Here is a 57,671-nt window from a genome sequence, read left to right on the forward strand (position 1 = left end):
TGGTAGTCGGAGCTGTCGTTGTCGTCGTACCTGTTGTGGTAGCTGCTGTACCTGTTGTGGTAGTCGGAGCTGTCGTTGTCGTCGTACCTGTTGTGGTAGTCGGAGCTGTCGTTGTCGTCGTACCTGTTGTGGTAGTCGGAGCTGTCGTTGTCGTCGTACCTGTTGTGGTAGTTGTAGTTGTTACTGGCGCTGTATAAACGTTAGTAATAACTGTACCATTTTCTGGAGAACCTACTTGAGCCAAGTATTGATCACCTGATTTAGTAACAAGAACACGGTAAATTAGTTCCTCTGTAGAGTACTCTACATTTTCTTCTGAACCTGATTTTTCTACAACCTTATAAGTATATACACCAGCTTGAGTGTAAGTGATTGGTGAGAAGGTTACAGAACCATCAGCTGTATTTTTTACGGTCTCTTTTAATGTTTCTGTGCCGTTGTTAGCCACTTCATACAATTCAAACTCGAATTGATCCGCCACAAGGTCTTTACCAGTTAATGCTTTAGTTGCTACAATGTTCGCTGCAGTTTCTTTAGCTCCCCAAGCTACTGCCCATGAAGTATAATCATAAGAAACTGTTTTGTTAGCAGTTCTCGGCCCCATATTGAGACCTTGTACTGTTAAACTATTTGACAATGTCCCTTTCAAAGCAGAGAGATCGTTAATACGTGATGTATATTGTACAACATAAGTTGGAGAATATTCTGGAGTTGACCCTCCACCATAGACATTTCCATAGTGACCATCACCATTTTTAAATGTCCAAGTGTTTCCATCAACCACTACTTGTCCGGTTAAATTAGTAACAACTGAACCCGCTCGCGCCTCTTCTTCAGTTTTATAGCCCCCCTCTTTGTAGGCTAAACGGACAAGACGTTGGACGCCTTCAAGCGTTTGACCATCTCCTAGAGTATCTGACACCACAATACTGCGAATAATATCTTGTCTAGCATTGATAACGGCAAACCAGTTAATTAAGGTTGGGTCTGTAGAACTTACATAGCCATATTTAAAGGCATAGCCATCAACAGAACCATCTCCAGAGCCTTCAAAGGTATAATTAGCAAGGGCAATTCCTTCAAAAGTTCCCGTAGTAATCTCTGTTTGTTCCTTATTTGCAGAGACTGTCCGGCTGGCTACTACTTTAACACCAACTTCCCCACCCTTATCAAGTGGATTCGTTGCGAAGTATTGCTCACCTGCCTCATTAAAGGTCATAATGATTTTTCCAGTAGAAGCATTAAGCGTATAGGTTCCAACTGGACTTCCATTTACCGTCAAAATTTGATCTGTTAATGTAGATGGAAATGATAACGTGTCTGGCAAAGTTAAGGTAATTGTATCACCTGATGTAATTGCGACATCATTTGCCACTGCCCACCCATAAGACAAGTCCATAGTTTCCCCAGCTGCAACCGTACCATTGGTTATTAACGTAGCTGATGTGATTGAATAATTGAGTTCTGCTGCTTTTACAGTCGTTGTTTTAAATGCTGTAAAAAGAGACCCAAAAACCAAACTCAAAATAGCCAACAGAGGAAACAGTTTAGATTTTTGTGTTTTCATTATCTCTCCCTATTGAACAATTCAATTACCTCCTTATATTAATCTACTCTGAGTCTAATTATATTACAAAGAACTGGAAATTTCAAGGTAAATGAGCCCTTCATTGGTGCTATTTTTTATAGATTTACTTTTGATCGCTAAGAGAAATTATTCTAATTCATCACTCGTAATGGGATTGAGTAACACGCCCTTAGGAATAAATTCTCTGACAAGGTCATTAAAGCTCTCGTTTGTTTCACATTCATGGGATGCGTGAGGGTGAGCAAAATAAACAGCCACCTGGTCTATATCCGACAATGGTCGAAAATCAGAGCCATTATCGGTTGTAATCGAAGCGATAGGATACTGAGTAAGCTATTCTGGCTCTATAATTTCTGTAGTGGGTAACTCCCTCTATGGAGATTATGGAGCCTTTTTGAGTGTATCAAAAAAGTCCCATATGACTTATAATGAAATGTGACCAAACAACTCATTAGAAAGACACATATGGAACATCTTAAGCATACCACAGATTTAATCGGATTGGAAGACCCAAATATCCTTATTATCACTGTAATTAAATATGACTCACATCGAAAGTTCTAAAATGTCTTAGCCACCTTCTAGTTGAGAAAAAAGTATACAAAAACACCTCAGAGAGATATCATGTAGTTCACCACAAACACATTAGAAAGGCTCCCTGAGATGCAACATCATTATACACTAAAAGGCAAGCACTTGACAATCACTGAGCGTTATTTGATTGAACGGTGGCAACGAGACGGCAAATCCAATCGACAAATAGCCGAACTACTTGGAAAAGCGCCACAAACCATTCATAATGAAATCAAACGAGGAACCATCCTGCAACAAGTTCGTAAAGGCAAGTTCGAGAGAAGCTATTCAGCAGACTATGCGCGACTTGTCTACGAAGACAATAGAAAAGCCTCTGTTCGTAAGGTGTCAATTGCTCAGGCAACTAAGGAGTCGATTGTCCACTGTATCAAGGAGAAATGGTCTCCTGAAATGATGGTTAAAACAAAGGGGATTACCGTGCCTGTTTCAACCATCTACTATTGGATTCATAAGGGGCATCTCGGTCTAACTGTAAAAGATATGTTATACCCTAGACACCCAAAAGCAGTAACGAAAAAAGCGAGTCCTCACTTCAAACCTGCTGGGCAATCCATTGAGAAGAGACCGGAAACTATTAACTTACGGTTAGAAAATGGGCATTATGAGATTGACACAGTGCTCTTAACCAAGGCGAAAAATCATTGCTTACTAACATTGACAGACCGCAGAAGTCGCCATCAAATCATTCGATTATTACCCGATAAAACTAGTCAGTCTGTGAACAATGCCATTGTTGAGATCCTTAACAACTGGACGATTAAGTCAATAACAGCTGATAATGGGACGGAATTCAATCGCTTAGCGGAGGTGTTTCCAGAAGACCATCTTTACTATGCCCATCCCTACGCCTCTTGGGAAAGAGGGACCAATGAGAACCATAATCGGCTCATTAGACGATGGTTGCCTAAAGGAACTAAGAAATCGACCCAGAAACAGGTCGCTTTCATTGAAAATTGGATCAATCATTATCCTAAGAAAATACTGAACTATTTGTCTCCTGCACAGTTTCTTGAAAATGGCTAACTTCTACTTGAAATTTAGCAAGACCTTTAAAAAATATAAAAAATACATTACTAATGCCCTAGAATTACCTTATTCCAACGCTAAACTAGAAGCCACTAATAAACTGATCAAAGATATAAAACGAAATGCCTTTGGATTTAGGAACTTCAAGAACTTTAAAACTAAAATTTTGATTGCTTTGAATGTGCAAAAAGAGAGAACCAACGTGATTCTCTCTCTTGTATAATATAAGCCACCCACTACAGTTGACAAAGAGCCTTTTATCTTTAAAAGAGTTACTTCAATATGCGTTCAAAACATCAGCTTTTAGTTTTTATGAGAGCGGTAATAAAAAGTACCTAAAACTGCCAATAAGACCAAACCAATAACGGATGCATAACCAACTGTCTCACCTGTCGAAGGAAGAGTGCGCTTGTTTTTCACATCTGGCTTCGTAGATTTTGGTACAGTTGTTGTTGTTGTTACTGTAGTAGATTTAGGACTAGCTGGTGGTGCTGGCACTTTTGGCGTTGTTACCACTGGAGCTGGTGTTGTTACCACTGGCGCTGGTGTTGTTACCACTGGCGCTGGTGTTGTTACCACTGGAGCTGGTGTTGTTACTACTGGAGCTGGTGTTGTCACCACTGGCGCTGGTGTTGTCACCACTGGAGCTGGTGTTGTCACCACTGGAGCTGGTGTTGTCACCACTGGAGCTGGTGTTGTTACTACTGGAGCTGGTGTTGTTACTACTGGAGCTGGTGTTGTTACCACTGGAGCTGGTGTTGTTACTACTGGAGCTGGCGTAGTTGTTGCAACTGTTGTAGTAGCTGGAGCTTCTGTGGTTGTTGCAACTGTTGTAGTAGCTGGAGCTTCTGTGGTTGTTGCAACTGTTGTAGTAGCTGGAGCTTCTGTAGTTGTCGCAACTGTTGTAGTCGGAGCTACCGTTGTCGTAGTTGGCGCTGTGGTTGTTGTGCTTGTAGTTGTTGTGCTTGTAGTTGTTGTGCTTGTAGTTGTTGTGCTTGTAGTTGTTGTCGTCGTAATATACTCATTAGAGATAGTAGGTAAAATAGGATCTTCAGGAGAAATAACTACAGCTTTCAACTGACCATTCTCGTCTGTCACTTGAACAGTCAGTGGTTTTTCTTCATAGTCATATCGAATATTTTGAACAGAACCTTCCTTTTCCTTCACAGTAAAGTTATATGTTCCAACAGCATCGAAAGCAACATCTGCAAAAGTAATTAAGCCATCTGCATCGTTTGTTGCTGTTGCAACTACTTCTTTAGACTCGTTCAACAATTCGAATTCGAACTGATCAGCTACAAGTGATGGAGCATTGTCACCAACAATTTCCTTACGCGCTTTAATAGTTAATGTTGTTGGTTTTGCTCCATATTTATTTGCAAAGTTAGGTGTTTCAGTGCTTACAACCCCTGAAAGCACGCCTGCATTACTGGTAACTGTAATAGTAACAGCTTTAGCTTCATCATCGTATGTGATACCTGGAAGCGGATTTGACACATCTTCTTTAATGGTATAGTTATAGACACCTGCCCCTGCAAATTCAACATCTGCAAAGACTACTTTACCATCTGCAGTATTTTTTGCTGTTGCAACTACTTTACCGGCTTGATTTAATAGATTAAAAGTAAATTCTTCTGCTAACAAATCACGACCAGTCAAGGCTTTAGTTGCCTCAATGGTTACTTTCGCAGGAATTGATACATCTTGTAAGTTAACCAATGTACCTGCTGCACCAAGAGTTACTTCATATTCTTTTTCATCGAGCTGATAACCTTCTGGTGCAGTCTTTTCCTTGATAATGAATACTTTACCAGCTTGATCTTTTTCAAATTCTGATGAGATAGCGATACCATTTTGGTTAGTTGTTACCTCTTGAGTATTTGAGGTATCATCTTTTTGAGTAATGGTATAGACAGCTCCTCCTACAGGTGCCTGAGTAAAGCTATCAGTCTTACTGATACGAATCTTATAGGCGGGGGATGCGCTAATTTCACCTGATACTAATGATGTTGCAGAAGCGACCATTGTAGTACGAGTATTATTGCTTCGTTGTGTTAAAACTGTACCGTCTTCTGTAGTTAAACCAATTTGGTTAGCTACTGTTGAACCATCATTTGGAGTCGTTGTCTGATAAGTTACAAAATATTTTTTTGAACCATCTTTGAAAGTGATTGTAAATTCTGTATAGTTATCATTCCAAGCCAAGACATAATCAGTGTTCTCAACTAATTTAACAAAATCACCCATGACTGCTGAAGTGCCACCAGACATTGAAGGGGCTTCATAAACAGTTACTGTCTCAGGAATGTAACGAATCGCCGCATATTGTGCACCTGTTGGAAGAGAGTCTGTTAAAACGAGGTTTTTACCATAATCTTGACCACCAGTGTTCACACGCACACGCCAGTTAGAAACATACGAGCCATTTCCAACAAATCCTGCTGAAGCTAGAATTGGAGATTCCCATGGTGTTCGACTCGCTTGACCACCTGCTTTAGCAAAGTTCTCATAACCCTCTTCTGTACCTGAGATGGTTTTAGATGAGTATTTATGAGTAATTGTCCCTTGAACAGATGATGAATCAAATGGAATAGCTGTGTTTGTTTGGTCAGAAGTAAATCTAAACGAAGCTGCAAAGTTACCTTGTACATCTTTTACAACTTGACTATTTGTAGCTTCTTTATACTCATCAAGATTCTTCAAGGTAATAGTAACCTTTCCACCTTGATTAAGACCTGTTTTTGTAACAACTGCAGTTGCAATGTTGACCTTAGTATCATTGTCAACAAGTTGCAAAGTATTGTTGTAAACATCCATCGGTGCTGGAATATCTAATGTGAAGTAGTCTCCATCTTCAAGATTTCCATTATAAGCTTTCAAATCAAACAAAGCACGTAATTTGTAAGCATTTCCTGTACGGATATTGTACACACCCTCGGAATCCGTGGTCTGAGTAGTATCACTGCCATCTAACAATGAGATTTCAGTAATAACATTGGTTAATTCTTTCGCTTCGACTGCATTGGCTGAGGCAAACAACCCAGCAAAAAGAAACGAAAGCGACGCTGTCATAGCAATCAACGCCTTAAGGAATCTATTTTTATCCATAAAATTTTCCTTTTTCTCCTATATTTTTTTGCTAATACACCTCTAATCTTAGTGAAACCAAAGTGTACTGACGGATATAGTATAGCAAATGTTTAAAGAATTTGCAATAATTTTTTCATTTTTTTTTAGTATAGTTATAGAACACTTTATCTTCTCTTCAAATGTTTCAAATATGTTGTTTTTTTTTTAAACTTGTATTAATATATAGTTATCTAAAAAAATTTTAGGAAAGTAGAAATTAAAATGAAGTTACTTCGAAAAGTTAAAAAGCAGTGGGTTGCTGTTCCCGCAGCATCTGCTACAATCTTATCTATAGGTTTGAGCGGCAACGTGTCAGCTAATGAGCTTACAGATCAATCTTCAGTCGTCACTAGCGCAAACTCAGTTGATTTTCAAGGAAATGAAGTTGAGTCAACTGGTTCAACTATCACTGAAGCAAATGCTGATTCGGATAAGCAGCCTCAATCACTAAATCTAGTCGAAACAGTTGCTGCGACAATCAATGATAAGGAGTCTTTCTCTCCTTCTGCTGTTGATAGTGCCTCTTTATTTAGATCTGTTTCAACCGGGGTAAATCTTTCTAGTGAAAGTCCAGATATTGGTGCAGATGTTGATACGTTGATTACAAATAATCCAACAGATGCAGTCATACCGGACGTTACAATTGATAGCAAATCTGTCCATGCTCCATCAACAAAATTAGATGATGCTGTTACTACGGATCATAATCGCACTCTCGTGAGCAAGCCAACAGTGGATGGTTCTGACTATATTGTTAAGTACGATTATAATAATAATTGGTACTATATTGATGCTAACGATTTCAAAGCATCATATCCAGGCGATGATGCAGCAGCAATCCAAAAAGCTTTGGATACAGCAAATAGCGTTGTATTAGCAGATAACACTGGTAACGAGTACAGAGGAGTCGCCGTCAAATTATCTGGTGAGTATACTTTACAAAGAGACGAAGGTGTTCTCAGCCATTATGAAATACGGTCCTTCTCAGCTATTCCTGAACTTGTTTCTGCAGACAATGCAGAAGTTGCTAAGCGAATCTACGGCGCATCCACGCCTATAAAAATCACTGAACTTGAAGGAATTACTGATACTAATCATGTAACAGCTCAAGAATATGACTACTTGAAGTCACATTATGGGTTAACTGCTGACAATCTTTTTGAAGCGACTCCGAAAGGAGCAACTGCTGCTTCACAATATCTTGTAGTTCCCGTATATACAAAACCAGAGAACTTTAAACAAATTCAAATCACTAAAGAACTTCACAGCAATGTTATTGCCCTTTATGGTGACGGTAAAGATCAGACTATTTTCAATGTTAATCTCGAACAGTATGGTCAGATGTTTGATTCTAACGAAAATGTTACAGATACTAGGGAATTTGCTGCCATCGTCTTAGACGGAGGAGATCTGAAGGGCGAGTCTTATGACGCTTTTGTATTTAAGGATTTTGCCATTAAATTTACGGATGCTGACCAAGAAGACTTTTATGTTCGCGGAGCTGTTTACCAAGGAAAAGTTAACGGGATTCAAGTTAATAACGCAAACAATGTCACCGTAGATGGTGTGGAGGTTTCCGGTGCCAATCGTTCAGGGGTCTATTTTACATCAAGTCCTAACACTGTACTAATACCTTATACATCTGATGGGAAATTGCGTGCAGATCGCGAAGGTTTCACCCGCTATGATTACCCTTCAAAAGGTGTTAGCGATCAATTTAGAGATAATGAACGTGATCCATCGGAGTATCATGAAGTTTACGATCAGTTACACTTCAACTATAACAATAAAGTTATCAATAGTCATTTACATGATAATAGAGTCTCCGGTGTTACCTTTGCTTTCCAAAATGAATTTTTAGCCGAAGGTAACCTTGCCGAACGCAATGGTCATGAAAAGAGCGGTTCTACCGGCTATGGCATCGCCTCCTCAGCTGGCTCTGCTAACCTCAATATTGTTTTTAGAGATAACACTACGATAAATAATTACCGTAAAGGACTTGATTTCCATGATGGAGATAATATTTTAGTCGAAAATAATACTTCTATCGGTGATCGTCTGTCAGGGATTGCTATTTATAACCGGACCTACCCAATGGAGAATGTTACCATTAGAAATAATGTGATTACGCAAGATCCAAGTAATCGTATTGTGGAAAACGATCTCCAAATGAACGGTGAGTTTATCCATGGACAATCTTATAATGAGTATGAAGCAATTCATCTTTCTATTAACACTACACTGAGGGATTTGAGTTCAGCAAAGGCAGATGCGAATTACAATATTACAAATAACACCATTCAGAATATAGCGAATGGATCTGGTACGACAGCGTCTAAATTTGATTACCTATCGCACGCTATCAGTGTTAGAATTGATGAACCTACCATGGATTATACTCTGAACATCTCGAATAATAATATTTCGGGAGATTCAGCAGCAAAAGTAATTACCGTTATTAATTCAAATCGCGATAGTAGGAATGCCTTATACTCAAACGAATTGGGATTAGGTTCAGGCGACATTATTGTCAAAGACAATGAAGTTCGTTTAGGTACCATAACTGGTGATAAAAATGCTTTTAGCCCTATCCATATTGTTGAAGGCAGTGTAAGCTCCACTGTAAACGACTATAATGCTAGCACTAAGCGAAATATCGGGGCACTTCAAGACAAATTCCGAGGTGCAGTCATTGTTGAAGGCAATGATATTAGCGCAAATAAAACAATTTTAGCTCATTCAAATTCAAAAGGTGACTTGGCTAGATATGCAGCCTTATCCATTTCAACGAATGCTGAAGCAATAGTTGTTAAAGACAATAAGTTGGACTTTGGTGAGGTTGAACAGAGTTTAATTAACATGCCTGTACAAAAGACGGGTTTGATTGAAATTAACGGTATACCAGGTCCAAATGCTGCTTCAAATACCATATTAGAAGCTACAACAACTACTACTATTTATCGTGAAGCAGGTTCGAATGAAAAGTTGGAGACGGTAACTTCTGTCACCGGACAAACCACGACCCTAGTCACTAAAATCATTGGTACGGACGAAATTGTTAAGACAGTCACGATTGTAACGGCAACTCCAAAAAGTATCCCACTAAATGAAGATGGCAGCATTTCTAATAGCATTGAAACCATTAAAGAAGAGACTGGAAATGGTACAGTTGAGAGCCCCCTCCTTGTAACAGTAACCAAAACTCTAGTAGACGCTAATAATCTGGGTGGTGCTTATTCAACAACATTATCTAATGCTGCAGGTTTATCTAAAAATACACAACCACTAATATTTTTAAACAATGATATTCATGTAGACTCTGCTTTTATTGGTTATCGAAATCCGAATCGGAATAACCTTGAAACTAGGGAATATGCGCTAGATGTCCTAAAAACAGCTAATGTTGTCAGATATGTAGATAATAATACTTTTACAAGTGACGGACGTGTTGCCCAAGGAACAGTTTCTTATTTTGATACCTCAAATTCAGCGGATAACCCAAATGGATTAACAAATATTGACTATCTGGATGGGAAACTTAAGGTTGACCTTAACGGAAATCCACTGTACCAAGATAATACGACTCAATCTTTACCAACGACAATGGCTAACTATAATATCACACGATTGACAAATTATAGTGGGCTTAATAGTGATGAGTTTGGCTTGGCTAGGGAACGTTTTGGGGACAACCGTGTGTTAATTAGTAGCCAAACAGAGCCAATAGCACCTAATCTTGTGTATGAATATGATGCTACTCTGACGCTTGAAGAAAGCTATGTGAAAACCCAAGGGACTGCCGGAAGTAAGACAGTTGATACCTATGAAGTTACAACAGATAACAGCAATCTTAATCATGCTGGTATAACAACATATTATGTTGGTAATACATTGCTCAGAAATATTGGGATTACTCCGACACGAGAGACACGAAATGATGGAACAACTAATGACCTATTAGATAAACTGCTATATGCGGACTACATGACACCGGACTTAACGGTGAGTTCTAGAGTATCGATAGAGGATCAGGAACAATACCGTTATTGGACGGATATCCTTAATGCTAGACAAACCAATTCAAATGTTCGTATTTCTCCTATCAAAATTGTTAATGGTGTAGAGCAAAAGTTCACTGTAACAGCTTGGTATACCAATGAAAAAGGTGAGACACGCGAGGTTGTTTATCAATTTACTGATTTACCTGTTGGTTTAAAAGATGCTGTTGGCATTCAATACAATGAAGTTTCGACAACTCCTAGTACTCCAACTGTTATTGTTATTGGAACCCGTCAGGTTTCACCTACCCCTGAACAGTTGACAGAAACAACTAGAGAAGAAGTCGTTGAGTCATTACCATTTGAGAAAATAACTGTCTTGGATGACACTATGGATTATGGAACAAGTCTTGTGACTCAACCTGGTGTCAACGGTCAACGGTTTGCCGTTTATCGCCAACTAATCACCGATGATGGAACAGTTATCTACGAAGATGTTGAACCGTCTTCTTTCAAGGAAGTTACCAGCACTCCTGAGATTACACGAGTCGGAGATCGCGTGACATCAATTGTTTCTGAGACAACCTCAATAGACTTTGATACAGAAATTCGCTATGACGACTCCCTTCCTTACGGGGAAGAAAACGAGGTGAGGGCAGGTCAACCTGGTCAACTGATTGAATACTTCAACGCATATAGCAGACATTCTGACGGTACAACAATTTCTCAAGATAGTGTACCATTTAAATCCGAAAGGACAGAGCCAGTCTCTCGCATCATCGTCAAGGGGACCTATGTTGAAAATGAAATCGAAAAAACGCAAGTTATTCAGTATGATACATTAGAAGTACCATCCAACGATCTTCCTTACGGTACACGAGTGATCCAAACTCCTGGAGAAAATGGTGAGCGTAAACTGATTTATCTGCAACGCACAAACGGTTATACAGGAGAAATTATCTCTACAACAACTGACCCAGTTCGTGAACAAATCATCAAAGCAGCTAAATCAGCTATTGTTCTCGTAGGAACTTATGAAGAGACAACTCGCACAGAGACGAAACCAATTCCTTTTGAGATTGAATTTATAAATTCAGATCAACATCCAGTTGGAACTCAAATCATCCAAACTCCTGGTCAAGACGGAACCTTAACGCTTCTCTATACAAGACGCGTTAATCGCAATACCGGTGAACTCATTTCTGAGGCACTAATCTCTGAGACTGTTACACCACCTGTAACTCAAGTCGTTCTTGTTGGTACAAAACCAATCTCCAACACTCGTGTTGAAGAATTTGAGATTAGCGAAGAGATTGACTTTGATATTGAATATCAAGACTCAGACCTCTACCCATTCGGCACTGAGGTTGAAGGAACTCCTGGTCAAAAAGGACGTCGTATCTCCACCTATACCAGAGTAGTCGATACGACAACGGGCCAAGTGATTGAAACATCAACAGTTCCTATCCGCTCAGTCGTTACCTTAGCACCAACGAATAAGATTGTCTATAAAGGTACCTATGTGGAGGAAACAGTCTCTGAGACAGAGGTAATTCCTTATAAGACCGTTCGTATTTACAATCCTAATCTTGCACAAGGCACTCAACAAATCAAAGTTGCTGGACAAGATGGTGAGAAAACTCTTATTTACAAACGTCGTGTTAATGCATTGACTGGTGATCTTATCTCCGTAGATAAGACATCATTGATTGAATCAGTGACGAGAGAGCCGGTTGATGAAGTCTTGGAAATCGGAACGCATCGACTTCCTAATACAACAAATACAGTTATTGTTATTAAAGAAGTTCCATTTGATACTAACTATATCTATACTCCGGACTTAAATTATGGTAACAATAAAATCGTTATTAAAGGGAAACCTGGTAAAGTGCAGCTGACCTATGATGCCAACACAAATGAACTACTGTCCACGGTAACTCTTGAAGAGAGTGTGACTGAAGTTATCTATGTCGGTACTAGACAGGTCAATTCCGTTTCTGAAGATTATCCTGTTATTCCTTCTGAACATTCTTATGATGCCTCTCATACGAATAATACTCTTCCTGCTACTGGAGATGAGTTCCAATACCTTCCTTATTTGACATTGGGAGTACTTGGTCTTCTCGGAACTGCGGGCCTCAGCAAGAAAAAAGATTCGTAAGGATTCCCCCCTCATTACCGCTGATTTAGCAGATAGTGAATGCCCTTAAAAAGGGAATTTATAACAAAACACGAGTGTGCTCTTAACTTTAAGCTCAAGTCACACTCGTGTTTGTTTTGCTAGGAAAGATTTACAGTATTGCTTACTGAAAGACTTTCAGATAATTTCAAACGTTCCGAATCGTGATATGATATAATTTAGATAGCTATGTTGAGGAAGGTTGCTTCAGCCAATTCCTCTTTAAAGTAGAAAATCTGTTAATCACTAGGACATTGCTTGTCAAAATGGCTTTCTCAGATTAAACAATGACCTAGCAATTGCTAGAAAATGAAAAACTCAATTTGAACCGAAAACGATAGAAAACTTCTCCATCAAAATTTTGGCCACGTTTTTTTGATGTATAGTAAGTGTCTGGAGGAAAAATATGCCTGATAATCTCGCTTTGCGTATGCGCCCTAAAACAATTGATCAGGTTATCGGGCAGGATCACTTGGTTGCTGAGGGTAAAATCATTCGTCGCATGGTCGAAGCCAAGCGGCTTTCATCCATGATTCTCTATGGCCCACCTGGCATTGGCAAGACCTCTATTGCAGCTGCTATCGCGGGAACGACCAAGTACGCCTTTCGCACCTTTAATGCTACCGTTGACAGTAAAAAAGATCTCCAAGCCATTGCGGAGGAGGCCAAGTTTTCAGGTGGCCTGATCCTCCTGCTCGATGAAATTCACCGCTTGGACAAGACCAAGCAGGATTTCCTGCTTCCGCTACTGGAAAATGGACTCGTCACCATGATTGGGGCGACAACAGAGAATCCCTTCTTTTCTGTTACGCCGGCCATTCGCAGTCGTGTTCAGATTTTTGAGCTTGAACCACTCTCCATTGACCAGGTCAAAAAGGCCTTGGAAACAGCCATTTCAGATAAGGAACGAGGCTTTGACTTTGACATCAAGTTAGACCCTGAAGCCCTAGACTTCATTGCGACAGCTACCAATGGCGATCTTCGCTCCGCTTACAATTCTTTAGAGCTGGCAGTTCTCTCGACCAATCCAAGAGATGATGGAACACGTCATATCCAGCTCCAAGATGTGGAAAATAGCCTGCAACGCTCCTATATCACCATGGATAAGGACGGGGATGGCCACTATGATGTGTTATCTGCCCTGCAAAAATCCATCCGCGGTTCAGATGTCGATGCCAGTCTTCATTACGCCGCCCGCTTAATTGAAGCGGGAGATTTGCCAAGCCTAGCTAGACGTTTGACTGTCATCGCCTATGAAGATATCGGCCTAGCCAATCCAGATGCTCAAATCCATACTGTTACCGCCCTTGAGGCTGCCCAACGCATTGGCTTTCCAGAAGCTCGTATCTTGATTGCCAATGTTGTGATTGACCTAGCTTTATCGCCCAAGTCTAATTCAGCCTATGCCGCTATGGATGCCGCTTTGTCTGATCTTCGGAGCAAGGGTGCCCTGCCTATTCCTAGACATTTAAGGGATGGCCATTACGCAGGCAGCGTCGAATTGGGAAACTCTGTGGATTATAAATACCCACATACCTATCCTGAAAAATGGGTCGACCAACAATATCTTCCTGATAAACTGAAAAATGCCAATTACTTCCAACCCAACCAGACTGGAAAATACGAAAGAGCCCTTGCCACCAATAAAGAACGGATCGATCACTTAAAGAAAGCGGATTAATTTTTACCATTTTCCCTTGAATTTTTTTCAAAAAGTGATAACATATAAGGTATAAACATTGCTGTGGTGTACGAATTCATACAATAGTGTTGACCGAACAAATTTTTGTATTTATATGGGAGACACAAGTCATCTAACAGCATGCAAGCCGTTTCACGCGGAAGCAGCTTCAGTTAGAGCGAGTCACCCACCTGCTAATTAGCGCGGGTTCAATACAAATCATGAATCTCCGGCACCAATACAGCAGTATGCCTCCTTAGCTCAGTTGGTAGAGCAGTAGACTCTTAATCTATGGGTCACAGGTTCGAGCCCTGTAGGGGGTATCTATAAGACTAAAAAACGTTGATTTATCAGCGTTTTTTTGTAATTTGGTCAACTTCAAATTGTCTTAATTCAACTGCTCATGATTCCCAAAAGTACTTCACCAACCTATTGGTCTTCATAGCCCGCTTTTTCTTTATATAATCATGTTGCATTCCTTCCTACTACTCAATTTACAGATTAGATTGTTTAAGTTATAATACCTATATACTATATGGTGATGGTGCTGTTTTAGCATTTTCAGTAACAAAAAGGAGAATAATGAAAAAATATCTTTTAACCCTAATCGCAATGACAAGTCCTGTGCTCTTGACTGCTTGTCAAACACAACCAAGCCAAGTATCTCCTCAAGAAAGCACTCAAAAAGCTCAACATAAAAGCGTCGCATCTGAAGCAGATACTACTACTGAAGCTCAGCCTTCAGACGAGGTTCTCTATGACAGTATTTTACAAACTTACCATGCAGAATATGCTCAAAAACAACACGCTTTCTATGATATTAATAATAATGGCACAAAGGAATTAATTATCGGAAGTCCAGAATACATTGAGGCCATTTATTACCTTAAAAATGGAACCACGCCTGAGATAGCTGTTGCTCGTCAGGTTGACATGTCTAGCGGAGGCGGAGGTCGTGAAGGGCTTGCTATTTACAAAGACGGTAGTATTTCATACTCCTTTTGGATGGCCCTAAGCCCAGAAAGTGAGGAAAAGGTTTATCGCTTAAGAGCGGACAACACTGGCATTGAGACCGTCAATGAGGGAACCTTTAACTACGTTGAGGACGACATCGAAGTTGTGCTTGGTTTAGATCAAACAGAGCCTGTAGATATCACACAAATAGATTGGCAGGAGTCACCAGGCTATGCTTTAGCTCGTCAAAATAGTATGGATATTAAGGCTATCCAAAGAGGTGACTTTTCAAGTTTAGTTGGAACTTGGCAAAATGCCAATGGGAGCACCTTTGTTTTTGACGCTAATGGTCTGATCGAGACTACAAACGAGGTTATACTAGAAGGAACTAGGATCGAAAATGGTGCGCTTCATGCAAATCTTAGGGCAGGAAATTATGGTGCTATGATGATTTTTATCCCTAAAGACACCATTATGCCAATAGGCACTGACGGTTTAGAAGATGGTTCTGATACCTCTAGAGACCGGATCTTATCAGGTCATCAATTAGTTGTTTCAGATGATTCTGAGTTTTACTACCGAGTAGATTAATTACCCAAAAAGCACTTAAATGCTTATTACCAAGTATTTAAGGGCTTTTTACGTAGTTTTAATACTTGTTTAAATTCAAAATTTGAAACCGGAAAGATAGGGTTACTTGTTTATCATCTGTGATGACTAGCTAAATTGTTATCCTATCTTTAGTAATTTTTTGGAGAATTGGTTACAAGTCAAACACTGGAAAAATTAGTACGCCTTATCAGATTTTGATTTTATTTGAGTATAAAAAGTCTCACTAGAGGGTTCTCCTCTTTTTCTTTATAAAAAAAGTTGACACTTCTGTCAACTTGCTTTCAATACTCGTTTACTCCGATTCGATGTATCGAATCAAGGTTTTTTCTGTCAAAATATCAGAATAAGTATGGGATTCAACGTAAAAACGAGACGCATCTCCAATTGGCTTTGTTTCATCTTCGTATTCGACAATAAAGAGAGATTGATAAACCTCTGTCAGACGACCTGTTTTGTTTTTCTCCCGCTTACGACCATTTTCCAAGGTTAGTTCCACTAACTTCCCTTGATTGTTCTTAATATCTTCCTTGATTTGTTTCATTTTAGCAACATCTGTAAATGCATCACTCATTTAATAGCTATCCTCTCTTCTTGATATGCTTGAAAATTTATTGTATTCCTTAAGAAAATTCAATTTGACAGTTCCACGCGCCCCTGAACGGTTCTTCTCAATAATAACTTCGACCGTATTATCAGGAATGCCCTCCTCATCGTCTCCCCGTTCGTAGTAATCGTCTCGATATAAGAAGGCAACGATATCGGCATCCTGCTCGATTGATCCTGATTCCCGAATGTCTGAGAGCACCGGCCGTTTATCCTGACGTTGCTCCACACCCCGTGAGAGCTGACTAAGGGCAATGACGGGAACTTTCAGTTCTTTGGCAAGAATCTTTAACTGACGGGAAATTTCAGAGACCTCTTGTTGCCGGTTCTCACGGCCAGTCCCAGTAATCAACTGCAGGTAATCAATGAGAATGAGTCCTAGATTCTTGGTTTCTTGAGCCAATTTTCGGGCTCTAGCTCGAATCTCGGTAATCTTGATTCCTGGCGTATCATCTATATAGATGGACGCACGCGCCAACTGGGCTTGAGCCATGGTCACCTTTTGCCATTCTTCTTCAGTTAACTGACCCGTCCTGAGAGAATGAGAGTTAATCACCCCTTCTGCCGCCAACATCCGGTCCACCAAGCTCTCTGCCCCCATCTCTAGGGAGAAGATGGCAACCGTCTTATCCTGCTTGGTTCCGATATTTTGCGCAATGTTAAGAGCAAAAGCGGTCTTTCCGACCGCAGGGCGCGCCGCTAAAATGATTAATTCTTCTTCGTGAAGACCCGTTGTCATGTGGTCCAGATCAGGATATCCTGTAGCAATTCCTGTAATATCTGACGTTTGTTGGGACCTTTTTTCGAGCGACTCAAAGTTCAGGTTTAGAATATCGTCAATGCGTTTAAAACCACTGCGACTAGCCCCTTCTCCAATATCGATGAGGGACTTTTCCGTCTTGGCAATGATTTCGTCAGACCCATCTGATGCATCATAAGCTTGATTAATAGACTCTGTCAAACTAGCAATTAACTTGCGAAGGTTTGATTTCTCAGCAACAATCTTAGCATAATATTCCGCATTAGCTGAGGTGGGAACTGAATTAATGACCTCAACTAAGTAACTGATGCCACCGATATTTTGCAAGTCACCTTTGTCATCCAAATAATTTCGGATAGTGGTGGCATCTATAACATCCCCACGCTCTGTTAAGGCAACCATAGCCTGGAAAATCAGTTGATGGGCATACTTAAAAAAGTCCCTAGCATCAATATATTCACGAACAAAAACCAACTTGTTTTCGTCAATGAAAATTGCACCGAGGACAGACTGTTCAGCTAATATATCTTGCGGTTGCAGTCGCAATTCTTCTAGCTCTGCCATGACCAATTCCTTTCTTCACCTGCTTATGTCTCTCCTTCTGTAAACTTCACCATGCTGAAATCCTCGGGAATACTGCATTTCCGAGGATTCATTTAATTAAGAAGGAGTAACGCTTATGCTTCGCTCACATATAAACGGATAACGCTATTGATGTCTTGATAAATCTTAACAGGGACATCAATTGAACCAAGAGATCGAATCGGATGATCCACTTTGATTTGACGTTTATCAATTTTGAGGTTAAATTGTTTTTCTAATTCTTCAGCGATTTTTTTATTAGTGATGGAACCAAATGTTCGACCGTCTGGACCGACTTTTTCAGAAAACTGAACTACCGTCTCTTCTTTTTCTAACCGAGCCTTGATAGCTTTGGCTTCCGCTACTAATTCCGCATGAGCTTTTTCTTTAGCCTTTTCTTGACCACGTAACTCACTAATAGCTTGAGGAGTCGCCTCTTTAGCAAGGGTTTTCTTTATAAGGAAATTTTGGGCATATCCAGTAGGAACTTCCTTGATTTCACCTTTTTTACCCTTACCTTTGACATCTTCTAAAAAAATAACTTTCATCTTAAACTCCTATTCTTCATTGGGTTCTTTAATAGTGACCTTAGAGATGATCTCTGTCAATGTCGCAAAGACTTGGTCCAATGTCTGGTCTTTGATTTGGGCTGCTGCCTGACCAAAGTGGCCACCACCACCCATGTCTTCCATAATCTTTTGAACATTAATCTTGTTACGGCTTCTAGCTGAAATCGCTACTTCATCTTCTTGTGTTCGACAAATGACAAAAGCTGCCTCAATACCAGACATGGTCAACATGGTGTCAGCTGCTTTACTAGCAAGAACGCGATCATACACTACCTGCTCGTCAGCCTTAGCAATAATAACCTCTGGACGCACGCGTTGTCCTTTTAAGATTAACTCATTCACTTCACGGTATTCATCAAAATCAGTGGCAGAGATGTTTTGGATTTCGACACTATCACTACCACAACTTCTTAGATAGCTAGCTACATCAAAGGTACGACTTGTCACCCGTGAGGTAAAGTTTTTAGTATCTAACATGATTCCCGCCATTAAGAGACTGGCTTCCAACCTTGTTAAGCGTTGATTCCTACTGCTCTTTTGAAATTGGAGCAACTCCGTCACTAACTCGCTAGCACTACTTGCGCCACTTTCGATATAACTGATCACGGCATTTTCTGGGAAATCACTGTCTCGACGGTGATGGTCGACAATAACAACTTGATTAAATTGCTCGTAAAAAGCAGGTGACAGGGTCAAGCTTATTTTAGAATGGTCTACCATGATCAAGAGAGAATCAGCTGTAACCATATCCATGGCTTCATCTACCGTAATCAAATTCTCAATCTCTTCTTCATGTAGCCTCTGAATAGCCTTCTCAATATCACTAAACATGTCTTTATCATCATAGACTGTATAGGCTTGAGGCATGATATTCTTAGCAAAATGTTGCATGCCAATCGCTGATCCAAGTGCATCCATATCTAAGTGACAATGCCCGACCACAAAGACTTTGTCTGACGACCGTATTTTATCAGAAATAGCGGACATCATGGCTCTGGTACGCGTCCTAGTCCGTTTAACTGTTGAAGCAGTATTTCCTCCAAAATACATAGGAGCCTTGTTCTCACCGTTTTCTTGAATGACCACCTGGTCTCCCCCACGAACCTCGGCCATATTGAGGTTCTGAATGGCTAATTGCCCGATTGCACTATGGTCATGACTCCCATAAGCATAGCCCATACTGAGAGTAAGCGGGATTTCCAATTCCTTGGCAGCTGTTCGAAATTGATCAATGACAGAAAACTTGTCTTCGATGAGTTGTTCGAGAATCCTATAGTCAGTCACCAGATAAAACCGATCCATTCCCACACGACGGTAAAAAATTTGATGCCGATCCGTAAATTCAGTCACAAAGTTAGCAATGAAACTATTGACCTGACTGATATCAGAATCTGATATCGAATCTTCTAAGTCATCATAATTATCCACCCCAATAACACCGATTACCGGTCTTAAACTGGTTACTTCTTGGGTTGCCTTGTATTCTGAAGAGACATCAAAGAAGTAAAAGAGATGGTTCGCTTCGTCCGAGTGAACGATATAGCGTTTTCCTGAAAAATGAGCATAAATACGTGATTTATCTAACCCAACTGATACAATCTCTTTAAATCTAGCATGGTCAAACTCACCATCTTCTTTTGTAAAAATCAATTCAGCGAAGGGATTGAACCATTCTACTTCATCCTCAGAAGTATTCATTTTGATAACCCCTACTGGCATGTTTTCCAGTAAGGAGGTCATACTATTTTCCGCCTGGTCATTGACATACTTAATTTTATCTAGTTCATCTAGTACATAGATTTTATTTTGATAAATCAATAGTGTCACAAAGGAAGTCACAACAAAGAAAGCCAATAACAAGAGCATGGCTTGACTAGCAAGAACATTGATGGCAATGGCTAAAATACCAAAGCACAATACTCCAAATAATAGAAAATGAATATTAGCAAATCGAAATAGTTTCATTTTTTTCCTCTAGCCGTTATTTTACCACAAACAGACTGAAAAAGCTATGGCAGAATCGAATTTGGAGCGACTAAAGAACAAGAGATTTAAAGTGAAGTAGGTCTGATTCAATCTATAGTGTAAAAATCATCGTAAACATCTTGTAAACATTCCGTCAACCAAATATCAACCTTTCTTATTTGATTGACTTTTTAGAAATAGATCGGCTTCTGCCTTCAAGATATACCATAAGGATAGAAATATCAGCAGGATTGACGCCTGATATGCGACTCGCTTGTCCGATTGTTTCCGGATTAATTAACTTAAACTTCTGACGGGCCTCAGAGGCGATTGAATCAATATCATCCCAATCGATATCTTCTGGAATCCGTTTTTCTTCCATACGCTTCATCTTGTCAACCTGATCAAGCGCTTTGGCAATATAGCCTTCGTATTTGATTTCTGTTTCGAGAAGTTCAACCGTTCTTGCTGCTAACGTTTCTTCAGGTTCTCCAATAAATGCAATAGCATCTTCATAGCTCACATCCGGACGGCGCATAAATTCTTTAGCAGTCATGGCATCCGTCAAGGGCTTGTAACCCATGGCTGTTACTTTGGCATTGGTTTCAGCAATCGGCTTCAATTTAATGCTGTCAAGTCGTGTCAACTCCTTGTCAAAGGATTCTTTATGGACCAAGAAATGGGTATAACGCTCGTCGTCAACTAGTCCAATATCCCGTCCAAGTTGTGTCAAGCGCATATCAGCATTATCGTGTCGTAAAATAAGGCGGTACTCTGCGCGACTAGTCAAAAGACGGTAAGGTTCAACCGTTCCCTTTGTGACCAAGTCGTCAATCATGACACCGATATAACCATCGCTACGTTTTAAAATGAATTCTGGCTTACCTTGCACCTTAAGCGCTGCATTGATACCGGCAATCAAGCCTTGACCTGCTGCTTCTTCATAGCCAGATGTCCCATTGGTTTGACCAGCCGTGAAAAGGCCTGAAATTTTCTTGGTTTCAAGGGTTGCTCGGAGTTGATGTGGCATGACCATATCATACTCAATGGCATAGCCTGTACGCATCATTTCAGCTTGTTCAAGACCAACAATTGAGTGCAGCAAGTCTTTTTGAACATCCTCAGGAAGGCTGGTTGACAAGCCTTGGACATAAACTTCCTCTGTGTAGCGACCTTCTGGCTCCAAGAAAAGTTGATGACGCTCCTTATCCGAAAAGCGGACAATTTTATCTTCGATAGAAGGACAATAACGCGGACCGACACCTTTGACAATCCCAGAAAACATAGGAGCACGATGGAGGTTGGCATTGATAATATCATGACTAGTCTGATTAGTGTAGGTCAGCCAACAAGGAATCTGATCTGTCTTATAGTCTTCATCCTTAGAAAGGAAAGAAAAATGATTGGGTTTCTCATCGCCAGGCTGAATTTCTGTCGCATCGTAGTTGATAGATGACGCCTTGACACGAGGTGGCGTTCCGGTCTTAAAGCGACCGATCTCAAAGCCTAGATCTTTAAGATTGTCTGCAAGAGCTACAGAAGCCAAACTATTATTGGGCCCTGACGAATACTTGAGGTCTCCAATGATAATTTCTCCTCGTAAAGCCGTTCCTGTCGTTACAACCACTGCTGTTGCAGCAAACTTTTGGTTTGTTGCCGTCCGAACACCAATAACTCTATTGCCTTCAACTAGGATTTCATCAATCATGGTTTGACGGAGCGTCAAGTTCTCCTGATTTTCCACCGTTCGGCGCATTTCACGGCTGTAAAGCTCTTTGTCTGCCTGGGCTCTTAGAGCTCGAACAGCTGGGCCTTTCCCAGTGTTGAGCATCTTCATTTGAATATAAGTTTTGTCAATGTTTTTACCCATCTCGCCACCTAAGGCGTCAACCTCACGGACGACAATTCCTTTGGCAGACCCTCCAATAGACGGATTGCAGGGCATAAAGGCAACCATCTCGATGCTTAAAGTCGCCAGTAAGACTCTGCACCCCATACGACTCGCAGCTAGGGCTGCTTCGACACCGGCGTGTCCAGCTCCAATGACAACAATATCATAATTTTCTGTAAAGGTATGTGTCAACCTAATTCTCCTTTTCCATGATAACAATGTGTTTGGTATGCCCATCCCAGTTGACAAGCTCTGTTTTTAAAAAATGGGGCACGATCTGTAACTGCTCTAATTCATCTAGCGTAACCCAGCGACAAGAGCGCTTGTCATCACTGTCTAAAATATTTGGGCTAGGCTCTTCTAAGGGGGTTACAAAATAATGAAATTCAATGTTGTGGTAATTGACACCGTCTTGACAAAACTGATTTTCCACCACAAAGGCCAAATGATCAATTCTCACATCAATCCCCACCTCTTCGAGAGCTTCTCGGTGCACTGCTTCCTCAGTTGTTTCACCAACCTCAATAGCACCACCAACAGTATAGTACTTACCCTTTTCATCATGACAGAGGAAAATCTGGTCATCTTTGATAATCAAGGCTGTCGCCCGAACCCCGTAAACTTCATCCTCTGTCCTTGTTCTAAAATCTTGCGCCACTTGACACCTCCTTGACAGTGCTTTACACATAAAAAATCAAAGCTCTTGTTGGAATTGCAGGCCAAAAAGACCTGCAAGACTACGAGCTTTGACCTTCATAGTATGACTTGCTAATAGTTTATCACAATTAAAACGTTTGTCAACCTATATATATTGCCGCACAACACCGTCTTTGAAGGCATTGTCAATCATACCGCCACCGAGACATTCCTCCCCATCGTAGAAAACAACAGCCTGCCCCGGAGTAATAGCGCGTTGTGGCTCAGCAAAAACGACCTCTGCCTTATCAGCCGTTACCTTGACAGTCACCTTACTATCTGGTTGACGGTAACGGAATTTTGCTGTACATTCTAAGGTGAACGACTCAGGCATGTCTTTTGTAAAATGGACTTGGCTGGCTTTGAGGCTGTCTGACATTAAATGCTCATGGTAAAAGCCTTGCCCAACATATAAAATATTTTGCGACAAGTCTTTTCCGACAACAAACCAAGGCTCATTGTCACCCCCTTGCTGACCACCGATACCTAGACCACCACGCTGGCCGATGGTGTAGTACATGAGGCCAGCATGTTCTCCCATATCCCTACCATCAATAGTCATCATGCGGCCCGGCTGAGCAGGAAGGTATTGGCCTAAAAAGGCTTTAAAGTTCTTCTCACCGATAAAGCAGATTCCTGTTGAATCTTTCTTCTTGGCTGTTGCGAGTCCAGCTCTTTCTGCAATCGCTCGCACTTCTGGTTTTTCCAAGTGACCTAATGGAAACATGGTTTTTTGCAGCTGCTCTTGAGACAGTTGGCTGAGGAAATAGGTCTGGTCCTTGTTGTTGTCAACCCCGCGCAGCAGGCGGACGGTGCCATCAGCATCACGCGCCACTTGGGCGTAGTGACCTGTCGCCACATAATCTGCTCCTAAATCCATGGCATAATCTAGAAAGGCTTTAAATTTGATTTCCTTGTTACACATGACATCAGGATTAGGCGTGCGCCCTGCCCGATATTCTGCCAAGAAATACTCGAACACACGGTCCCAGTATTCTTTTTCAAAATTGACAGAGTAGTAAGGAATGCCGATTTGATCAGCTACCGCTGCCACGTCCTTATAATCCTCTGTGGCTGTACAAAAGCCATTTTCGTCTGTGTCGTCCCAGTTTTTCATGAAGATGCCAACCACATCGTAACCTTGTTCTTTTAATAAAAGAGCGGTTACGGACGAATCGACACCCCCACTCATACCGACCACAACACGTGTCTTAGAGTTGTCTTTCATGGTATTCTCCCATCTTTCGTTAAGTAAATAGAAAAACGGCGATAATTTCGCTGAAATTCGCTGACGTTCTATTCCTTGTGAAATAACGATTTGAAGGTCGCATTTCGCTGTTTTCAAAACTTACGATTTGAAGGTCGTTTTTTGAATACCCTTCATTATAGCACGAAAAATCACTGTGTCAAAGAATCTGTTACAAAAGCATCTTATTCTCTACAATACTTTTGATACAAAGTTCGGATTTTATGATATGATAAAGACGACCATTTTTTACTTAGAAGAGGACCACAAATGAACCATTTAAAATTTCAATCTGTCTTTGATATTATAGGCCCTGTTATGATTGGCCCTTCTTCTAGTCATACAGCAGGTGCTGTTCGAATTGGTAAGATTGTTTCAGCCATTTTTGGCGACAAGCCGACAGAAGTTGAATTTCAGCTCTACAATTCCTTTGCCAAAACTTACCGAGGTCATGGGACGGATGTAGCCCTTGTCGCAGGCATTTTAGGAATGGATACGGATGACCCGCGCATCCCTAATGCACTCGACATTGCCAGAGAGAAAAACGTCAAGATCTACTGGAAAATTAATAAAGATTCCTCCAATGCTCCCCACCCAAATACCACCAAGATTATCATTCGCAACACTGAAAAATCCCTTTCAGCAACCGGTATCTCAATTGGAGGTGGGAATATTCAGGTGACGGAGCTCAATGGCTTCGCCGTCAACCTCAACATGAATACACCAACCATCATCATTGTCCATCAAGATGTCCCAGGTATGATTGCTCATGTCACAGAATGCCTTTCAAAATACAAGATTAACATCGCTCAGATGAACGTGACCCGGGAAAAAGCAGGTGAAAAAGCCATCATGATCATAGAAGTTGACTCCAGGGACTGTCAAGAGGCCATTGACGACATTCACCACATTCCGCATCTGCACAATGTTAATTTCTTCGGATAGGAGGTCACATGTTTTATACCATTAAAGAATTGGTCCAGCAAGCAGAAGACCTCACTAAGGGTTCTGTCGCTGAACTCATGATTGAAACAGAATACGAACTGTCTGGAAGGGATCGCGACGAAGTGCTATTCCTAATGACTCGAAACTTAGAGGTCATGCTAGCCTCGGTTAAGGACGGGATGACAGAGAGCAAGTCCGTTTCTGGCTTAACAGGAGGCGATGCTGCTAAACTAGATCGTTATATCAAATCAGGTAAAGCTCTTTCAGACCACACTGTAATTTCAGCTGCTCGTAATGCTATGGCTGTCAATGAGCTCAATGCCAAAATGGGCCTTGTCTGCGCAACGCCTACTGCTGGTTCAGCAGGTTGTCTACCTGCCATTATCACTTCTGCTACAGAAAAATTAAATCTAACCAAGCGGGACCAGCTTGACTTTCTCTTGACAGCAGGGGCTTTTGGCTTAGTCATTGCTAATAATGCTTCCATCTCGGGGGCAGAAGGCGGCTGTCAGGCAGAAGTCGGTTCAGCTTCAGCCATGGGGGCAGCAGCCCTAGTGATGGCAGCTGGCGGAACAGCTTATCAAGCTAGTCAAGCTATAGCCTTCGTCCTTAAAAATATGCTAGGGCTCATCTGCGATCCTGTAGCTGGACTTGTCGAAGTTCCCTGTGTCAAGCGTAATGCTATGGGAGCAAGCTTTGCTTTTGTCGCTGCAGATATGGCTTTAGCAGGTATTGAGTCAAAAATTCCTGTTGACGAAGTTGTCAACGCCATGTACCAAGTCGGTAAAGCCATGCCGACTGCCTTTAAAGAGACAGCTGAAGGTGGCCTAGCAGCCACACCAACTGGCAAAAAATTGGCTAAACACATTTTTGGGTGAGAGACTATGATCACAACCGTTTACTTGGTTCGCCATGCTGAACCTAATTACCATAATCATGATGATCTTACTAGAGAGCTGACAGAAAAAGGGTTAAAAGACAGCCTAAAAGTCACGGCCTATTTGAAAGATAAGGGCATTAATAGGATATACTCCAGCCCGTTTAAGCGAGCGTACGACACCGTCAAAAACCTAGCAAATCATCTCAATCTACCGATTATCTTGGAAGACGATTTTAGAGAACGGCGCATTGATAGTGTTTGGATAGAAGATTTCAATCGTTTTGCCCAGAAACAATGGCAGGATTTTTCCTATAAGCTTTCTGATGGGGAATCGTTAGCTGAAGTTCAGTGCAGGAATATCTCAGCTCTGGAAAAACTGATCACCGAAAACCCCAATAAAAACCTAGTGATTGGGTCTCACGGAACAGCTTTGTCAACCATTGTCAACTACTATCAACCGAACTTTGACTATACTGCATTTAGTCAAATCAGACATCTCTTTCCCTTTGTTGTCAAGCTCACTTTTTCCGAAAATATTTGTCAATCTATCTCTTTTTATGATATTCTCAAGGAGCCTCCTCATGAAACATCTCTTCTTTGACCTAGACGGAACACTCGTTGATAGCTCAGAAGGTATTCTTAATTCCTTTATACAAACATTTACAGAACTAGATATGGACCTTCCTAACATTGAAACATTAAAAACCTTTATTGGACCTCCTTTAGAGACAAGTTTCGCTAATTTTGGAGACGATGCGTTTACTGCCAAGGCAGTGTCAATTTATCGTAAACATTATACTGATTTCGGTATTCATCAGGTTCAACTGTATCGAGGATTCCCTGAAGTCCTTGACCAATTAGTCACAGACAACTACCTTCTTTACATTGCAACATCAAAACATGAACCAATGGCAGTCCAGATGTTGACAGAACTCGGTGTAGCAGATCGCTTTACAGGTATTTTTGGATCCCTCGGTAAGGATGGTAAGGCAGATGTCATTAAACGAGGAATGGTAAAACACGATATCCCAACAAATGATGCCATAATGATTGGCGATACTTACTATGATATGATTGGAGGGAAAGCTCTCGGTCTTAAAACCATTGGCGTCACATGGGGTTTTGGCACACCACCATCCCTTTTAGAAAATGGAGCTGATGCCCTCGCAGTAACTCCATCTGAATTACAAAAAAAGATTGACACTCTCTAGGGTCAATCTTTTTTTGTATGCTTGGCCTAATTTCTCTATTGTTTGACAGAGCTTGCCAATTATATCATCCTTGTCAATGACCTTATGAGCACATTCTTTGAGGTCTTGATAGTTTCCAATCTGGACAGCGTATAAGGATTTTTGAGGCTTAAGGTAGCTCCGTTTTCACATAGTTAAAAAATCAATCCCGATAAGCTATCAGGATTGATTGAATTTGTATTAGTAACCCCAAGCTGACAAACCTTGAGCATTGTAGGCATTAAGGGCTGATTGAATTTGATCGTCGACTGTTGCTGTAGACCCCCAACCTGGCATTGTTTGGAAAAGACCTGACGCGCCTGATGGGTTATAAGCATTAACTTGTCCGTTTGATTCGCGGGCAATGATATGCTCCCAAGTTGAAGCCGGAACACCTGTTGCAGCTGCCATCTGTTGCGCAGCATAAGAACCCGTTTCACCAGCAGTGTTGCCATTAGCAAGAACTGTTCCAGTTGTTGCAACTGAAGTCGTTGCCGGTGCATAGTAAGTTTGAGTATCTGCAGCAACAAAAGTTGAAACTGTAGTTGTGCTGTTTGATGCTGATTGAAGAGTATAACCCCCACCAGCGTTTAAACGGGGAAGTGTTTTACCTTCTGGTAACTTTTCGCCATCACCAAGTTTTAATTCTTGACCGACATTAATCTTATCTGGGTTTTTAATATCATTTAAAGCAACAAGGTATTCAATTTTACGGTCATACTCTTTAGCAATTTCTAAAAGAGTATCCCCAGCCTTCACAGTGTAAGTTTCTTCTTTTTCGTTTTTCGTCGTTTTTTCTTTTTCATCTGCTTGAGCGGATGAAGTAACAAACAGTGTAGCAAAAGTTGCTAAACCAATTAGAGCAGCCTTAAGGCTGAATTTTTTGTAAAAGTGCATGATATGCTCCTATTTTTTTATTTACTGTTCTATCATACACATTATTTGTTACGATTAGATTACTGTTTTGTAACCAAAGTTACGTTTACTTGTTAATTTGACAAATAAAAAGCCGGAATGCAGCGTTTTATAGGTTTTTCTTGACATGTTTGTCAAGACTTAAGTAAATAGAGTGTCAAGCCAAGTAAACACATTGTCAGTATTGTAAATGTATCTGTCAATTTCCAAGAAAGTTGGCGATATTTGGTACGCCCATTGCCTCCCTGATAGCCTCGGGCTTCCATAGCTGTCGCTAGAGCATCGGCCCTTTTAAAGGAGGAGGCAAATAGGGGGATTAGGATTGGGATAATAGCCTTTATCTTTTGCATTAAATTTCCTTCATTAAATTCTACCCCTCTTGCTCTTTGCGCATTCATGATGCGTTGGGTATCGTCCATCAGTGTCGGTACAAACCGTAGACTCATGGACAGCATAAGGCCTAGTTCGTGCACTGGTACCTTGATATAAACCAATGGTTTGAGCAAGGATTCTACGGCATCAGCTAAACTGAGAGGCATAGTGGTCAAGGTCAGTAAAGTAGAGAAAAAAATGATTAGGATGAATCGTGTTAAAATGATTCCAGCCTGTTTAAGACCAAAGCTTGTCACTTGAAAAATCCAAAGAGACCAGTATACCTCGCCGCCCTTTGCGAAAAATACTTGAAAAAGAGTCGTGAAAACAATAAGTCCTATCATGGGTTTCAAGCCATTTAAAAAGTAGGAAAGTTTGATTTTTGAGAGCAGGACCAAACCGATGACAAAGGAAAATGAGATGAGATTGGTCCACAAGTTGTTCGCCCAAAAAATAATCCCTATAAAGATCATCATGGCCAGTAATTTACTACGAGGATCCAATCGGTGTATAAAGGATTGTCCTGGAATATAACGGCCTAAAATGAGTTTATCCATGCTTTAGGACCTCCGTTAATTCTGTGATCGTAATTGGTAAACGTTCAAAGGAATAACCTAATTTTTCTAGTCCTAGTGCAAAGGAGGTGACTTTGGGCACACCAAGATTAATGTTATCCATAAAAACAACATCTTGAAAAATATCACTTGGAGTCCCAGACTTGACCAGTTGTCCCTTGGCCAAAACATAGGCTTTATCCGCATAGTTAGCAACGTCATCCATCAAATGGGTAACAAGGACGATGGTCATGCCTTCTTGATGAAGTTTTTTGAAGATGGTCATTAATTCACGGCGTCCAGCTGGATCTAAGCCAGCGGTTGGTTCATCCAGGACTAAAACTTGCGGTTCCATCGCAAGTATCCCAGCAATAGCAACACGACGCATTTGCCCTCCAGATAACTCAAAGGGGCTCCGCTCAAACAATTCTTCTGAAATGCCGACAACAGCAAGTTTTTCACGCGCTATTTGTTCTGCTTCTTCCTGCGATAGCCCAAAATTTTGGGGACCAAAAGCAACATCTTTTAGAACCGTTTCATCGAACACCTGACTTTCAGCAAATTGAAATACCAAGCCCACCTTTTTACGAACTTGCTTAATATCCTTGTCAACGGACTGTGCAGAAATGGTAAAGCCATCAATTTTAACCTGACCTTCACTGGGCTTCAACAAGCCATTCATCAGCTGTAAAATGGTTGATTTTCCGCTACCTGTATGGCCAATTAATGCCGTGTAAGAGCCATCTTCAATGGTTAAATTGATATCAAAAAGAGCCCGCCCTTCAAAAGGCGTATTGGCTTGATAGGTGTAACTCACATTTTGAAAGTCGATTCCCATAATTTTTCTTGCAATTCCTTTTCGGTTAAGTAGTCATCTGGTAGATCAAAACCAGATGCTTTCAGAGCAATCTTTAGATGCTGGGTAAAAGGAAGGTCCAAGCCTAAACCTTGTAAATCTTTGCGACCAAAGAGTTCCCTTGGTCTACTTGTCGATTCTACTTGACCCTCTTTCATGATTAATACACGATCACTCAGAGCAACCTCATCAAGGTCATGAGTGATTGAAATAACGGTTATCCCATATTGGTCTTTGATGCGTTTAACGGTATCAATAAGGGCAAGACGACCTTCTGGATCTAGCATCGAGGTTGCTTCATCTAAGATCATAATTTTAGGCCTTAGGGCGACCACTCCCGCTATAGCTACACGCTGTTTCTGGCCACCAGAAAGACGAGCTGGTTCCCTCTGTTTGAAATCACTCATTCCAACTAAATCAAGAGCCTGACTAACTCGCTCCTTCATTTCCTCCAGGGGAACCCCTTGATTTTCTAAGCCAAAAGCGACATCATCTTCAACAGTGGCACCAACAAACTGATTGTCAGGGTTTTGAAAAACCATGCCAATCTGATGCCTTTTTTCCCAGATATTGTCAGGAGTCAATAAGTCCCCCGTAACGTAAATCTCTCCAGATTCAGCTTCCAATAAACCATCAATCAAACGAACAGTTGTGGATTTCCCAGAACCATTGTGTCCAATAATCGAGAGCCATTCACCTTGTTTCACGTGAAACGAAACATCTTTTAAAATATAATCATCATCAGACTCATACTTAAAGTATAGGTTTTTTACATCAATAATAGCCATCACTTAAAGGTATCCTTAAATAAAAAGCGCGCTCCACGGAAATAATCGTACCCTGAGTAAAGCGTGAAAAAGAGAGCAACATAAAGCAACACCTGACCTAGAAAGTGCCAGTGGAAAAGGAGAAAAATAACAGCGAACATTTGGGTAAATGTCTTGATTTTTCCCGGCATTGCTGCTGCTAAAACCTCACCACCAGTTTCAACCAGAAGCAATCGCAAGCCTGTTACCGCTAATTCACGACAAACAATAAGTGAAGCGACCCAGCCAGGAACAAAACCAAGTTGTACCAGCATAATAAAAGCTGACATCACCAGTATCTTATCAGCTAATGGATCAGCAAATTTCCCGAAGTTCGTTACCACACCCCATTTTCGTGCAAGGTAACCGTCAAGATAATCCGTGAAACTAGCAATAGCAAAAATGATACCTGCGGTTACATGAGCCCATAAGCTATCTGATAGGCTTAGTATGAGTAAAAAAACGGGAATCATGACAATTCGAATAACCGTCAAAAAATTAGGAAGATTTTCCTTAGTTGTATAACGTTTGAGCATAAGCTACCTCTACTTAAAATATAGTGTTAGTATCGCCGGCTGTTGGCTAAGTCCAGCTAAATCAACTGTCTGACCATTGATTGCTAAACTTAACCCCTCTACCACACCTAAGGATACCTGAACCGAAGGAGTCTCTATTTTGTTGATTGAAACCGTTACCGATTCTTGATCAGCTGACAAGGTCGTACCACCTGCCAAACTTGTTCCAGAAACAGCCACCCAACTTTCTGAATCCTTGATAGATAAGGTTAATTCTAATTGATCTGGGGCCTGATTGACTTCAATAACAGAAGGGCTATTAGCAGGAGACACCATAATATCAAGCGCGGGCTGTTCAGGTGCTTCCATTGTTTCTTCTGTACTAGAAGAGGTGGACATCTCATTGAGACGTTCTGAAGAAGTATTCTGAGAAATCTGAAAACTATGAGATTTATCTGTGTGGTTTTGAGTTGACTGAAAATCCCAAATCATGTAAACAGCCGAGCATAAAACCATAAGGGATAAGAATAGCAAGGTTACAAAGGGCATAATAGAGCGTTTTGATCGCCGTTTTCTTTGTTTTTGAAAAGACCTTTTGTAGCGAGAATCTTTTGGTCCAACCTCATAAACCATTAGAGGGCTGCCCGTATCATAAGCATTAAGCAGAACCGTCACATCAATTTCTAAAAATTCTGCGTATCTAGCGACTAGTTTTCGGGCTTGCCCCTGCCCAGGAATGAGGTCAAAAGCATCATCTTCCAAAGCCCTGATATAGCGTCTGTGCGTTTTTAAGGCATGGTAAGCATCAGACACACTTAAATTCAAATCTTCTCTCGCAGCCCTAAAGACTTGTCCTATTGTTTTTTCTGCCATAAGCTCCTCCTTCCCAGCATTTTTTGGATATTAGTCTATTTTAGCAAAAATAACTCTTTTTATCGATACTTATTGGGGAAAAAGAATAAAATCTGTCATTTCTGAACGACTGATAAAATCAAAGCCAACTTTTTTGATGTCGCCCAGTGTAATGGATTCCAGAAGATCCGGTAAGTCAAATAAACTTTCGTTTTCTATCCAACTATTAACATATTGCATAGCCGTTGACTCCAGATGATTCAGTGATTTAAGAAATTCGCCATACATTTCCTGTTTTACCAGTGTTAAATGCTCTTCATTTAAATCGTCAAGCTCATAACAATGACTTAACACCTGTCGGATCCGTTTAGACATAGCAAGCGGTTCTGACGTATCCATGGTTAAGATAATGAATTGATAGGCCTCTGATAATTCTATCTCCATTTGGAAAGAATCATCAATCTTTCCCTTGTCATACCAATCTTGATAGGTCGATGAGGTCCATCCCAAAACCATTGCCATTAGTAATTTCATGCACAAACGGTATTTTGAAATTGACACAGCTGTAAAGTCAGGTTGACTCCGTAAACCAACCGCTAATTTAGGGATCCTAACAGGGAATTCTATACTAGCTGATGGCAAGACAGGTTTTAAGGAAAAATTTTCTTTACTAATAGGTTGTTTTTTCCGAGGGCGTCTAGCCTGTTGAAAAGACTCTATCTCACCTACAAGTTGTTCCGGATCGAAATCTCCAATCAGTAATAGCATCATATTAGACGACTGATAGAAGATATCAAAGTTCATTTGCAAGGTTTTAGCTGATATTTCCTCAACAGATGAAAGAGAACCAGCAATATCCTCCGCCAGAGGCGTTTCAGGGTATAGTTGTCCTAAAACAGACACGTATAGTTGGTAATCAGCATCATCTTGATACATTTTAATTTCTTGGGAGATAATGGCCTTTTCACGTTCAACCGATGCATCGGTAACATTAAGGTGACTTGTTAATTCCTGAAGGAGACCAAGACCTTCTTTAACATGATCAGTTGTTGAGAAGTAATAGACGGTCTGCCTATACCCCGTGAAAGCATTAACTTCGGCTCCAATCGTAGCAAAATCCACCATGGCATCTCTTCCTTTTGGAAGCTCAAATAATTTATGCTCCAAAAAGTGAGCCATACCAGCTGGGAATTGACGTATTAATTTACGATTTTTAGGCCTAAAAGAAGTATCTAAGGCCCCAAATCGTGTTGCCATAAGGCCTATCGTTTCCTGATAGTCTGGTCTAGGTATCAAGATAACTTCAAGGCCATTTTCTAAAACCTTTTGATAAACGACCTCGTTTATGGTGGGATAGTGTTTTTGTAATAATGTCATACGATGTCTTCTGAACGAGCCTCCATAAAGTATAGTGCCTGCAATTTGACTAAAGCAGCAATTCTCTTAACCGCATCCTTGTCAACTTTTTCTATTCCTGTCAACCACCTGTCAACTGCAAAACCATCAGGAACTATCAATTGGTTACTGTAAACCTGTTCAATTAAGTTAGCTTGCCGGTCTTGAGACAATCTAACAGTCGCCTTCAAGGCGAGCTTTGTTTGCTCAAGCTCCACTTGACTAAACTGTCCTTGTTTGAGGGCTAGGAGCTGTTGATGAATCAATTTCATCGTTTTCTTTAAGTTTTCTTTATCAATACCTGCATAAACTTTAAGACAGGCTGTCAAGCTATCATATTGGCTACCAATACTATAGGCCAAGCCTTCTTTTTCACGGACATTAACAAATAGTTTGGAATGCGCAAATCCGCCTAGTAACCCATTTAAAACCATGAGAGAAAAATAATCCTCACTGCCATACAAAGCAGGCGCATAATACCCCTGTTGGATAATCGATTGATTGGCTGGTTTTTGTTCCGTCTGCCGAGGAGTAATCTTAGAAAAACCTTGATCAATCATGAATGTCAAGTCAGATTGACGGCCTTGTAAACTAAATGCTTTCAGTTCATTGACAACAGTAACTGGGTCAAATTCTCCTACAAAGAAAAAGTCGATTCTGTTTTCCAGCAACATTTTTTGAAAGGCACGAAAAGTTGACTGTGGGGACTCTTGCTTTACAAGATCTATTGTCGCTTGTCGGGGTAATTGTAAGGCTTCTGATTGGTAAAACAGAGTATTCAAGGCTCTGTCAGCCTGATAAAAATTGTCTTCTTTTTCTGTCTCTAAATAGTTTAGCAGGTTGTCCTGCTCCAGTAAGAATAATTTGTCATCAAAGCTATCTGCCTTGGTCAAGGGTTGGAAGAGACAGGTTCTTAAAAAAGAAAGAACTTCTCTGGTTAGATCTTGACCACCTATGTATCTAGGAGCAAGAAAAGACAGATCGATGTCTAATATGTGGACAGCTCCTTTTTTACTGATCGTCGTATCAAAGGTAGCCCCATATAAACTCGCTAATTTTTGACGAAAAAGCCTAGCATTTGGATATGCTTTGTTCGCAGATTCTAGAATATAGGCACTAATAACACGTCCAGCCAAGGTTTTTTTATCCATGGCACCCGAAAAACGCATTTTGACTCGTTGCGTTTTGTATTTTGTCGTTTCTATAAAGTGAAGCTGAACTCCTTCAGCAAGTTTCATAAGCACAGACATCTCCATCTCTTTCTAAGTTTCTATTATACCTTTTCTAGGGGAAAAATGCTGATTTTTTGAACAGATTACTCCTTATTTTTATGCTATAATGAACCATAAGGAGAAAATCATGGATTATAAACTTTTTGAGGAATTTATTACCCTACAAGCACTTTTAAAAGACATAGGAATCATCTCTAGTGGAGGAGCCATCAAGGGCTTTTTAGCTGAGGAAACTGTTCTTTTTAATGGTCAAGATGAAAAGCGTCGAGGAAAAAAAGTACGTATTGGTGATGTCGTAGAACTTCCGGGAAAAGGTATTAGCATCACTATTTCTGAGCCGACAAGTGAAGAAAGACAGACCTATGAAGAGGACAAGGCTGAAAAAGAGCGAGTCGCAGCTATTGTAAAGTCTTTAAATAGTGAAACTAAAAAAAAGACCAAAGCTCACAAGCAGGTTAAAAGTAAGTCTAGTAAGCCTGCCGTTCGTTTTCCAGGTACCTGAGTATGTGGTTGAAATCAATCCACCTGCAACATTACCGCAATTACAAAGATCAGATTGTTGATTGTCATCCAGGCCTCAATGTTTTTCTAGGTCAAAATGCCCAAGGCAAGACAAATATGTTAGAAGCCATTTATTTTCTGTCTCTAACGAGAAGTCACCGAACACGATCTGATAAGGATCTTGTTTCATTCTCGGAAAATCAGTTTAAACTGTCTGGTCTGGTTGAGAAAAGAGCGGGAACTCTCTCACTGGAAGTTAGCCTGACTGATAAGGGCCGTGAGACAAGAGTTAATCATCTCAAACAAGCACGATTAGCAGATTATATTGGTCATCTCAATGTTGTTTTATTTGCGCCAGAAGATTTACAATTAGTAAAGGGGGCTCCTGCTCTCAGACGAAAGTTTATGGACATGGAATTAGGCCAGATTAAGCCAACTTACCTTTCTGAACTAGCCAGTTATCATCATGTGTTAAAACAACGCAATACTTATCTCAAACAAGCAGAACAAGTTGACACTGACTTTCTGGACGTTTTGGACCAACAACTGATTGATTATGGGTCTCGAGTGATTGAACAGCGTCTTGACTTTGTCAATCAGTTGGAAAAATTTAGTCAAGCTAAGCATGCTGATATTTCTGATCAAAAAGAGCTATTAACCCTTTTATATCAGTCATCTATTCCTTTTGAAAACCCTGATGAAATTCGTCATTCCTTCCGTCAATCACTTGACAAGTCCCGTCAACGTGATTTGTTTAAAAAAAATACAGGTGTGGGTCCCCATCGGGATGATTTACTCTTTTATATAAACGGTGTCAATGCCAGTTTTGGGAGTCAGGGGCAACATCGTAGTTTGGTCTTATCAGTCAAGCTTGCTGAAATTGAGCTTATGGAAAACGTTACTAAAGAAAGTCCTATCTTATTGCTTGACGATGTCATGAGTGAACTTGACAACAACCGTCAACTAAAACTTCTCGAAACGATATCTGATAGGGTGCAAACCTTTATCACCACAACATCACTAGACCATCTCAAACCATTACCTTCCAATTTAAAAATTTTTCACATTGACAAAGGTGTCATCACTACACAGTAAAAGAGCCGGATTTTCCGGCTCTTTAGTTTACAATTAATTGACAATTATTGTACAGAATAATTTGGAGCTTCATTAGTGATTTGGACATCGTGGGGATGGCTTTCTTTTAGACCAGCACCAGACATTTCAATAAATTGGGCATTATCATGAAGTTCTTGAATATTAGCTGCTCCAACATAGCCCATACCTGAACGGATGCCACCAACCATTTGGAAAACAATGTCCGCGACAGCACCCTTATAAGCAACACGGCCTTCAATACCTTCAGGAACTAATTTATTGGCTTCATTGACAGAGCCTTGGAAGTAACGGTCGCTTGACCCTTTCTTCATGGCTGCAATTGAGCCCATCCCACGGTAAGTCTTAAATTTACGACCTTGGAAGATTTCCGTTTCACCAGGTGCTTCATCTGTACCTGCAAGCATGGATCCAAGCATGACGGCGTGTCCGCCAGCAGCAAGGGCTTTGGCAATGTCACCTGAGTACTTGATCCCCCCATCAGCAATGATTGTTTTACCGTACTCACGAGCTACAGCTGCTGCATCATAAATAGCTGTAATTTGTGGAACACCGACACCTGCAACCACACGCGTCGTACAGATAGAACCTGGTCCAATACCAACTTTTACGACATCGACGCCTGCATCGTACAGGGCACGAGCACCCTCGCCTGTTGCCACATTACCAGCAATCAAGGTTTTATCTGGGAAAGTGGCACGAATTTCAGCAATTTTACGAAGAACACCAGCTGAATGCCCGTGGGCAGTATCAATAACAATAGCATCAGCACCTGCATCAAATAAAGCTTGCGCCCGCTCAAAGGTGTCTGAAGTTACCCCAACCGCACCAGCTACTAAGAGACGACCAAACTCATCTTTAGCAGCATTAGGGAATTCAATGACTTTTTCAATATCTTTGATGGTGATTAGCCCTGCTAAACGGCCAGCATCATCGACTAAAGGTAATTTTTCAATGCGGTGTTCATGAAGAATTTTTTCTGCTGTTTCTAAATCCGTCCCAATTGGCGCTGTAATCAGATTTTCCTTGGTCATGTTGGCCGAAATCGGTTGAGAATAATCTGAGATAAATCGCATGTCACGGTTAGTAATGATACCAATTAATTTACGATTTTCTAAGGTTTCAACAATGGGAACACCTGAGATACGATAAGTCGCCATCAAGTTTTCAGCTTCTTCAACAGGAGCATCTGGCGTTAAGAAGAAAGGATCAATGATTACCCCATTTTCAGAACGTTTTACCTTGCGGACTTCAGCAGCTTGAGCCTCAATTGACATATTTTTGTGAATGATTCCAAGCCCACCAGCACGGGCCATGGCAATGGCCATTTGGCTTTCAGTCACTGTATCCATAGCTGCAGATAAAATAGGAATATTCAGTGTCAAGTTAGGAGCAAGTTGTGTTTTCAAATCAATCTCATTAGGTAAGACGTGACTTTCAGCTGGAATCAGCAAGACATCATCAAAGGTGAACCCTTTTTTCAAGAACTTTGTATCCCAATTTGACATTTTGATAGACCTCTTTTCTATGATCCCTCTTAGGGGAAATTTTAATTGATAATATCATAACACTCTCATTTATTTTGTCAACCCAAAAGACAGAAAAAGACCTGATTTCTCAAGTCTTATTCGTTTTTTACTTAAAATAGTTAATGCCCATAGCATCCTTAACTTCATCAAGCGTTTTAGCTGCTACAGTACGGGCTTTCTCGCTTCCTTTAGCTAGCATATTGTAAACTTCACCCATGTCTTTAGCGAATTCTAACCGTCGTTCTCGAATCGGAGCCAGTTCTCTATCTAAAATGTCTAAGAGATAGCGTTTGGTTTTAACATCCCCGAGACCACCGCGTTGGTAATGCTCCTTCATCTCAGCAATGGTCACCTGATCTTCTTTACGGCCGAAAACATCTAAATAATGGAAAACCATATTGCCCTCAATCTTACCAGGATCTTCCACACGAATATGGTCAGGGTCAGTATACATGGACATGACTTTCTTTTGCACCGTGTCAAAATCATCCGCCAAGTAAATCCCGTTCCCCAGTGATTTTGACATTTTGGCATTGCCGTCAAGTCCAGGTAGACGACCAGCTGCTTCATTTTCTGGGAAGATACCTTCTGGTTCTACCAAGACATCGGCCTGATAGGTATGGTTAAAGGAACGCACAATTTCACGGGTTTGCTCAATCATCGGTTTTTGGTCAGTTCCAACGGGGACAAAATTAGCCTTGAAGGCCGTAATATCAGCCGCCTGAGAAATAGGGTAAACCAAGAAACCAGCTGGAATAGATTCGCCAAATCCCTTTTGCGCAATTTCTGTTTTAACCGTAGGATTGCGCTCCAAGCGAGCTAGCGAAACTAGGTTCATATAATACATAGTCAATTCAGCTAATTCTGGAATCTGACTCTGGATAAAGAGGGTTACCTGCTCAGGATTTAGACCTGCTGCCAGATAATCAAGAGCAACCTCACCGACAGATTCACGAACTTTTTCTGGATTTTTGGCATTGTCGGTTAAAGCCTGCTGATCTGCCATAAAGATAAACATATCGTGTTTGCCTTCATTTTGCAAAAGAACACGATTCCGTAAACTTCCCACATAGTGTCCAATGTGCAGTTTACCAGTTGGCCGATCCCCTGTTAAAATAATAGGTTTACTCATTAAAACTCTCCTCTAAAATCAATTACCCACATTATACCATTTTTCAAGCCAGTTATGAAAAGCTTGTTAGGATTATTTGAAAAAATCAACTTTTTCCTGTAGAATGAAGAGACTACAATATTTAGGAGAATCACTTTGTTAACAGTTTCAGATGTATCATTACGTTTTAGCGATCGTAAACTTTTCGATGATGTCAACATCAAGTTTACAGCTGGAAATACTTATGGTTTGATTGGTGCTAATGGTGCCGGAAAATCAACCTTTTTAAAAATCTTGGCAGGAGACATTGAACCGACTACGGGACATATCTCTCTTGGTCCAGATGAGCGCTTGTCAGTCCTTCGTCAGAACCACTTCGACTACGAAGATGAACGTGTCATCGACGTTGTCATCATGGGTAATGACCAGCTTTACACGGTCATGAAAGAAAAAGACGCCATCTACATGAAGGAAGACTTCTCAGATGAAGATGGGGTCCGCGCTGCTGAACTTGAAGGAACCTTTGCCGAGTTAGGTGGTTGGGAAGCTGAATCAGAAGCCTCTCAGCTCCTTCAAAACCTCAACATCCCAGAAGCAGCACACTACCAAAATATGAGTGAGTTGACCAATGGAGAAAAAGTTAAAGTCCTCCTTGCCAAAGCCCTCTTTGGTCAACCAGATGTTCTTTTACTTGACGAGCCGACCAACGGTCTTGATATCCAGTCTATCTCTTGGTTAGAAGATTTCCTCATTGACTTTGAAAATACAGTAATCGTGGTATCTCATGACCGTCACTTTTTAAACAAAGTTTGTACCCACATGGCTGATCTTGATTTTGGTAAAATCAAACTCTTCGTTGGTAACTATGACTTCTGGAAAGAATCCTCTGAGTTGGCAGCACGTTTACAGGCTGACCGCAATGCTAAAGCTGAAGAAAAAATTAAGCAACTCCAAGAGTTTGTTGCCAGATTCTCAGCCAATGCCTCAAAATCTAAACAAGCAACTTCTCGTAAAAAGATGCTTGACAAGATTGAACTGGAAGAGATTGTTCCGTCTAGTCGGAAATACCCATTTATCAACTTTACAGCAGAACGTGAAATCGGTAATGACCTCTTAACCGTTGAAAATCTTTCTGTTACCATTGACGGTGAGAAAGTTATCGACAATATCAGCTTTATTCTCCGTCCAGGTGATAAGACAGCGTTTATCGGTCAAAACGATATTCAAACAACTGCTCTCATTCGTGCCCTTGTTGGTGATATCGACTATGAAGGTACCGTTAAATGGGGGGTAACCACCTCTCAATCCTATCTACCAAAGGATAATAGTAAGGACTTTGCTGGTAGTGAGTCCATTCTTGACTGGCTCCATCAATTTGCCAGCAAGGGTGAAGATGATAACACCTTCCTTCGTGGCTTCCTTGGGCGCATGCTCTTCTCAGGCGAAGAAGTTAACAAGTCTGTCAACGTCTTGTCAGGGGGTGAAAAAGTGCGCGTGATGTTATCAAAACTCATGCTTCTTAAATCAAACGTCCTTATCTTAGATGACCCGACCAATCACTTGGACTTGGAATCCATCTCAAGTCTTAATGATGGTCTCAAAGCCTTTAAAGAATCGATTATCTTTGCCAGTCATGACCATGAGTTCATTCAAACCTTGGCAAATCATATCGTTGTTATTTCTAAAAATGGCGTCATTGACCGTATCGATGAAACCTATGATGAATTCCTAGAAAATGAGGAAGTTCAAGCTAAGGTTCAAGCATTATGGCGTCAATAATGCTCTAAATTAAATGAAGGGGTTGGATTATGCCAGCCTTTTTCGCATTTTTTCCCTTTTTCTGATACAATATCACTATGAAAAGAAGCCTAAAAAGACAACAAAATCATCAAAAAGCAATCTTCACCAGTGCGATAGCTTTTTTGATTCCTTTTGTAGTCAGTATCATTATCCTAGCCTTAAAGGGAATTTACCCAGGCAGTGACCGCACTATTTTAGCCAGTGACGGTTTTCATCAGTATGCTATTTTTCATACAGTTTTACGTAATATCCTCCATGGAGAGGGCTGTCTCTTTTATACCTTTACAAGTGGTCTGGGCTTAAATTTTTATGCTTTAATCAGTTATTATTTGGGCAGTTTCTTATCTCCTCTAGCTTATTTCTTTACCTTGGAGACTATGCCTGATGCGCTCTATTTAATGACTGTTCTGAAGTTTGGCTTGATAGGATTATCAACTAACTTAAGTTTACAGAATGTTTACCGTAAACTTGACAAGCGATATACTATTTTACTGTCAACATCATTTGCCCTCATGAGTTTTTCAACCTCTCAACTAGAGATTATCATGTGGCTAGATGTTTTTATTATAGTCCCCTTAATTATGTGGGGATTGGACAGATTGCTAAAAAAAGAGGGACGATTACTTTACTATATATCCTTGACAGCACTCTTTATCCAAAATTATTATTTTGGTTTTATGATGGCTATCTTTTTAATCCTTTGGTATCTGGTTCAATTGAGCTGGGACTTTAAAACAAGAATCAGCTCTTTTCTTGACTTTACAGTTGTGTCAATGTTAGCTGGATTGACTAGTTTGATTATGATTCTACCAGCCATTTTCGACCTCAAAACGCATGGTGAAACACTGTCAACCATCAGTCAACTAAAAACAGACAGCTCCTGGTGGTTTGATATTTTTGCTAAAAATGTAATTGGTAGTTACGATACCACTAAATTTGGCTCAATCCCCACTCTATATGCAGGATTGATTCCCTTGTTATTTGCCTTGACATTCTTCTTTATTCGGTCTATCAAATGGTCTGTCAAATTAAGCTATGTCATTTTAATCGGATTCCTTATTGCTAGTTTTTACCTTGAGCCTCTAGATTTATTTTGGCAAGGCATGCATGCTCCAAATATGTTTTTGCATCGCTATGCATGGCTCTGGTCTCTCTTAATGATCTGGATGGCTGCTGAAACATTTCTACGTTTACAGGAGTTGACAACCTTTACAGCTTTAATTCCATACATGCTCCTCAGTTCTGGCTTTATATTGACCTATCTCTACAGAGAAGAATATGATTTTTTAGAGCCCATTCATTTTCTTTTGACCCTTGAATTTTTAATCGTCTACCTTTTTCTAGTTCTTTTTAGAAAAAAGATAGCTCAGAAACAACTGCTCCTCAGTCTTCTCTTTTTCAGTCTCTTTGAAATTTCTTTAAATGCCTATTATCAGGTTTCTGGTCTAGAAGAAGAGTGGCACTTTCCTAGCCGAGAAAACTACAGCCAAAACATGACAGATATTGTCAATCTAGTTGACAGCACAAAAGAACGTCACTCTGATTTTTTCCGTACAGAGCGCTGGTTACCTCAAACAGGTAATGATAGTATGAAATATGATTATAATGGGATTTCACAATTTTCTTCTATTCGTAATCGGTCTTCTAGTCAATTACTAGATCAATTAGGGTTTAAATCATCTGGAACAAACCTCAATCTTCGCTATCAAAACAATACCCTACTCATGGATCTTTTGTTTGGAATAAAATACAATCTAGCTGAGGATATGCCAAGTAAATATGGTTTCTACCCGCTCGAAACCACAAATTCAGTTAACCTCTATGAATCTGAAAACAGTGCTTCCCTGGCTATCTTATCCTCAACACTGTATCAAGATATTCCTCTCAATCATTCTCATCTTGACAATCAAACAAATCTTGTCAACACCTTAATTGGTCAAGATTTAACCTATTTTTATGAATTAGAAGTCATCAATAAAAGCAATGATTTAAATAGTACTTCAATGATAGGAAAAGATCCTTCTTACCAACAGTCTGACAATGCCAGTGCTTATTTTGAGGTCGTAACTGATAGAGATAGTCAATTGTATCTAAATCTTGAAGGACTGTCCTTAACCAATGATGACTATGATGCTGTTGACATTATTGTCAACGGAAAACGGTTTGAATACACAATAGGCAATGCTTACCCTCTGTTTAATCTGGGATTTTTCACGGCAAATCAAAGATTAGAAGTCAGAATCCTCTTTCCAAATCAAGATACTGTCAACTATGACCATTTTCGAGTTGTTGGCCTCTCTATTGAGGCCTTTCAAAAGGCCAGTGATGCAGTCAACCATCAGTCAACCGAAACACAGGTCTCTAAAAATGTCGTTGAAACGCACTACGAGACGTCAAACGAGACATCACTCCTTTATACCATCCCCTATGATGAAGGATGGACGGCAACTATTAATGGTCAAAAAACTGCAGTAGAGCCTTTTCAAGAAGGCTTATTAAAAGTTAATGTCCCAAAAGGACAAGGACAAGTTGTCTTAACCTTTGTTCCAAAAGGATTAAAAGAAGGAATTTTAGCATTTCTAATAGGAATTATAGGCTTTGCTTTTTATGAGTATAGATTGAAACGGTTTTAAATGACCGATAAACTGAAAAATAAAATCAAATGAAAGGCAGTTAAGGGTTTTAATACACTGAAAATTTTCACATCAAATTTAGATTACTGAACTTGAGACACTTTTGTCCAAGTTCATTTTTTGTTTATGAGTTCAAGAGAATTGGCCTTATTAAGATATAAAACGCATTGACCTTGGAGTTTTTATCCTTATCTTTGCACAGGATATTAGATGTAAATCTCTGCTGAGTGGGTTCTCTTTAGTGATAAATTAGCATGTTAAAGTCCTAGTGGAAGAAGACACAACCCAAGTCTAAGACATTTCCATTTCTTTAATAAATTGAAATCAAAAAAGAGAACTGATATAGTTCTCTCCAGATATATAGTTTATCAACTCAATTCAGCTGATAAAAAAATTTAGTACTCCGCCAACAGGGCTCGAACCTGTGACATCATGATTAACAGTCATGCGCTCTACCAACTGAGCTATGGCGGAATAATCTGATTAGTATAGTCCGTACGGGATTCGAACCCGTGTTACCGCCGTGAAAAGGCGGTGTCTTAACCCCTTGACCAACGGACCATTATAGAGGTGTCTTTACAAGACAAAAACTATTATAGCTTAGATATGAATAGGTGTCAATACTTTTGGCTTCTTTTTTTAATAATTTTTCAACAGTTAATTCAGCACAGTTATTCATTTGAGTTTGCTACCTTTGAAAAGAGCAATCAAAGAAAATAACAATTATCTTGACAGTTTCGCCTATTTTTTGATACACTTGATGAAGTTATTAGAGGTCTCATAGCTCAGCTGGATAGAGCATTCGCCTTCTAAGCGAACGGTCGCAGGTTCGAATCCTGCTGGGATCAAAACAAAAAACACAGATTATAGGGTCTGTGTTTTTTCATTTATCAACCAATAATTCAACAAGATAACTGGAAGGAGAGCAAATGCTAAGGCAGTTTCTCCAAACTGTTGGGTCAGATAGCTAGACGTGATGATACCGATAACAAAGCTAAACATCACACTGTAAATCAATAGTGCCTCATGCCGAAGCCTAGGATTTCCTTCCATAATTCCCCTACCCATGAGATGAGCTGCATTTTTAATATTACCAGTCATCATAACATTTCCATAGGGAGCACCTCGTAGACGTTTAAAAGTATCCACTTGAATAGAAGCGAATAAACTGAGACCTGTAATAGTCATAACGGGAGGCAAATGATGGGCAAAAAGAACAGTCAAAGTTAGGATGGCAAGCATCATCTTGCTGCTAAAGGCGTGCCATCTAAAGGGAGAGGCCATAATTTTTTGACGGATGGCATAGTTTAACCACTGTCCTAAGCTAAAAACAAGAAGAGGGATAGCATAGTCTATAACACGCGCCCAATGTTGCTCGGCTACTGCCAAGGCAAAATAGATAAGATTTCCTGTCTGTACTGCAGCAAAGCGTTTTCCTTGTGTGTGAAAGGTAAAGGCATCAATATAACCACTCACAAATGTTAATAAGGCAGCAACCCTTAGTCCCTCATATAATCGATAAGATTTTTTTGTCATAGTGTTTCCCGTGAAACTTTTTTATTCCATTCTATCATATTTTTCTTTTTCCGAAAATATGGACTTGTGTTACAATGAAGCTATGAAAATCAAAGTTATAACTGTCGGAAAATTAAAAGAAAAATACCTCAAAGATGGCATAGCGGAATACAGTAAACGTCTCAGTCGCTTTTGTAAACTAGAATTATTGGAATGTCCAGATGAAAAAACACCTGATCGGGCCAGTCCTGCTGAAAATCAACAAATTCTCACTAAAGAAGGACAACGTATTTTAAGTAAAATTGACGAGCGTGATTTTGTCATTGCCTTGGCAATTGAAGGCAAACAATTCCCTTCAGAAGCGTTTAGTCAGCTTATTGATGACAAAACGAGTCAAGGATTTTCAACCATAACCTTTGTCATAGGAGGCAGTCTTGGTCTTGCTCCTGACGTGAAAACAAGAGCTAATCTTTTGATGAGTTTTGGGCAGTTAACACTTCCCCATCAATTAATGAAACTCGTTCTAATAGAACAAATTTACAGGGCCTTCATGATTCAACAAGGAAGTCCTTATCATAAATAAGATTTAAGATTTCCTTAAGCCATAAGCTATATAATTTCCACAAAAATTTGAAAAGAGTGAAAAAGGAGTTAAACATATGAAACATGGTCTGAAAAAGTTGCTTAACCTCATCTTAGTTTTAGTTGTAGGTTTCCTAGGTGGTATCTTAGGGGTTATCACCATGCAAAATTATGGATCCTCTTCTACAGCCAATAATACAACCACAACGACCTCAAGCACATCATCAAATACGTCAACAAGTAAGACCACCTATAATAACACGACCTCTGTTTCAGAAGCTGTTACTAAGGTACAAGATGCAGTCGTATCAGTCCTCAATTACCAAACCTCCAGTTCTGTGAATTCTGACAATCCTTATAGCATTTTTGGCAACAACACTTCTAGTGGGGAACTGGCCTTAACAGGAGAAGGGTCAGGCGTTATTTATAAAAAAGAAGGCGATGTTGCCTATTTGGTTACTAATACCCACGTTGTAACCGGAGCAGAAGAAATTGAAATAAAATTAGCAGATGGCAATACAGTTGAAGGAACATTGGTTGGTTCTGATACTTATTCGGATATCTCTGTTATTAAAATTGATGCAGCTGCAGTCACTACAGTTGCCGAATTTGGTGATTCTGACAGTGTCAATGTTGGTGAAGTTGCTATCGCTATTGGTAGTCCTTTGGGAGCTGCTTACGCTAACTCTGTAACTCAAGGGATTATTTCAAGTCTCAGTCGGACTGTTACCTCAAAGGCTGAAGATGGCCAAACGATCTCTACTAATGCTATCCAAACCGATGCAGCCATTAATCCTGGGAACTCTGGTGGCCCACTCATCAATATTCAAGGGCAGGTCATTGGGATCACATCTAGTAAAATCACTTCAAGTTCTGCTTCCCTATCTTCAAGTGTCTCCGTTGAAGGAATGGGCTTTGCCATCCCATCCAATGATGCTGTTGCTATTATCAATCAACTTGAGAAAAATGGGACAGTTGAACGTCCAGCTCTAGGTATTCAAATGACTAACTTGAGCAGACTTTCTGCAACTGACCTTTCACGTATAAATGTTCCAAAAGACTTGACAGCTGGAATTGTTGTCATTTCAGTCCAATCTGGACTTTCCGCAGATGGCAACCTTGAGAAATATGACATTATCACCAAAATTGACGACAAAGCGATTGAATCTAGTAGCGATTTACAGAGTGCGCTTTATTCAAAAAATATTGGCGATACGGTTACTGTCACTTTCTACCGCGATGGTAAGGAACAAACTGCTGACATTCAGCTAAAAAGTTCAACAGAAGATTTACAATAGTGTCAACTTCATCTCCCAATGCTATTTAAAATCATTGGGAGATTTACTTTGCACTTAAAATATATTATGATAGAGCTATGAATGAAACATTTACTACCTTAAAGATTAAAGAAATTCAAACCAACCCCTATCAACCCAGGCAACAATTTGAACCTGAAAAATTAGAAGAGTTAGCCCAATCTATTCGTGAAAATGGGATTATACAACCCTTAATCGTCCGAAAATCACCAATTGTAGGCTATGAACTACTGGCTGGCGAGCGCCGATTAAGAGCTAGTCAACTAGCTGGTCTTGAAACGGTACCAGCCGTTATTAAAGAACTTTCTGACCATGAGATGATGACCCAAGCCATCATTGAAAACTTGCAACGCCATAATCTTAATCCTCTTGAAGAAGCACGCGCCTATCAGAGACTGATTGATAAAGGAAATACTCATGAGCTGATTGCCAAAACTATGGGAAAATCACGCCCTTACATCAGCAATAGTGTCCGTCTTCTTAACCTCTCTGATAAGGTTTTAGCAGCCCTTGAAGAAGAACTAATTTCACAAGCGCATGCACGAACACTCCTGTCCTTAGACAGTTTCCAGAGTCAAGAAGAGTGGCTAGATAAGATTATTGATCAATCTATCAGTGTTCGCCAACTCGAACAACTTCTTCAGCCTAAAACAGCTAAAAAACATAAACCTAAAAAAAATTTATTTGCTCAAAAATCAGCTGAAAAACTCAGTCAACAATTGGGAACAAAAGTTTCCATTTCTGAAAATGGAAAAGGACAAGGTCACATTACCATTTCCTTTACCTCTCTTGAAGAATTTGAAAGAATTGTCCACATACTTGATTAGAGATTGTGACTGAAATAAATTTTTTACCAGTATTATCCACATTAAAAAAGAGAAAATAAGTCAAAATCAAAGGGTTTTCCACACTTATTCACAGTATGTGGAAAACTCTTTTCCATATTGTGGATTTTTATCAACAACTTGTGGAAAACTCTTTAAAAGTGTGGTAAAATAAGTCAGTACAAAATAATAGTAAGGAGGAAAAAATGTCTTTAGAAGATCGATTTTGGCAACGCGTTCAAGAATTAGCCCAAACACTGTTAAAACAGGCTACGTATGATTACTATGTGTCGCAAGCTAAACTCTTAAGTGTTGTCAATAAAACAGCCACTATCCAACTGGATTTGCCTCTTAAACAATTATTTTGGGACACCACTTTACAATCTGCTATTATACAAGCTGGTTTTGAAATTTTTGAAGTTGAAATGAAGGTTGCTTACGTTTTTTCAGATGCAAATTCTCCATCATTATTGGAAAAAACAGCTACAGATTCCAAGATCAATAATGCATCTCAACAAGCTACTATAAACGAAAATCCAGTCCAGGAATATGTTCAGGAAAATCCTGGTATCAATTCTAAATACACTTTTGATAATTTTGTTCAAGGAGAAGGCAATCGTTGGGCTTTTGCTGCTGCATCAGCTGTTTCAGAATCTCCTGGAACAGCCTATAACCCTCTCTTCATCTGGGGCGGGTCAGGGCTTGGTAAAACCCACCTTCTCAATGCTATTGGCAATAAAGTTCTTTCAGAAAATCCGAGAGCTCGTGTCAAATACATCACAACCGATAATTTTATCAATGAATACATTTCCCATATTCGCCTTAATACCATGGATGAACTGAAGGAAAAGTTTCGTAATTTAGATGTCTTGCTCATTGATGATATTCAATCACTGGCTCAAAAAAAATCCACCCAGGAAGAATTTTTTAATACCTTTAATGCGCTTTACGATAATAAAAAACAAATTGTTTTAACAAGTGATCGTACACCTAGCCAGCTGGATGGTTTAGAGGAACGTCTGGTAACGCGCTTTAATTGGGGCTTACCTGTTGATATTACACCACCAGATTTTGAAACACGTGTCGCTATTTTAAATCAAAAAATTCAGGAATATAGCCATCTTACCTTTAAACAAGAAGCTATTGAATACTTAGCCAATCATTTTAATTCAAATGTCCGTGAACTTGAAGGTGCTTTAAAAAATATCAGTCTAGTAGCCAATGTGAAACAAGTCGATACCATTACAGTTGACTTGGCTGTGGAAGCTCTCAGATCACGAACACATGCACCAACGACAATAAGTGTTATTCCTATTGACAAAATTCAACATGAGGTTGGTCAATTTTACGGTGTTAGTGTCAAAGAAATAAAAGGAACCAAGCGGGTGCAAAACATTGTTCAAGCCCGCCAAGTGGCCATGTATTTAGCGCGTGAACTGACCGATAATTCTCTTCCAAAAATTGGTAAAGAATTTGGCAATCGTGATCATTCCACTGTTCTTCATGCCTATAATAAAATAAAGGCTGCTCTAGCAAAAGATGATAATTTAATGCTTGAACTTCAGACTATTCGAGGAAAAATTAGATAATAGAAACCTGTGCGTAACTTCCAAACTTATCCACAGGTTTTAAACAATGATTCTCCCCGTTTTCCATCACTGCTTGAGTCATTTTCCACTGTTTCCACATATCCTACTACTTCTACTTAACTTAATTATATATAACTAAATAAAAAGGAGTTATGATGATTCATTTTTCTATCAATAAACCATTTTTCTTACAAGCTCTTAATACGACTAAACGCGCTATTAGCCATAAAAATGCCATTCCTGTTTTATCGACAGTCAAAATTGATGTCACAACAGAAGGAATTACTTTAACAGGTTCAAACGGCCAAATTTCTATTGAAAACTTTATTTCAACCAAGGAAGAAAATGCAGGTCTTTTGGTAACTTCCCCAGGTGCTATTTTGCTTGAAGCGACCTTCTTTATCAATGTTGTGTCTAGCCTTCCAGATGTAACCCTTGATTTTAAAGAAATTGAGAAAAATCAAATTATCTTAACCAGTGGCAAGTCTGAAATCACTCTTAAAGGGAAAGATGCAGAACAATACCCACGTCTTCAAGATATGCAAACGGAAAATCCATTAGTCCTTGAAACCAAAGTTTTAAAAGACGTCATTAATGAAACGGCCTTTGCAGCTAGCTTGCAAGAAAGTCGCCCTATCTTGACAGGAGTGCATTTGGTTCTTTCAGATCATCAGTCCCTTAAAACGGTTGCTACTGACTCGCACCGCCTCAGCCAGCGTAAATTATCACTTGAAAAAGCCTCTGATAATTTTGATGTGGTCATTCCAAGCCGTTCACTCAGAGAATTCTCAGCCGTTTTCACGGACGATATTGAAACAGTCGAGATTTTCTTTGCCAATAACCAAATTCTCTTTAGAAGTGAAAATATTAGCTTCTATACGCGTTTGTTAGAAGGGAGTTATCCTGATACAGACCGACTTATTCCATCAGAATTCAATACAGTAGTAAGTTTTAATCGTGATCAACTACGTTCTGCTATGGAACGTGCTCGCATCCTATCCAATGCAACACAAAATGGTACGGTTAAGTTAGAAGTAGCTAATGGGGGCGTCAGTGCACATGTTAACTCACCAGAAGTAGGACAGGTTCATGAAGAATTAGACAGCCTTTCAGTGACGGGTGAGGATTTGACCATCAGCTTTAACCCAACTTATTTGATTGATGCCTTAAAGGCCATTGATAGTGAGCAGGTGACTATTTCCTTTATTTCAGCTGTGCGTCCATTTACGCTTGTTCCTGCAGATGATCAAGATGAATTTATCCAATTGATCACACCAGTACGCACAAACTAAAACGTTTAAACTCCTCCGGGAGTTTTTTTGAAAGGAGAGATTATGTACGCTTTAGGAAGTCTTGTAGAAATGAAAAAGCCCCATGCTTGTACCATCAAGGGAACAGGCAAAAAGGCCAATTGTTGGGAAATTACTCGATTAGGGGCAGATATCAAAATCAAATGCACTAACTGTGACCATGTGGTCATGATGAGCCGTCATGCTTTTGAGAAGAAGATGAAGACAGTGATAAAGGCCTAGGATTTACTTAGGCCTGATATATTGTTACTTGAGTTCTTGGAATTGAGCGTCATTAATCTCAGTGTATCCTTCTGTTTTTAATAATTCTGCTGTTTTTTGATAGCTGATGTAATCAACTTTTTCAGCTTCGTCTTCAGTCATATTGAGAATTGATGCAATTTCAGTAAGGTTTGCTTTTGAATAATCGATAGAAACATGTTCAACCATACGATCATCTAAAAATTCTGCAGAGTGGGTAACTCCTACAATATTTTGATAATTTTTCATATCTTCTTGGAAAAAATTTTCAACCTCTTCTTTGTTTTCAAGCCCTAAGTAAGAGTAGTAGATGGTATTATCAGTGGATTGATGTGTAATGCGATCGCCTTGATAGTCTATGCTGATACGAGAATCAAATCCTGAAGCATCAAAGAGTTGTAAGTTAGCAGATTGAGGCTCTTTATTAAAACCACAAGCTGATAAAAAAATAAGTGCTAGGATAGTTAATATTGGCAATACAATTTTTTTATAAAATGTCATAAAAATCTCCTTTTGAAATACTGGTATTATTATAGCATGTAAACATTACTGAAAATACAATGAATGAAGAAATGATACTAAAATGATAAATTGTCATTGTTCTATAGTATAAAAAATAAAATTGAAATAACAAGGAAATAGGTAAGGTAGATATGACAGGAACATTCTTAAATGCCCTTGGTGTTGTCTTAGGAGGTGGTTTAGGGCTCCTTCTGGGAAAAGGGTTAAAACCAGACACCCAAACCTCTCTGATGACCATGACAGGGGTCTCTGTCCTCTTTTTAGGCATTGGTGGAGCCATGGTTGAACTGTTAACCTTATCAGAGATAGGTCTTGCAACGCAAGGGGGCATGATGCTGATTGTCAGTATCATGCTGGGAACCTTGATTGGGGAGTTACTCAATATCGAAGGGGCCTTTGAGCACTTGGGAAACTGGTTGAAAACCATCAGCCAAAATGACCAGGATAGTCAATTCATCGATGCCTTTTTAACCACTTCCTTGACCATTTGCATCGGGGCCATGGCTATCGTTGGCGCCATTACAGAAGGGTTAACAGGAGATTTCAGTATCCTAGCAGCTAAGGCTATTTTAGACTTTATGATTGTCCTTTTGGTGACGACGACTAAGGGCAAGGGAAGCTTGTTTTCGGTGGTACCTTTAGTTCTGTTACAAGGCAGTATGACCTTACTTGCAGGGGTTATCTCGCCCTTAATGACGGACCAGGCCTTATCCAATCTATCCTTGGTGGGTAATGTCCTTATTTTTTGTGTCGGCCTCAATCTGGTCTTTGACAAGGGGATAAAGGTGGCTAATAGCCTGCCAGCTATTTTGATTGCAGTAGCCTATGCTTTTTTGCCGTTTTAAAACTATAAAACTTGTCATTAGACAAGTTTTCAGATTGAAGACAAAGTCTCTTTTGAAACTTTCCTTAGGTGATAACGGACGGTAGCGACTCCCTTCGGGATTCCAAACCTAAGTTTTGAGCCAAAAGTCTTAAAACTTCCGAGTGCCTGAAACTATTGCGTTTCAGGCACTTTTATCACAGCGGAAAGTTTCGATAATTGCTCGCTTAGCTCGCAAAAATCAACTCTTTAAATCCTTGGTAGAACTTCGTAATGTCCTGTTGACAGAAAACTAGGGTTTGTCTACGTCCTCAAAACTTGTCATTAGACAAGTTTTTTTCATTTTTTTCTGCTATAATAGTCATGATTGAAATTTTGAAAACGGAGATAAGACATGGCTTTAACAGCAGGTATCGTCGGTTTGCCAAACGTTGGTAAATCAACCCTATTTAATGCAATTACCAAGGCAGGAGCAGAAGCTGCCAACTACCCTTTTGCGACCATTGACCCCAACGTTGGCATGGTTGAAGTGCCAGATGAGCGCTTGACCAAGTTGACAGAGTTGATTACCCCTAAAAAGACTGTTCCAACAACCTTTGAATTTACAGATATTGCTGGGATTGTAAAGGGGGCTTCTAAAGGGGAAGGTCTTGGAAACAAGTTCTTGGCTAATATTCGTGAAGTGGATGCCATTGTCCATGTAGTGCGTGCCTTTGATGATGAAAATGTCATGCGGGAGCAAGGCCGTGAGGATGCTTTTGTCGATCCTTTGGCAGACATCGACACCATTAACTTGGAATTGATTTTGGCAGACCTTGATTCGGTCAACAAACGCTATGCGCGTGTTGAAAAAATGGCCCGTACTCAAAAAGACAAAGATTCTGTAGCAGAATTCAATGTCCTTCAAAAAATCAAGCCTGTCCTTGAAGATGGCAAATCAGCTCGTACCATCGACTTTACAGAAGAAGAGCAACGTGTCGTCAAACAACTCTTCCTCTTGACAACAAAGCCAGTCCTTTACGTTGCTAATGTCGATGAAGACAAGGTAGCTGAGCCAGATGGGATTGACTATGTGAAACAAATTCGTGAGTTTGCAGCGACTGAAAACGCAGAAGTTGTGGTTATCTCAGCGCGTGCAGAAGAAGAGATTTCCGAGTTGGAAGAGGATGAAGAACGCCAAGAATTCCTTGAAGCCATCGGTTTGACAGAATCAGGTGTGGATAAATTAACTCGCGCAGCCTATCATTTACTCGGGCTTGGTACTTACTTTACAGCAGGTGAAAAAGAAGTCCGCGCCTGGACCTTTAAGCGGGGAATCAAAGCACCACAAGCGGCAGGAATCATCCACTCAGACTTTGAAAAAGGCTTTATCCGTGCCGTGACTATGTCTTATGATGATTTGATGACCTACGGTTCTGAAAAAGCAGTCAAAGAAGCAGGACGCCTGCGTGAAGAGGGCAAGGAATATATTGTCCAAGATGGCGACATCATGGAGTTCCGTTTTAACGTCTAAACATACAGATAAGCCCACTAGGCTGGAAAGTTTTTCCAGTCCTTTTGGCGTTTAGAAACAAGGAGAAAAGATGACAAAAATGATCGTAGGCCTTGGGAACCCAGGCTCCAAATACCATGAAACCAGACACAATGTCGGCTTTATGCTGGTGGATAAATTGGCCAAAGCAGCCAATGAAACCTTTACAGAAGATAAGGTTTTTAAAGCAGAAATTGCAACGATTCGCCTTAACGGTGAGAAAATCTTTTTGGTCAAGCCAACCACCTTTATGAACAAATCAGGCGAGGCTGTCCATGCTCTTGTCACCTATTTTGGGTTGGATATTGCAGATGTCATCATCGTTTATGATGATTTGGACATGGAAGTTGGAAAGGTCCGCTTCCGTCAAAAGGGATCTGCAGGAGGACACAACGGGATTAAATCCATTATTGCCCATCTTGGCACTCAGGAATTTGACCGGGTTAAGATAGGCATTGGCCGTCCTAAAAATGGTGTGCCTATCCATCACCATGTCCTGACAAGATTTGAAAACGACGATTATATTGCGATTTTAAACGCCCTTGACAGGGTTGACAGTGCTGTCAATTTTTATTTCCAAGAGGGTGATTTTACCAAAATGACACAACGGTACAGTGGCTAGTATGAATGTAAAAGAACTAATCAGTCAAAATAAAACAATTAATAGTTGGCTCAGCCATCTCAACCAAAACCATCGCCAACTGCTCATGGGGCTGTCTGAATCCTCAAAAGCTCTGGTGATGGCAGCTGCCTTAGAAGAGTTTCCAGACCAAAAAATTTTGGTCGTGACAGCTAATAACAACGAAGCTGAAAAACTAGCAGCAGACTTAGAAGGCTTAGTGGGAATCGATCAGGTTTACCATTTCTTTGCAGATGATGCCGCAGTGGCTGAATTTGTCTTTGCCTCTGATGAAAAGGTCCAATCCCGCGTGCGGACCTTGAATTTTTTACAAGACAAGGACCAGTCAGGAATTGTGATCGCAAGCATACAGGCCACACGTTTACTTTTACCCAATCCCAAAGACTACAAGGATCATCTCTTTAACTGGGAGATTGGCGTCGAAGTAGCTCTTGAAAAGCTTTTAAAAGACCTGCACAATATGGGCTACAAAAAAGAAGAGCGGGTATTGACACCTGGTGAATTTAGCCTGCGGGGAGATATCTTAGATATCTATTGTTTTGGGCAAGACCATCCCTATCGCATCGAATTCTTTGGAGATGAGATTGACAGTATTCGTCGTTTTGATACTGTCAACCAAACCTCAATTGATACTTTAGAGTCTGTTAACATTACACCAGCAACAGATATCTTAACTCGTACAGAAGACTATCAACGACTTGTCAATATCTTGTCAAGAGAAATTGACAAGTCTGACAACCCTGTCTTAAAGTCTTATTTAGAAGAAGTCGTGTCTGAAGTGAAGCAGGAAAAACGCCACGAACAGATCCGTCACTTTCTAAGTTACCTCTATGAAAAAGAGTGGACCCTTCTAGATTATTTGCCACCTTCTAGCTCCATCTTCTTTGATGATTTTCACAGGATTCAAGACAGTCATGCTCGGTTTGAACTAGAAATTGCAGACTACTTGACAACTAATTTACAAAATAGTAAAGCACTTCCTGACCAGGTCTATTTTGCTTCCGTTTACTCTCAATTAAGGCAGCACAAACCTGCTAGCTTTTTCTCACCCTTTCAAAAGGGATTAGGGAATTTACAATTTGATCAGCTCCACCAATTTAACCAGCACAAGATGCAGGAGTTTTTTAGTCAAATCCCACTGCTAGCAGATGAATTAAGACGATTTGGCAAATCTGGCTACACGGTATTACTCCAGTCGGAGTCTGACCAAGGTTTACAGAATCTCCAGAAAACTTTACAGGAATACGACATTGACTTGCCAATTGTCCCAGAAGATGCCATTGAAGTCGGAGAGGCTCAGCTGATTTTAGGCCATCTATCTTCTGGTTTTAATTTCATGGATGAAAAGATTGCCCTCATTACCAGCCATGAGATTTTCCATAAGAAAGTCAAAAGACGGACACGCCGAGCCAATATCAGCAATGCAGAAAAGCTTAAGGACTACTCTGAACTGGAAAAAGGGGACTATGTGGTCCACCATGTCCACGGTATCGGAAAGTATTTAGGCATTGAAACCATTGTTGTATCAGGTATCCACAGGGATTACTTGACCATTCAATACCAGAATTCAGATCGGATATCTTTGCCTGTTGACCAGATTGAACTTCTGTCCAAATACGTCGCCAGTGATGGGAAAGAGCCCAAAATTAACAAGCTCAATGATGGGCGTTTCCAAAAGACCAAGTCCAAGGTTCAAAAGCAAGTAGAAGATATTGCAGAGGACTTGATTAAACTCTATGCGGAACGTAGTCAGTTAGAAGGTCATGCTTTCTCAGCAGATGATGCCAATCAAGCCGAATTTGATGAGGCCTTTGCCTATGTTGAAACAGAGGACCAGCTTCAGTCTATCAAAGAAGTAAAAAAAGACATGGAAGCCAAGCAACCCATGGACCGTCTTTTGGTGGGGGATGTTGGATTTGGAAAGACCGAAGTGGCCATGCGGGCAGCCTTTAAGGCTGTCAATGATGGTAAGCAAGTCGCTATCCTTGTCCCCACAACCGTTCTTGCCCAGCAGCACTATACCAACTTTCTGTCTCGTTTTCTGGATTTCCCTGTTAACGTGGATGTTCTCAGTCGTTTTAAAAGCAAGGCAGAGCAAACTAAGACCCTTGAAAAATTGAAAAAAGGGCAGATTGACATCATCATTGGAACCCACCGACTCTTATCTGATGATGTTGTCTTTAATGATTTAGGCTTGATCGTCATTGATGAGGAGCAACGCTTTGGGGTCAAGCACAAGGAAAAACTGAAGACCTTGAAAACCAAGGTGGATGTCCTAACTTTGACAGCGACACCTATTCCTCGGACTTTACACATGTCTATGCTAGGGATTCGGGATCTGTCTGTTATTGAAACGCCACCGACCAACCGTTATCCTGTTCAGACCTACGTCATGGAGACCAATCCAGCGGTCATTCGAGATGCTATTTTACGGGAATTAGACCGTGAGGGGCAGGTGTTTTACCTTTACAACCGAGTTGACACCATCGAACAAAAGGTGACTGAGCTCCAAGAATTGGTCCCAGAAGCCACGATCGGTTTTGTTCATGGTCAGATGAGTGAAGTCATGTTAGAAAATACCCTCCTAGACTTTATCAATGGGGAATACGACGTCCTTGTCACGACGACTATCATTGAAACAGGGGTAGATATTCCAAATGCTAATACCCTCTTTATTGAAAATGCGGACTATATGGGACTGTCAACCTTGTATCAACTTCGTGGCCGTGTAGGACGCAGCAATCGGATTGCCTATGCCTACCTCATGTACCGCCCTGATAAGAGTTTGACCGAGGTGGCAGAGAAGCGTTTAGAGGCTATTAAAGGCTTTACAGAGCTCGGATCTGGGTTCAAGATTGCCATGCGCGACCTCTCTATAAGGGGTGCTGGCAATATCTTGGGGGCTTCCCAGTCTGGCTTTATTGACTCCGTTGGTTTTGAACTTTATAGCCAGTTGCTAGAAGAAGCCATCGCCCAAAAACAAGGAGTCACTAAGGAGCGTCAGCGTTCCAATGCGGAACTCAATCTGCAAATTGATGCTTATCTGCCAAGTGATTACATCAGTGATGAACGCCAAAAAATTGAGATTTACAAACGCATTCGTCAGATGGACAATCGTGACGATTACATGGCTTTACAGGATGAATTGGTTGACCGTTTCGGTGATTATCCTGATGTGGTAGCGTATCTGATTGAAATAGGCCTCCTCAAATCCTTGATGGACCAAGCCTTTGTGGAAGTTGTTGATAATAAAGCTGGTACCATTACCGTGCGCTTTGAGGCCGTAGCCCGCTTGCTTTACTTGACACAGGATTATTTTGAAGCCTTATCTAAGACCAATCTCAAGGCCCGAATTGCTGAGAATGGTGACAAAATGGAAGTCATCTTTGATGCCAGACGCCTCAAAGATTTTGAAATCTTAGAAGAACTGATGCTCTTTGCAGAACAATTATTGGCTATTAAGGGTAG

Annotated in this window: 43 protein-coding genes, 4 tRNA genes, 1 other RNA gene and 2 pseudogenes (1 of these 50 running past the window's edge); 26 read left to right on the plus strand and 24 right to left on the minus strand. The window is 40.3% G+C overall.

Going from position 1 to position 57,671, the window contains the following annotated elements:
- Both ACVRYP_RS08950 and ACVRYP_RS08955 read right to left on the minus strand, forming a co-directional pair.
- A partial coding sequence (locus ACVRYP_RS08950) for a Spy0128 family protein (RefSeq protein ID WP_447468380.1) occupies positions 1–1,567 on the minus strand: 1,567 nt, incomplete at its 3' end.
- A gap of 147 nt (positions 1,568–1,714) precedes the next feature.
- A pseudogene (locus ACVRYP_RS08955) lies at positions 1,715–1,921 on the minus strand (IS30 family transposase); the annotation flags it as partial.
- A gap of 330 nt (positions 1,922–2,251) precedes the next feature.
- Here ACVRYP_RS08955 and ACVRYP_RS08960 point away from each other — a divergent pair.
- Entirely contained in the window at positions 2,252–3,205 is a 954-nt protein-coding gene (locus ACVRYP_RS08960) for an IS30 family transposase (protein ID WP_447468381.1), read from the plus strand.
- A gap of 19 nt (positions 3,206–3,224) precedes the next feature.
- Positions 3,225–3,431 (plus strand): annotated as a pseudogene (locus ACVRYP_RS08965) (transposase); the annotation flags it as partial.
- Between the two features lie 80 nt (positions 3,432–3,511).
- Here the strand turns inward: ACVRYP_RS08965 and ACVRYP_RS08970 are convergent.
- A complete protein-coding gene (locus ACVRYP_RS08970; RefSeq protein ID WP_447468382.1) occupies positions 3,512–6,316 on the minus strand; it encodes a Spy0128 family protein in 2,805 nt (934 codons plus the stop codon).
- A gap of 243 nt (positions 6,317–6,559) precedes the next feature.
- Between ACVRYP_RS08970 and ACVRYP_RS08975 the strand changes: the two genes are divergently transcribed.
- From ACVRYP_RS08975 to ACVRYP_RS08995, 5 genes are all read left to right on the plus strand, one after another.
- A complete protein-coding gene (locus ACVRYP_RS08975) occupies positions 6,560–12,496 on the plus strand; it encodes a G5 domain-containing protein (protein WP_447468383.1) in 5,937 nt (1,978 codons plus the stop codon).
- 424 nt (positions 12,497–12,920) lie between these two features.
- A complete protein-coding gene (locus tag ACVRYP_RS08980; protein ID WP_447468384.1) occupies positions 12,921–14,195 on the plus strand; it encodes a replication-associated recombination protein A in 1,275 nt (424 codons plus the stop codon).
- Positions 14,196–14,250: 55 nt separating this feature from the next.
- A non-coding RNA gene (gene ssrS / locus ACVRYP_RS08985) (6S RNA) lies at positions 14,251–14,446 on the plus strand.
- Positions 14,446–14,518: transfer RNA gene (locus tag ACVRYP_RS08990), tRNA-Lys, on the plus strand. Before ssrS ends, ACVRYP_RS08990 begins: the two co-directional genes overlap by 1 nt.
- A gap of 259 nt (positions 14,519–14,777) precedes the next feature.
- Positions 14,778–15,740, plus strand: coding sequence for a DUF6287 domain-containing protein (locus tag ACVRYP_RS08995; protein WP_447468385.1), 963 nt, complete (start codon positions 14,778–14,780; stop codon positions 15,738–15,740).
- Between the two features lie 313 nt (positions 15,741–16,053).
- On the opposite strand, the gene ACVRYP_RS09000 is transcribed toward ACVRYP_RS08995, so the two are convergent.
- From ACVRYP_RS09000 to mnmA, 7 genes are all read right to left on the minus strand, one after another.
- On the minus strand, positions 16,054–16,332 hold the full coding sequence (locus tag ACVRYP_RS09000) for a Veg family protein (protein ID WP_307121768.1): 279 nt from the start codon (positions 16,330–16,332) through the stop codon (positions 16,054–16,056).
- Positions 16,333–17,688 (minus strand): replicative DNA helicase, encoded by a 1,356-nt coding sequence (gene dnaB / locus ACVRYP_RS09005; protein WP_447468386.1) that lies wholly within the window; start codon positions 17,686–17,688, stop codon positions 16,333–16,335.
- Positions 17,689–17,801: 113 nt separating this feature from the next.
- Positions 17,802–18,254: a 50S ribosomal protein L9 gene (gene rplI / locus ACVRYP_RS09010; RefSeq protein ID WP_447468387.1), complete on the minus strand. Its 453-nt coding sequence runs from the start codon at positions 18,252–18,254 to the stop codon at positions 17,802–17,804.
- Between the two features lie 9 nt (positions 18,255–18,263).
- A complete protein-coding gene (locus tag ACVRYP_RS09015) occupies positions 18,264–20,240 on the minus strand; it encodes a GGDEF domain-containing protein (protein WP_447468388.1) in 1,977 nt (658 codons plus the stop codon).
- 175 nt (positions 20,241–20,415) lie between these two features.
- Positions 20,416–22,323: a tRNA uridine-5-carboxymethylaminomethyl(34) synthesis enzyme MnmG gene (gene mnmG, locus ACVRYP_RS09020; protein WP_447468389.1), complete on the minus strand. Its 1,908-nt coding sequence runs from the start codon at positions 22,321–22,323 to the stop codon at positions 20,416–20,418.
- Position 22,324: 1 nt separating this feature from the next.
- The gene (locus ACVRYP_RS09025) at positions 22,325–22,789 is read right to left on the minus strand and encodes an NUDIX hydrolase (RefSeq protein ID WP_447468390.1); all 465 of its coding nucleotides are present in this window, start codon (positions 22,787–22,789) and stop codon (positions 22,325–22,327) included.
- Positions 22,790–22,933: 144 nt separating this feature from the next.
- Positions 22,934–24,055: a tRNA 2-thiouridine(34) synthase MnmA gene (mnmA, locus tag ACVRYP_RS09030; RefSeq protein WP_447468391.1), complete on the minus strand. Its 1,122-nt coding sequence runs from the start codon at positions 24,053–24,055 to the stop codon at positions 22,934–22,936.
- A 288-nt stretch (positions 24,056–24,343) separates the two neighbouring features.
- Here mnmA and sdaAB point away from each other — a divergent pair, with 288 nt between their 5' ends.
- Genes sdaAB through ACVRYP_RS09050 form a run of 4 tightly spaced genes read left to right on the plus strand, consistent with a single transcriptional unit; the run spans position 24,344 to position 27,109 of the window.
- On the plus strand, positions 24,344–25,018 hold the full coding sequence (gene sdaAB, locus ACVRYP_RS09035) for an L-serine ammonia-lyase, iron-sulfur-dependent subunit beta (protein ID WP_447468392.1): 675 nt from the start codon (positions 24,344–24,346) through the stop codon (positions 25,016–25,018).
- An 8-nt stretch (positions 25,019–25,026) separates the two neighbouring features.
- Complete coding sequence (gene sdaAA, locus ACVRYP_RS09040) at positions 25,027–25,896, plus strand: L-serine ammonia-lyase, iron-sulfur-dependent, subunit alpha (RefSeq protein WP_447468393.1); 870 nt, start codon at positions 25,027–25,029, stop codon at positions 25,894–25,896.
- Positions 25,897–25,902: 6 nt separating this feature from the next.
- Complete coding sequence (locus ACVRYP_RS09045; RefSeq protein WP_447468394.1) at positions 25,903–26,499, plus strand: histidine phosphatase family protein; 597 nt, start codon at positions 25,903–25,905, stop codon at positions 26,497–26,499.
- Positions 26,480–27,109 (plus strand): HAD hydrolase-like protein, encoded by a 630-nt coding sequence (locus ACVRYP_RS09050; RefSeq protein WP_447468395.1) that lies wholly within the window; start codon positions 26,480–26,482, stop codon positions 27,107–27,109. The genes ACVRYP_RS09045 and ACVRYP_RS09050 overlap by 20 nt, the downstream gene beginning before the upstream one ends.
- 219 nt (positions 27,110–27,328) lie before the next feature.
- Here the strand turns inward: ACVRYP_RS09050 and ACVRYP_RS09055 are convergent, their stop codons facing one another.
- The 8 genes from ACVRYP_RS09055 to yfmF all read right to left on the minus strand — a co-directional run bounded on the left by ACVRYP_RS09055 (position 27,329) and on the right by yfmF (position 34,630).
- Positions 27,329–28,024, minus strand: a complete 696-nt coding sequence (locus ACVRYP_RS09055) for a LysM peptidoglycan-binding domain-containing protein (RefSeq protein WP_447468396.1) — start codon at positions 28,022–28,024, stop codon at positions 27,329–27,331.
- A 152-nt stretch (positions 28,025–28,176) separates the two neighbouring features.
- Positions 28,177–28,971 (minus strand): energy-coupling factor transporter transmembrane component T family protein, encoded by a 795-nt coding sequence (locus ACVRYP_RS09060; RefSeq protein ID WP_447468397.1) that lies wholly within the window; start codon positions 28,969–28,971, stop codon positions 28,177–28,179.
- On the minus strand, positions 28,964–29,806 hold the full coding sequence (locus ACVRYP_RS09065; RefSeq protein WP_447468398.1) for an energy-coupling factor transporter ATPase: 843 nt from the start codon (positions 29,804–29,806) through the stop codon (positions 28,964–28,966). The genes ACVRYP_RS09060 and ACVRYP_RS09065 overlap by 8 nt, the downstream gene beginning before the upstream one ends.
- A complete protein-coding gene (locus ACVRYP_RS09070; RefSeq protein WP_447468399.1) occupies positions 29,782–30,615 on the minus strand; it encodes an energy-coupling factor ABC transporter ATP-binding protein in 834 nt (277 codons plus the stop codon). Before ACVRYP_RS09070 ends, ACVRYP_RS09065 begins: the two co-directional genes overlap by 25 nt.
- Entirely contained in the window at positions 30,612–31,166 is a 555-nt protein-coding gene (gene pgsA, locus ACVRYP_RS09075) for a CDP-diacylglycerol--glycerol-3-phosphate 3-phosphatidyltransferase (protein WP_447468400.1), read from the minus strand. The genes ACVRYP_RS09070 and pgsA overlap by 4 nt, the downstream gene beginning before the upstream one ends.
- Before the next feature lie 9 nt (positions 31,167–31,175).
- Positions 31,176–32,018, minus strand: coding sequence for a helix-turn-helix domain-containing protein (locus ACVRYP_RS09080; RefSeq protein WP_447468401.1), 843 nt, complete (start codon positions 32,016–32,018; stop codon positions 31,176–31,178).
- A gap of 69 nt (positions 32,019–32,087) precedes the next feature.
- Positions 32,088–33,374: an EF-P 5-aminopentanol modification-associated protein YfmH gene (gene yfmH / locus ACVRYP_RS09085; protein ID WP_447468402.1), complete on the minus strand. Its 1,287-nt coding sequence runs from the start codon at positions 33,372–33,374 to the stop codon at positions 32,088–32,090.
- Positions 33,371–34,630 carry an EF-P 5-aminopentanol modification-associated protein YfmF gene (gene yfmF / locus ACVRYP_RS09090; protein ID WP_447468403.1) on the minus strand — a complete coding sequence of 420 codons (1,260 nt, stop codon included), beginning with the start codon at positions 34,628–34,630 and terminating at the stop codon, positions 33,371–33,373. The genes yfmH and yfmF overlap by 4 nt, the downstream gene beginning before the upstream one ends.
- Positions 34,631–34,751: 121 nt before the next feature.
- Between yfmF and yaaA the strand changes: the two genes are divergently transcribed.
- Both yaaA and recF read left to right on the plus strand, forming a co-directional pair.
- Complete coding sequence (gene yaaA, locus ACVRYP_RS09095) at positions 34,752–35,126, plus strand: S4 domain-containing protein YaaA (protein WP_447468404.1); 375 nt, start codon at positions 34,752–34,754, stop codon at positions 35,124–35,126.
- A gap of 2 nt (positions 35,127–35,128) precedes the next feature.
- On the plus strand, positions 35,129–36,220 hold the full coding sequence (gene recF / locus ACVRYP_RS09100; RefSeq protein ID WP_447468405.1) for a DNA replication/repair protein RecF: 1,092 nt from the start codon (positions 35,129–35,131) through the stop codon (positions 36,218–36,220).
- Between the two features lie 44 nt (positions 36,221–36,264).
- Here recF and guaB read toward each other — a convergent pair whose 3' ends face one another.
- Together guaB and trpS are read right to left on the minus strand one after the other, a co-directional pair.
- Complete coding sequence (guaB, locus tag ACVRYP_RS09105) at positions 36,265–37,746, minus strand: IMP dehydrogenase (RefSeq protein WP_447468406.1); 1,482 nt, start codon at positions 37,744–37,746, stop codon at positions 36,265–36,267.
- A 127-nt stretch (positions 37,747–37,873) separates the two neighbouring features.
- Entirely contained in the window at positions 37,874–38,899 is a 1,026-nt protein-coding gene (trpS, locus tag ACVRYP_RS09110) for a tryptophan--tRNA ligase (RefSeq protein ID WP_447468407.1), read from the minus strand.
- 135 nt (positions 38,900–39,034) lie between these two features.
- Here trpS and ACVRYP_RS09115 point away from each other — a divergent pair, with 135 nt between their 5' ends.
- Positions 39,035–40,657 carry an ABC-F family ATP-binding cassette domain-containing protein gene (locus ACVRYP_RS09115; protein ID WP_447468408.1) on the plus strand — a complete coding sequence of 541 codons (1,623 nt, stop codon included), beginning with the start codon at positions 39,035–39,037 and terminating at the stop codon, positions 40,655–40,657.
- Positions 40,658–40,734: 77 nt separating this feature from the next.
- Positions 40,735–43,311 (plus strand): YfhO family protein, encoded by a 2,577-nt coding sequence (locus ACVRYP_RS09120; protein ID WP_447468409.1) that lies wholly within the window; start codon positions 40,735–40,737, stop codon positions 43,309–43,311.
- Between the two features lie 401 nt (positions 43,312–43,712).
- Here ACVRYP_RS09120 and ACVRYP_RS09125 read toward each other — a convergent pair.
- Both ACVRYP_RS09125 and ACVRYP_RS09130 read right to left on the minus strand, forming a co-directional pair.
- Positions 43,713–43,785 (minus strand) — tRNA-Asn (locus ACVRYP_RS09125).
- Positions 43,786–43,800: 15 nt separating this feature from the next.
- Positions 43,801–43,872, minus strand: a tRNA-Glu gene (locus ACVRYP_RS09130).
- 213 nt (positions 43,873–44,085) lie between these two features.
- Between ACVRYP_RS09130 and ACVRYP_RS09135 the strand changes: the two genes are divergently transcribed.
- Positions 44,086–44,159 (plus strand) — tRNA-Arg (locus tag ACVRYP_RS09135).
- 16 nt (positions 44,160–44,175) lie between these two features.
- On the opposite strand, the gene ACVRYP_RS09140 is transcribed toward ACVRYP_RS09135, so the two are convergent.
- Complete coding sequence (locus tag ACVRYP_RS09140; protein WP_447468410.1) at positions 44,176–44,847, minus strand: YoaK family protein; 672 nt, start codon at positions 44,845–44,847, stop codon at positions 44,176–44,178.
- A gap of 82 nt (positions 44,848–44,929) precedes the next feature.
- On the opposite strand from ACVRYP_RS09140, the gene rlmH reads away from it, so the two are divergent.
- The 6 genes from rlmH to ACVRYP_RS09170 all read left to right on the plus strand — a co-directional run bounded on the left by rlmH (position 44,930) and on the right by ACVRYP_RS09170 (position 50,669).
- Positions 44,930–45,409, plus strand: coding sequence for a 23S rRNA (pseudouridine(1915)-N(3))-methyltransferase RlmH (gene rlmH / locus ACVRYP_RS09145; protein ID WP_447468411.1), 480 nt, complete (start codon positions 44,930–44,932; stop codon positions 45,407–45,409).
- Positions 45,410–45,485: 76 nt separating this feature from the next.
- Complete coding sequence (locus tag ACVRYP_RS09150; protein ID WP_447468412.1) at positions 45,486–46,706, plus strand: S1C family serine protease; 1,221 nt, start codon at positions 45,486–45,488, stop codon at positions 46,704–46,706.
- 77 nt (positions 46,707–46,783) lie between these two features.
- Positions 46,784–47,551 carry a ParB/RepB/Spo0J family partition protein gene (locus ACVRYP_RS09155; protein WP_447468413.1) on the plus strand — a complete coding sequence of 256 codons (768 nt, stop codon included), beginning with the start codon at positions 46,784–46,786 and terminating at the stop codon, positions 47,549–47,551.
- A 203-nt stretch (positions 47,552–47,754) separates the two neighbouring features.
- On the plus strand, positions 47,755–49,137 hold the full coding sequence (dnaA, locus tag ACVRYP_RS09160) for a chromosomal replication initiator protein DnaA (protein WP_447468414.1): 1,383 nt from the start codon (positions 47,755–47,757) through the stop codon (positions 49,135–49,137).
- 155 nt (positions 49,138–49,292) lie between these two features.
- Positions 49,293–50,429: a DNA polymerase III subunit beta gene (gene dnaN / locus ACVRYP_RS09165; protein WP_447468415.1), complete on the plus strand. Its 1,137-nt coding sequence runs from the start codon at positions 49,293–49,295 to the stop codon at positions 50,427–50,429.
- A 42-nt stretch (positions 50,430–50,471) separates the two neighbouring features.
- Entirely contained in the window at positions 50,472–50,669 is a 198-nt protein-coding gene (locus tag ACVRYP_RS09170; protein WP_447468416.1) for a DUF951 domain-containing protein, read from the plus strand.
- Between the two features lie 24 nt (positions 50,670–50,693).
- Here ACVRYP_RS09170 and ACVRYP_RS09175 read toward each other — a convergent pair whose 3' ends face one another.
- Positions 50,694–51,188, minus strand: coding sequence for a DUF1307 domain-containing protein (locus ACVRYP_RS09175; RefSeq protein WP_447468417.1), 495 nt, complete (start codon positions 51,186–51,188; stop codon positions 50,694–50,696).
- A 152-nt stretch (positions 51,189–51,340) separates the two neighbouring features.
- Here ACVRYP_RS09175 and ACVRYP_RS09180 point away from each other — a divergent pair, with 152 nt between their 5' ends.
- The 4 genes from ACVRYP_RS09180 to mfd form a co-directional block, all read left to right on the plus strand.
- Positions 51,341–52,054: a DUF554 domain-containing protein gene (locus ACVRYP_RS09180; RefSeq protein WP_447468418.1), complete on the plus strand. Its 714-nt coding sequence runs from the start codon at positions 51,341–51,343 to the stop codon at positions 52,052–52,054.
- Positions 52,055–52,426: 372 nt separating this feature from the next.
- Positions 52,427–53,545, plus strand: coding sequence for a redox-regulated ATPase YchF (gene ychF / locus ACVRYP_RS09185; protein ID WP_447468419.1), 1,119 nt, complete (start codon positions 52,427–52,429; stop codon positions 53,543–53,545).
- A 70-nt stretch (positions 53,546–53,615) separates the two neighbouring features.
- Positions 53,616–54,185 carry an aminoacyl-tRNA hydrolase gene (gene pth / locus ACVRYP_RS09190; protein ID WP_447468420.1) on the plus strand — a complete coding sequence of 190 codons (570 nt, stop codon included), beginning with the start codon at positions 53,616–53,618 and terminating at the stop codon, positions 54,183–54,185.
- 1 nt (position 54,186) lies between these two features.
- On the plus strand, positions 54,187–57,671 hold the 5' portion of the coding sequence (gene mfd, locus ACVRYP_RS09195) for a transcription-repair coupling factor (protein ID WP_447468421.1). It continues 22 nt past the right edge of the window; only the first 3,485 of its 3,507 coding nucleotides appear in the window; the start codon lies at positions 54,187–54,189; the stop codon falls past the right edge of the window.

The organism is Streptococcus rifensis (assembly GCF_053203525.1).

What these genes read in the sequence shown, in the direction of transcription:
- trpS (WP_447468407.1), bottom strand. Translation starts at nt 38,899, where the DNA reads ATGAGTAAACCTATTATTTTAACAGGGGATCGGCCAACTGGTAAACTG.
- ACVRYP_RS08980 (WP_447468384.1), top strand. Translation starts at nt 12,921, where the DNA reads ATGCCTGATAATCTCGCTTTGCGTATGCGCCCTAAAACAATTGATCAG.
- mnmA (WP_447468391.1), bottom strand. Translation starts at nt 24,055, where the DNA reads ATGAAAGACAACTCTAAGACACGTGTTGTGGTCGGTATGAGTGGGGGT.
- ACVRYP_RS09060 (WP_447468397.1), bottom strand. Translation starts at nt 28,971, where the DNA reads ATGGATAAACTCATTTTAGGCCGTTATATTCCAGGACAATCCTTTATA.
- dnaA (WP_447468414.1), top strand. Translation starts at nt 47,755, where the DNA reads ATGTCTTTAGAAGATCGATTTTGGCAACGCGTTCAAGAATTAGCCCAA.
- ACVRYP_RS09180 (WP_447468418.1), top strand. Translation starts at nt 51,341, where the DNA reads ATGACAGGAACATTCTTAAATGCCCTTGGTGTTGTCTTAGGAGGTGGT.
- ACVRYP_RS09080 (WP_447468401.1), bottom strand. Translation starts at nt 32,018, where the DNA reads ATGGCAGAAAAAACAATAGGACAAGTCTTTAGGGCTGCGAGAGAAGAT.
- ACVRYP_RS09065 (WP_447468398.1), bottom strand. Translation starts at nt 29,806, where the DNA reads ATGGGAATCGACTTTCAAAATGTGAGTTACACCTATCAAGCCAATACG.
- pgsA (WP_447468400.1), bottom strand. Translation starts at nt 31,166, where the DNA reads ATGCTCAAACGTTATACAACTAAGGAAAATCTTCCTAATTTTTTGACG.
- ACVRYP_RS09120 (WP_447468409.1), top strand. Translation starts at nt 40,735, where the DNA reads ATGAAAAGAAGCCTAAAAAGACAACAAAATCATCAAAAAGCAATCTTC.
- recF (WP_447468405.1), top strand. Translation starts at nt 35,129, where the DNA reads ATGTGGTTGAAATCAATCCACCTGCAACATTACCGCAATTACAAAGAT.
- ACVRYP_RS08995 (WP_447468385.1), top strand. Translation starts at nt 14,778, where the DNA reads ATGAAAAAATATCTTTTAACCCTAATCGCAATGACAAGTCCTGTGCTC.
- yfmH (WP_447468402.1), bottom strand. Translation starts at nt 33,374, where the DNA reads ATGACATTATTACAAAAACACTATCCCACCATAAACGAGGTCGTTTAT.
- dnaN (WP_447468415.1), top strand. Translation starts at nt 49,293, where the DNA reads ATGATTCATTTTTCTATCAATAAACCATTTTTCTTACAAGCTCTTAAT.
- yaaA (WP_447468404.1), top strand. Translation starts at nt 34,752, where the DNA reads ATGGATTATAAACTTTTTGAGGAATTTATTACCCTACAAGCACTTTTA.
- rlmH (WP_447468411.1), top strand. Translation starts at nt 44,930, where the DNA reads ATGAAAATCAAAGTTATAACTGTCGGAAAATTAAAAGAAAAATACCTC.
- ychF (WP_447468419.1), top strand. Translation starts at nt 52,427, where the DNA reads ATGGCTTTAACAGCAGGTATCGTCGGTTTGCCAAACGTTGGTAAATCA.
- dnaB (WP_447468386.1), bottom strand. Translation starts at nt 17,688, where the DNA reads ATGGCAGAGCTAGAAGAATTGCGACTGCAACCGCAAGATATATTAGCT.
- guaB (WP_447468406.1), bottom strand. Translation starts at nt 37,746, where the DNA reads ATGTCAAATTGGGATACAAAGTTCTTGAAAAAAGGGTTCACCTTTGAT.
- ACVRYP_RS09015 (WP_447468388.1), bottom strand. Translation starts at nt 20,240, where the DNA reads ATGAAACTATTTCGATTTGCTAATATTCATTTTCTATTATTTGGAGTA.
- ACVRYP_RS09140 (WP_447468410.1), bottom strand. Translation starts at nt 44,847, where the DNA reads ATGACAAAAAAATCTTATCGATTATATGAGGGACTAAGGGTTGCTGCC.
- ACVRYP_RS09050 (WP_447468395.1), top strand. Translation starts at nt 26,480, where the DNA reads ATGAAACATCTCTTCTTTGACCTAGACGGAACACTCGTTGATAGCTCA.
- ACVRYP_RS09055 (WP_447468396.1), bottom strand. Translation starts at nt 28,024, where the DNA reads ATGCACTTTTACAAAAAATTCAGCCTTAAGGCTGCTCTAATTGGTTTA.
- ACVRYP_RS09045 (WP_447468394.1), top strand. Translation starts at nt 25,903, where the DNA reads ATGATCACAACCGTTTACTTGGTTCGCCATGCTGAACCTAATTACCAT.
- sdaAA (WP_447468393.1), top strand. Translation starts at nt 25,027, where the DNA reads ATGTTTTATACCATTAAAGAATTGGTCCAGCAAGCAGAAGACCTCACT.
- ACVRYP_RS08970 (WP_447468382.1), bottom strand. Translation starts at nt 6,316, where the DNA reads ATGGATAAAAATAGATTCCTTAAGGCGTTGATTGCTATGACAGCGTCG.
- yfmF (WP_447468403.1), bottom strand. Translation starts at nt 34,630, where the DNA reads ATGAAACTTGCTGAAGGAGTTCAGCTTCACTTTATAGAAACGACAAAA.
- pth (WP_447468420.1), top strand. Translation starts at nt 53,616, where the DNA reads ATGACAAAAATGATCGTAGGCCTTGGGAACCCAGGCTCCAAATACCAT.
- ACVRYP_RS09170 (WP_447468416.1), top strand. Translation starts at nt 50,472, where the DNA reads ATGTACGCTTTAGGAAGTCTTGTAGAAATGAAAAAGCCCCATGCTTGT.
- ACVRYP_RS09000 (WP_307121768.1), bottom strand. Translation starts at nt 16,332, where the DNA reads ATGAGTGATGCATTTACAGATGTTGCTAAAATGAAACAAATCAAGGAA.
- ACVRYP_RS08975 (WP_447468383.1), top strand. Translation starts at nt 6,560, where the DNA reads ATGAAGTTACTTCGAAAAGTTAAAAAGCAGTGGGTTGCTGTTCCCGCA.
- ACVRYP_RS09155 (WP_447468413.1), top strand. Translation starts at nt 46,784, where the DNA reads ATGAATGAAACATTTACTACCTTAAAGATTAAAGAAATTCAAACCAAC.
- ACVRYP_RS09150 (WP_447468412.1), top strand. Translation starts at nt 45,486, where the DNA reads ATGAAACATGGTCTGAAAAAGTTGCTTAACCTCATCTTAGTTTTAGTT.
- sdaAB (WP_447468392.1), top strand. Translation starts at nt 24,344, where the DNA reads ATGAACCATTTAAAATTTCAATCTGTCTTTGATATTATAGGCCCTGTT.
- ACVRYP_RS09175 (WP_447468417.1), bottom strand. Translation starts at nt 51,188, where the DNA reads ATGACATTTTATAAAAAAATTGTATTGCCAATATTAACTATCCTAGCA.
- rplI (WP_447468387.1), bottom strand. Translation starts at nt 18,254, where the DNA reads ATGAAAGTTATTTTTTTAGAAGATGTCAAAGGTAAGGGTAAAAAAGGT.
- ACVRYP_RS08960 (WP_447468381.1), top strand. Translation starts at nt 2,252, where the DNA reads ATGCAACATCATTATACACTAAAAGGCAAGCACTTGACAATCACTGAG.